Below are 56,871 nucleotides of genomic sequence, written 5' to 3' on the forward strand. Positions count from 1 at the left end.
TTCTGCGCTCATCATCCTGGTTACCTATTTCGGTGTTCAGGTCACCGTAGTTATCAACAATTTTCGCCGCCCCTTCGGCGATCTGCTACAGGCTGCACTCACGAAGCAGCCGGGTGTGACGACTGACAGTTTCTATTCGTTGATGATCATCTTTGCGCAGATCGCGTTCCTCAGCATGTTCGTCTCGATTCTGACGGATTTCTTTACGAGCCACTACATCTTCCGCTGGCGGACGGCGATGAACGACTTCTACATGTCGAAGTGGGAGAAGCTTCGCCATATCGAGGGTGCCTCGCAGCGTGTGCAGGAAGACACAATGCGCTTTTCCAGTGTGCTGGAAGGCCTCGGCATCAGTCTCATCAATTCCGTTATGACGCTGATTGTGTTCCTGCCAATTCTGCTTGCGCTTTCGACCTACGTAACGGAGCTGCCGATTATTGGCAAAATTCCGCATTCACTTTTCTGGCTGGCGCTTTTCTGGTCGATCTTTGGCACCGTTCTACTGGCGGTCGCTGGCATCAAGCTTCCTGGGCTGAATTTCAAGAACCAGCGCGTAGAGGCGGCTTATCGCAAGGAGCTTGTCTATGGTGAGGATCACGAAGAGCGGGCACAGCCCACGACGGTGAAGGAGCTTTTCGCCAACGTTCGGCGCAATTATTTCCGCATCTACTTCCACTACGTTTATTTCAACGTCGCGCGCTATTTCTATCTGCAGGCCGATACGATGTTCGTATTGTTCATGCTGGTGCCGACCTTCGTTGCCGGTGCGATCACATACGGTATATATCAGCAGATCGCGACTGCCTTCGGTCAGGTCAGCAATTCCTTCCAATACCTCGTCAATTCTTGGACGACGATCATCGAGCTTCTGTCGATTCACAAGCGTCTGAAGGCTTTCGAGGCAGCGATCGACGATGAGCCGTTACCGAAGATCGATCAAACCTATCTGGAACGCGAAGCGGGCGTCATCCACGCCGACGGCTGATGAGAAGGCTCCGTAGACTTTTCGTTGGTTAGAATATTCGGGCCATCCTCGCCTCCGACAAGCTCAGGGTGAGGATGGAGCGCATTGTTGCGTGAAGCCAATTCAATATTCAGCCTTCTGCAGGAGGCGTCCTCATGGTGAGGCCGCCTGAAAGGCCGTCTCGAACCACGAGGGCTTCGTTCGACCGCTCCTCACCCCTGCTGCGGCTTGCCACGCGCCGCAATCAATGGAATCGCTTCGGAATAGCTGACGCAGGCAACATCCTGCTTGTGGCAGACATCGCTGACGAAGCGGTTGAGGGCGCGCCAATAGGCGCCGTCATTCATTTCGACGAAATGGAAACCGAGCTGCAGCGGAATGCGCTCACCGTCATATTGCTTGTTGAAGGCGGCTTCGAAGGCATCGAAGGTGCGGTCTTCATAGGTCTTGGCATTGGCCTTGTCTTCTACGCCCTTGGAGTGGCGGACATAGAGATTGTAGTCCATGCCGATGACCAGGCGATGTTCGGGACCTTCGGGGATCAATGGCAGACCGAAGCGATAGATGCCGTCGACCACCTGTGGCAGGGCAGGTCCCTTGGTGACCAGGCTTGCATCATAGTGGAAACCCATCTCCTTTTCCGCTGGCACGAGGCCATCGCTGGTGGAGAGATAGGGCGCGCGAAATCCCTTGACGTCGTTCGTCGCGAAATCTTCCCAACCCTGGGGCTCCTTGTCGGCAAGGCCGACATTCTTCCAGGCGTCGCGAAGCGCGATCCGCGCATTCATGAATTCCTGTTTCCAATCGGCAGCGCTCCAGCCTTTGCCGTCAAAATGGCCGCAGGCATGACTTGAGATGTCGTGGCCTTCCTGATGCGCCCCCCAGATATTGGCGATGCGCGTGCGGACATCATCCTCGCTCTTGGCGAAGCCGACATTCGATTTGCCCGGCCGCTGCTTTGGCCCCTGATAGGCCTTGGCCTGCGTCTTGTTCATCAGGAAAGTGCAGGACAGAAAGTAGGTGAAATGCGCGCCATTGCGCGAAGCGATCTCGCGGCTCTTGGTCCAGAGCGCATTGTCATGAGCACCATCGAAGGAGATCATGACGAGTTGCTTGGGCTTGTCATCGGCCTGGGCGGCGACGGGGAGCCCTAAGGAAATGGCGACGGAGAGACAGGTAGCAAAGCGAAACATGGGTACCGAATATTGATTGCGTCGAGCACGGCTTGCCAGGAATCGTCCAGCGATATCGGATAGCGCGCTCAGGATCGCTTCCTTCCTTTCGCCCAATTGCGGCGAAGCTGCGGTGATGCTGGCATTTTTTTGCGGCAGCCGATAAGGATGTGACTACAAGACCATAAAGGATTTCATCCATGGCATTGCTCGTTCTCGGCATTGTTCTCTTTCTCGGCCTCCATCTGGTCCGTGTTGTTGTCCCCGGCCTCAGAAGCTCGATGATCGCGCGTTTGGGTGAGGGCGGCTGGAAGGGTGCCTATTCGATTGCCAGCATCGTGGCGCTGATCATTCTGATCTACGGCTTCGGTCAGGCGCGCGACATGACCCCGATCTGGACGCCGCCGTTCTGGATGAGCCACATCACCATCCTGCTGATGCTCTTCGCCCTGATCTGTCTTGTCGCCTCGCTGCTGCCGGCGGGGCATATCGCGGTCAGAACCAAGCATCCGATGGTGCTGTCGGTGAAGATCTGGGCGTTGGCGCATCTCCTGTCGAATGGCGATGGAGCGGCGATATTGCTCTTTGCCGCCTTCCTCGCCTGGGGCGTAATTCTGCGCATTTCGCTGAAACGGCGCGAGCGGGCCGGCGAAATCACCATGCGTCCGTTCGTTTCGGCGAAATATGATCTTTATGCGATCGTCATCGGCGTCATTGTCTGGGCCTTGATCATTTGGAAGCTTCATGCGTGGATTATCGGGGTTTCGCCGCTCGTTATGTGACGATTTCTGCCATTCCCCCTTACATCAGCCGCAAAATGGAGTAGAAGGCCCCACTAAACCTAAGCTTTGAACTATTTGGCCTGGGCCGGAGACAAGAATGGCATTCAATGACGATAGCTTCATCCGCGAGGTGAACGAGGAACTGCGCTCGGACCAGCTGCGGTTCATATGGCGTCGTTTCGGCAAGCTCATCATCGGTGCTGCCGTGCTCGTCGTCCTTGGCACTGCAGCCTATAGCGGCTATCGCTATTGGGCCGGCAATCAGGCCGGCAGCGGTGGCGATCAGTTCATTGCCGCGCTGACGCTTGCCGATCAGAACAAGACGGATGAAGCGCTGGCCGCATTCGCCGCCATCGAAAAGAGCGGCCCCGGCTCCTATCCGGTGTTGGCCCGCCTGCGCGCCGCGACGCTGCAGGCGCAGAAGGGGGACAAGGCCGCTGCCATCGCCACCTTCTCGGCGATCGGCAAGCAGACGGATCTTCCCGTCGTTATCCGCGATGCGGCCCGCCTGCGTGCTGCCTACCTTCTCGTCGATACCGGCACCTACGATCAGGTCGCCGCCGAAGCCCAGGAACTGGCCGTCCCCGCTGATGCCTTCCGCCATTCGGCGCGCGATGTTCTCGGCCTTGCCGCTTACAAGGCCGGCGATTTTGCCAAGGCCCGGCAGTGGTTCCAGGCGATCGTCGACGATCCGCAGAGCCCGCGCAATGTTGCCAACCGTGCCCAGATGCTGCTCGATCTCATCACTGCATCCGGCAAGGCTCCGGTCGCAAAAGGCTGAAGGATCGCTCAATGAGTTTTACGGTCGCGATCGTCGGTCGCCCGAATGTCGGCAAGTCCACGCTGTTCAACCGGCTGGTTGGCAAGAAGCTGGCGCTCGTCGACGATACGCCGGGCGTCACGCGTGACCGTCGTCCCGGCGATGCCAAGCTGATCGATCTCCGTTTTCGCATCGTCGACACCGCCGGTCTTGAAGAGGCTCAGGATGAATCGCTTCAGGGCCGTATGCGCGCCCAGACGGAGGCGGCGATCGACGAAGCCGACCTGACGCTGTTCGTCGTCGATGCCAAGATGGGCCTGACCCATGTCGACAAGACGCTTGCCGAAATGCTGCGCAAGCGCGGCCGGCCCGTGGTGCTGGTTGCCAACAAATCCGAAGCGCGTGGTTCCGACAGCGGATTCTACGATGCCTATACGCTCGGTCTCGGCGAACCTTGCCCGATCTCGGCCGAACACGGCCAGGGCATGATGGATCTGCGCGACGCGATCGTTGAGGCAATCGGCCCCGAACGCGCCTTCGGGGAAGAGGAAGATGAGGCAGAGACGAATGTCAGTATTCCGCGTCCGGCCGTCGGCGAAGATGGCGAGGAGATCGACGAGGAGCCGGCCTATGACGAGACGCGCCCCCTGCGTGTTGCGATCGTCGGCCGCCCGAATGCGGGCAAGTCGACGCTCATCAACCGCTTTCTAGGTGAAGACAGACTGCTGACCGGCCCGGAAGCCGGCATCACCCGCGATTCCATCTCCGTCGACTGGAGCTGGCGCGGCCGTACCGTCAAAATGTTCGATACCGCCGGAATGCGCCGCAAGGCGAAGGTCACCGAGAAGCTGGAGAAGCTTTCGGTTGCCGACACGCTGCGCGCCATCCGTTTCGCCGAAACCGTCGTTATCGTCTTTGATGCGACCATTCCCTTCGAGAAGCAGGATCTGCAGATCGTCGATCTCGTGATCCGCGAGGGGCGTGCCGCCGTGCTTGCCTTCAACAAGTGGGACATGATCGAGGATCGCCAGGCCGTGCTCGCCGATCTGCGCGAAAAGACCGACCGGTTATTGCCGCAGGCGCGAGGCATTCGCGCCATTCCGATTGCCGGCCAGACGGGCGAGGGGCTGGACCGCCTCATGCAGGCGATCGTCGATACGGACAAGGTCTGGAACAAGCGCGTCTCGACCGCGCGCCTCAACCGCTGGCTCGAGACGCAGCAGGTTCAGCATCCGCCACCGGCCGTTTCCGGCCGCCGCATCAAGCTGAAATACATGACGCAGGTAAAGGCGCGGCCGCCGGCCTTCATGATTTCCTGCACCCGTTCGGATGCGCTGCCGGAATCCTATGTGCGCTATCTGATCAATGGCCTTCGTCAGGACTTCTCCATGCCGGGCGTGCCCATCCGCATTCATTTCCGCTCGTCGGAAAATCCCTACGAAAACAAAAAGAAGCGGTAACTCGCCGAAGCGCCCCATCGAGAGATGGGCGCGCTTCAATCAGGCGGCATTCCTGCTGAGTGCCTCGCGCAACGTCGTGATTTCCGCCTTCAGCCGTGCCAGTTCGTCCACTGTCTGCTCGGTGGCGTCGAGAATGCAAGGGGGAACGGTTGCGGCCTTCTTCTTCAGGGCCTTGCCTTCACTGGTCAGTTGAATCAGCACCTGGCGCTCATCTTCCTTGCTGCGGATACGCTTGATGAAGCCGGCTGCTTCCAGGCGCTTCAAGAGCGGTGTCAGCGTGCTTGATTCCAGAAACAGCTTTTCACCGATGCCGCCAACGGTCTGGCCGTCTTCCTCCCATAGTGTCACCATGACGAGATATTGCGGATAGGTAAGATTGAGCGCGTCCAGCATCGGCTTATAGAGACGATTCATCGCATGGTTCGCCGAATAGAGCGCGAAGCAGATGAAGTTATCCAGCTTTAACGGGTCGTCGGTCATCTCAAGTACTCCCTGAGAGGTCTAATGTAGATCGTGCGATAAATAATTGTACACCCAAATTTATGCCTGAGCTACGGGTTTCTTCCGTTTTTGGAAAGGCAGCTGCTGAGGCTCTGGCGAGGCACGGTCTTTTCGGGTCGATCAATGCCATAGTGATCGAGTGGCATAAATGGTGGTCCAAAGATAAGAATCAAATGACGTTCTTCGCGCCATTGCTCGATGCGGGCTTCATCGTGCTGGATAAGACGCAGCTATCCAATCCTCATGCAGGGCTATGCTATGCCGTCAGGGCAGCGCGGTGATCGTTGACGGCATGTAAGGCCGGAGCTGCAACTTCACTGATGGTGCCGATCGTTTGGGGACTCAATGCTTGTTGTGGACGTGCAGCCGGCCTCGGTGATTGGCAATTCTGACATTGCCGATAAATTGCGCCGTCGCCGCCTCCCAGGAATAGTTGAGTGCCAGCGTGCGTGCGGCATCGCGGGAGCAAGAGAGTGCGGCGAGGCAGGCCGTTGTTAGATCGGCATCTACAACGCCGGCAGCCCTGTTTCCTCCCAAAATATCCGCGGGGCCGGTGACGGGGTAGGCGGCGACCGGAACGCCGCTTGCGAGCGCTTCCAGAATGGCGTTGCCAAAGGTGTCGGTCTTGGACGGGAAGACGAAGACGTCGGCCTGCGAATAGGCATGCGCCAGTTCCTCGCCGAATTTCGCGCCGAGAAAATGGACATCAGGGTAGAGCTTCTGCAGTTCGGCTCGGGCGGGGCCATCGCCCACTACCACTTTCGATCCAGGCAGGTCGAGATCGAGGAAGGCGGGCAGGTTCTTCTCCAGCGCAACGCGGCCGACAGTCATGAAGATGGGACGGGGCAAGCCGAAGGGGTTGTCGTCAAGTGGTTGGGGACGGAAGAGGCGGGAATCTATGCCACGGCTCCAGGGCAGCAGATTGCGAATGCCGCGCAGTTTAAGCTCGCTAGCAAGGCTTGGTGTCGCCACCATGCAGCCGTAGCCGGCATTGTGAAACCATTTGACGAAGGCGTAGAGCCAACTCTCCGGTATCGGCAAACGCGCGGCCACATATTCAGGAAAGCGGGTGTGATAGCTGGTCGAAAACGGCATACCATTTCTCAGGCACCAGCGCCTGGCCGTAAGTCCGAGGGGACCCTCCGTGGCGATGTGGACATAAGTCGGCCGGAGTGCTTCTATTCTTGCGGCGATCTTGCGGTAGCTGGCGATCGAAAGCCGGATTTCCGGGTAGGTCGGGCAGGGGATATTACGAAAGCCGTCCGGCGTGATCATCGAGACTTCGACGCCCATGCGCGTTAGTTCGCGATTGGTGTTCTCGATGGAGCGGACCACGCCGTTGACCTGTGGATGCCAGGCATCGCTGACGATGAGCAGCCGTTCGGGTACTGCGACAGGTGTCGCCGCCTGCGTCCAGGTGGTTTGATCGATGTCTGACAAGCGTTGCAACATGCCCAAAACAGTCCATCCGCACCGCATCCTCATGATGACGGTGCCAGCGATTGCGGTGTTTCAAACATGATTCCCGCGCCCACTCTATTGTGGGGGGTGTCCATGATGGAAATATTACAGCGTTTAGCGGATGGACTTCAGCTTCTCGGGCGAGACGAGTGCACCGTATTCCTGAATGACCTTTGCCGCGATCTTGGCTGCGAAGCCGGCGGCAGCAACCGCATCCTGATGCTGCAGATAGTGAGCCAGAAATGCGCCATTGAAGCTGTCGCCGGCGCTGGTGGTGTCGACGACCTTGGCGACCTTGACCGCCGGGACGAGGGTCTCATCGGTACCATCGCCGATGGTCGCGCCCTCGGCGCCGTTCTTGACGACGATCATCTGGGCTCCGTACTGCCGGTAACGGCGGATGGTGGCGGGAATCGAATCGTCGCCGAAATGCACGGCTTCATCATCGAAGCTCGGCATGACGAGCGTTGCGGCGCGCGCACCTTCCGAAATCATGGTGTGCATGGCGTCGAGGCTGGACCACAGACGAGGGCGCAGGTTCGGATCGAAGGCAACCAGCTTGCCGGCAGCCTTGGCGCGACGCAGTTCTGCGAGCAGCGTGAAGGCGTCTTCGCGCGGCAGGATCGCCAGCGTGATGCCTGAAAAATAAAGGACGTCGGAGGCTTCGATTGCAGCGCGCAGGGCGTCGCCATCGGCTGCAAGCTGGCGGGCGGCGGAGCTATCGCGCCAGTAACTGAAGGAGCGTTCGCCATCCTTCAAATTGATCATGTAGAGGCCGGGAGTCTTGCCGCGCAGGCGGCGGATGCTCGCCGTGCCGATGCCGGCGCCGCCCATGAAGGCGACCATTTCGTCGGACATGGCATCGTCGCCGAGTGCGGTGAAATAATCGATCGACCAGTCGGCCGGCAAGCAGGCGCGGGCATACCAGGCGGTGTTGAAGGTGTCGCCGGCAAAGCCCTTGCGCAGGTGCCCGTCATCGGCCTGCGACAATTCCACCATGCATTCGCCGATCGATAGAAAACGCCCGCCCAAGACTGCCTCCTGCATTTTGTCTTGGTGCTGCATACGCGCAAGCGGCGGCTGGGGCAAGGTGGACGGCGGCTGTCGCCGTCCACTTTCGCTGGATCTACTTTATGGCCGATCCATGTGATAGCAGGCCGCCGTCTGACCCGGACGGACGTGCTCGGTCGGCGGCATTTTCGTGCGGCAGATATCTGTCGCCTTCCAGCAGCGGGGCGAGAAGACGCAGCCCGGCGGCGGATTAAGCGGCGAGGGCGGATCGCCCTGCAGGCGGATGCGCTCACGGCCACGAGCGAGCTTCGGATCGGGGATTGGCGCGGCGGAGAACAGCGCCTGCGTGTATGGATGAGCCGGATGATCGAAGACCGTCGCGGCTTCGCCTGCTTCCACCACCTTGCCGAGGTAGAGCACCAGCACGTCGTCCGAGATCAGGCGCACGACAGAAAGATCGTGGCTGATGAAGATCAAGGTGAGGCCGAACTCCTTGCGCAGGCGACGCAGAAGCGTGATGACCTGTCCCTGGATCGAAACGTCGAGCGCCGAGACCGGCTCGTCGCAGATGATGAGCTTCGGCCGGGTGATAACGGCGCGGGCGATGCCGATGCGCTGCGCTTGGCCGCCCGAGAATTCGTGCGGGTAACGGTTGATCATCTCCGGAACGAGGCCGACGGCAGCCATGATCTCGCGAACGCGATCCTGCCGCTGCGCCCGGGTCAGTTTCGGTTCGAAGACCGTGAGCGGCTCGGCGATGATGTCGCCGACGGTCATGCGCGGATCGAGCGAGGCGATCGGATCCTGGAAGATGATCTGCATGTCGCGGCGGGCGGCACGCATTTCCTCTTCGGTGAGATCGAGCAGATTGCCGCCTTGCCAGAGAATGCGGCCTTTCTGCGCCTTGATCAGCCGCAGGATGGAGCGGCCAAGCGTGGACTTGCCGCAGCCGGATTCGCCGACGATGCCGAGAGTGCGGCCGGTTTTCAGTTCGAAGCTAACATCGTTAACAGCCGTGAGGATCATCGGCGGCTTGAAAAAGGATTTCGACGGCAGTTCGAATTCGGTCGTCAGATGCTCGACCTTCAGAAGCGTTTGCTCAGCCATGGACGAGGCTCCGTTCCTGATTAGCCGAAAGGGGATGGAAGCAGGCCGCACAGCGTCGCGATGAAAGCTGGTCGAGCGGAGGCGCGGCGTCGAGGCAGTCGTCCTGCACATGGGCGCAGCGCGGTGAGAAGGCGCAGCCGCGCGGCAGATGCATCAGGTTCGGCGGTCGTCCAGGGATGACGGTGAGGTCGTCGACATCCTGGTCCGGCCTCGGGATCGCCGAGTGAAGCGCCGCCGTATAGGGATGGGCCGGGCTTTCGAACAGCTCCTCGACCGGCGCCTCCTCGACGATGCGGCCGGCATACATGACGGCAACGCGGTCGGCGAGGCCGGCAACGACGCCGAGATCATGGGTGATCATAACGAGAGCCGTATGCATTTCCGCCGTCAACTCGTTGAAGAGATCGAGGATCTGCGCCTGGATCGTTACGTCGAGCGCCGTCGTCGGCTCGTCGGCGATCAAGAGCTTCGGCTTGGTCAGCAGCGCCATGGCGATGACGATGCGCTGGCGCATGCCGCCCGAAAGCTCGTGCGGGTAGAGGTTGAAGCGGCGAGTCGGGTCGGGGATGCCGACACGCTTCAGCATATCGAGCGCCGCTGCCGAGGCGGCACGCGCTGAAAGCCCGCCATGAACTTCGAGCTGTTCCGTCAACTGCCGCGAGATGCGCAGCGACGGGTTGAGTGCGGTCATCGGGTCCTGGAAGACCATGGCCATGTCCTTGCCGCGGACATGGTCGAGTTCACGCGGCTTCAGCGTCAGTAGATCCTTGCCGTCGAGCAGCGCCTGGCCGCTGGTGCGGCCGTTCTTGGCGAGCAGGCCCATCAGGCCGAGAAAAGTCTGGCTCTTGCCGGAGCCGGATTCACCGACGATAGCGATGCGCTCGCCGCGGCCGATTTTGAGGTTCATCTTGGAGACTGCCGCGACTTCGCCCTCGGGCGTGCGGAAGGTGATCGAGTAGTCTTTGAGTTCGAGAAGTGTGTCTGTCATGTCAGCGATCCTTCGGATCGAATGCGTCGCGCAGACCGTCGCCGATGAAGAGCAGGCTCATCAGCAGCGCGACCAGGAAACCGGCCGGGAAGAACAGCAGCCAGGGCGTCGTCTCCATGCCCGCCGAGCCTTCGGCAATCAGCGTGCCGAGAGACGTCAGCGGCTCCTGAACACCGAAGCCGAGATAGGAGAGGAAGCTCTCCGTCGCGATGATTTCCGGGATGGTCAGCGTCGCGTAGATGACGACCGGGCCGACGAGGTTCGGCACGATGTGCTTGAGGATGATCTTGAACGACCGCTGTCCGGAAGCGCGTGCGGCCTCGATGAATTCCCGCTGCTTGATCGACAGTGTCTGGCCGCGCACGATACGGGCCATGGTGAGCCATTCCAGCGCACCGATCGCCGCAAACAGCAGGTAGACGTTACGGCCGAAGATCACCATCAGCAGGATGACGAAGAGGACGTAGGGCAGGGCGTACATGATATCGACGAAGCGCATCATGATCGCATCGACGCGACCGCCGAAATAACCGGCAACGGCGCCATAGAGCACGCCGATGACGACCGAGACGAGGGTCGCAACAAGTGCGACCGTCAGCGAGACGCGGGTGCCGTAGAGCGTGCGCGCCAGCAGGTCGCGGCCATTGCCGTCGGTACCGAAATAGTGGCCGGCGGCGAAGTCTGGAGCGCCGCGGAACGACGTCCAGTCCGGATCCTCATAGTTGAAGGGCAGGAAATACGGGCCGAATATGGCGACCAGAACCAGCAGGGCCAGTATGACCAGCGAAAGTGCCGCCGCCTTGTTGCGCAGGAGACGACGCATCGCGTCGCCTGTGAGGGAACGCCCCTTGGGCGCGAGCCCTTCTGCCGAAAGCAATTCCGCTTCCAGCAATTCTCTCTTGGCGGAATTGAGGATCATCGCATTCTCACTTTCGGGTCGAGCCAGGCATAGGCGATGTCGACCAGCAGGTTGAGGACCACGATTAGGACCATGTAGAAAATGACCGTGCCGAGGACCATGCCGTAATCGCGGTTCAGCGCCGCGCCGACGAAGTAGCGGCCGACGCCGGGGAGGCCGAAGATGCTTTCGACGACCAGCGAGCCGGTGAGCAGATAGCTTGCCGCCGGTCCAAGATAGGAAACGACAGGCATCATGGCCGGCTTCAGCGCGTGGCGCATGATCGTCAGTCGCGGACCGATGCCTTTGGCCTTGGCGGTCCGGATGAAGTTCTGGCCCATCACCTCGATCATCGAGCCGCGCATCAGGCGCGAGATGCGTGCCGCGTGCGGCAGCGTCAGGACGATGATGGGCAGGATGAGGAATTTGACGGAGCCGTCACCCCAGCCACCGACCGGCAGCCAGCCGAGCGTGTTGCCGAAGATGAGCTGCAGGATCGGCGCGATGAGGAAGCTCGGCATGACCAGGCCGATGAGGAGACCGCCGCCCAGCCAGTAATCGGCCGCGCGGTTTTGATAAAGCGCCCCGAGACAGCCTATGAAGATGCCGACGACAGTTGCAAGCACGAAAGCGGCGCCACCAATGGTCAGCGTGTAGGGGAAGCCGGACATGATCTGCTGGGTGACGGTGAAGTCCTGATTGGCGAAGGAGGGGCCAAGGTCGCCCTTCATAACATCGCCGACATAGATCAGGTATTGCTCAACCAGGGGCTTGTCGAGGTTGTAGTGAGCCGCGAGGTTGGCTTTGACTTCCGGCGGCAATGGCCTTTCGCCATCGAAGGGGCCGCCGGGAGCGAGGCGCAGAATGAAAAAACACACTGTCACGGCAATCCACAGAACCGGGATTGTCGACAGCAAACGACGGAGAGCGTAGCCAAACATGGTCTTAGACGGCTCCCTCCGATCGTGTCCGGGAGGGAGCCTGTTCCCAATTATTCTTTGATCGACAGCCAGCGCGTGCGGTGGATGTCCTGGATGTTGTCGACGAAGCCCTGGACCTTCGGGGCGACGATGTTCTGGGAAACGTAGTAGTAGATCGGGATAGCCGCGCTGTCGTCGAGGGCCAGTTGCTCAGCCTTCTTGTAGATTTCGGCGCGCTTCTTGAGATCGGTTTCTTCATTGCCCTGCTTGATCAGAGCATCATAGTCCTTGTTGCTCCAGCGGCCGTAGTTCATTTCGACGCCGGTGGACAGCAGGTTCAGGAAGTTGATCGGGTCGTTATAGTCGGCGAGCCAGCCGGCGCGGCCGATCTGCACCTCGCCACGCTGCATTTCATCGTAATGCACCTTGGTTTCGGTGTTGTAGAGCTCGATATCGACGCCGAGCGGCTTCCACATGGCGGCAATCGCAACGGCAATGCGCTTGTGGTTGTCGTTGGTATTATAGCGCAGCTGAGCCTTCAACGGATGGTCAGGGCCAAAGCCTGCTTCCTTCAGAAGCTTCTTTGCTTCTTCGACCTTCTGCTTGTAAGGCTCGTCCTTCCAGCTGACATAGGCCGGCTCGCCGTAATTGGCGGTACCAGGCGGTACCCAGGAATAGGACGGCAGTTCGCCGGTGCCGAGAATCTTCGGCCCGATGACTTCGCGATTGACGGCCATGGAGAGAGCCTGGCGAACGCGCTTGTCGTTGAATGGCGGCTTGGTGGAGTTCAGGACGTAGTAGTAGGTGCCAAGGAACGGCACCACATGCGCCTGGCCGGGCAGGTTCTTCTGGATCCAGTCATACTGATCGGCCGGGAACGACGTAAGAATGTCGAATTCGCCGGCGCGATAACGTTTCAGGGCAGCGGCCTGGTCTTCCAGCGTATAGTAGTTGACCTTGTCGATCTTGATGTCCTTGGCGTCGTAATATTGGTCACTCTTGACCATGCTGACATGCGAGCCAGGCACCCACTCCACTGGCTTGTAGGGACCGTTGGTGACGATATTGCCGATCTTGACCCACTCATCACCCTTGGCTTCCACAACGTGCTTCGGCAGCGGATAGGCCGTATAGTGCATCAGGGCGTTGAGGAAGTAGGGAGTGGGGTTCTCAAGTGTGATTTCGAGGGTCTTGTCGTCGATCGCCTTGACGCCGAGCTGCGTCGGATCCTTGATCTCGCCCTTGTTGATCTTTTCTGCGTTCAGGATCGTGTACTGCAGATAGGCGTACTGGGCCGCGGTCTTCGGGTCCATCAGGCGCTGGAAGGCGAAGACGAAGTCCTGAGCCGTCACCGGTTGTCCATCGGACCACTTGATGCCGTCACGCAGCTTGAAGGTATAGACCTTCTGGTCGGGCGAAATCGTCCAGCTTGCAGCCTGGCCTGGAATTGGGTTGTCCTTGGGGTCCTCGGTCACCAGCCCTTCGAAGATATCGCCGTCGATGCGGTTCTCCCAATCGCCGGAAATTTTTTGCGGATCGAGCGAAGTCGGGTCGCCGCCGTTGTGGATATTGAGGGTCGCGGCATGCGCCGAAACGCTCAATATCGTGCTGACGAAAGCCGCAGCGATAAATTTTCGGGTGATATGCGCCATATGTTTTCCCACCTTTCTGGAGTTATTGTCCTTGTTTTACAAGGGTATTCTTGATCCCGCAGGTAACCTTCACGTACAGGTCAATGCGCGAAATTATCGAAAGCGACGTCGCTTTCAAGTTAAAAAAAGTCGGGCATGCTTAGCATGTGAACTTTCATATTCACAAATCTCTAAAATTGATACAGCGAATTTATCCGCCCGATGGTTGAGTTTCTCAGGCAGCCGATTTGCAGCTTGCCGCCTGCGCCCGACTGTGCAAACTGGTAGGCCTTGTGCGATATCGAGGCGGTTTGATGAAATCGACGAATAAAGCGGCGGGAGCCGATTGGTGGCGCGGGGCAGTGATCTATCAGGTCTATCCGCGGTCGTTTCAGGATACGGATGCCAACGGGCTCGGAGATATCAAGGGGATCACCCGGCGCCTGCCTCACATTGCCGCACTCGGGGTCGACGCAATCTGGCTGGCGCCGTTCTTTACCTCGCCGATGGCCGATATGGGCTATGACGTCGCCGATTACTGCGATGTTGATCCGATCTTCGGCACGCTTGCCGATTTCGACGAGATGATGGCGGCAGCACATGAGCTCGGCCTCAAAGTCATCATCGACCAGGTCATCTCGCACACCTCCGACCGGCATCCCTGGTTTGTTGAAAGCCGCGCAAGCCGCGACAATCCCAAGGCGGATTGGTATGTCTGGGCCGATCCGAAACCGGATGGGACGGCGCCGAACAACTGGCTGTCGATCTTCGGCGGCCCCGGCTGGGAATGGGATGGCGTGCGCCGGCAATATTACCAGCACAACTTCCTGACATCGCAGCCGGATTTGAACTTCCACAATCCGGACGTTCAGGATGCGGTATTGGCGGCCGTCAAATTCTGGCTCGATCGCGGCGTCGATGGTTTCCGCCTGGATACGGTCAACTACTATTTCTGCGACAAGAAGCTTCGCGACAATCCGCCGGCGCTCGTCGCGACCGGCGGGCTCGACGCGCCCGAAACCAACCCCTATGGGATGCAGAACCATCTTTACGACAAGACGCAGCCTGAAAATATCGGCTTCCTGAAGCGGTTGCGTGCATTGCTCGATCAATACGAAAACCGCACGACAGTCGGCGAAGTCGGTGACGGCGTGCGCTCGCTGGAGACGGTTGCGGCCTATACCAGCGGCGGCGACAAGCTGCACATGTGCTACACGTTCGATCTTTTAGGCCCCGATTTTACGCCGGCGCATTTCCGGCGCTGCGTCAGCGATTTCCAGGATAATGTCGTTGATGGCTGGGTCTGCTGGGCCTTTTCCAACCATGACGTTCAGCGACATGTCAGCCGCTTCGCCAAAACGGAAGAAGAGCAGCCGCGCGTTGCGAAGCTCGCAATCTCTCTGCTCTCGGCGTTACGCGGCTCCATTTGCCTGTATCAAGGGGAAGAGCTCGGCCTGCCTGAGGCAGAGCTTGCCTTCGAGGATCTGCGCGATCCCTACGGCATTCGCTTCTGGCCGGCCTTCAAGGGGCGTGACGGATGCCGTACGCCCATGCCCTGGGAAGCGAGCCGCGCCCATGCCGGCTTTACGACCGCCGACAAATCCTGGCTGCCGGTTCCCTATCAGCATGCGGCGCTTGCCGTCGACAAGCAGGAGACGGACGCGGATTCGGTGCTGCATCATTATCAGCGCACGCTGGCCTTCCGTGCCGAACATGCCGCCCTGCGTGACGGCGACATGATCTTTCTTGATACAAAAGAGGACGTTCTCGCCTTCACGCGCTCCAAGGGTGAGGAGACGCTGCTGTTTGTCTTCAATCTCTCCCGCAAGCCTGTGAAGGTTGCCTTGCCGGAGGATATCAAGCTTGGCAAGACGATCGCCATGCCGGGGTTTGACACGGCGGATGCCGGGACAACGCTAACGCTTGCTGCTCTGGATGTTTATTGCGGGTATGTGACGTGATTTAGCGTAAGAGCTTGTCATATTCGGTGTGAGAGCCGATCCAGAACCAGACAAGGGCGTCGCCGTCAGCGACAGCAAGAGCCCGCCAGGACATCCCGACCCGCGCGGACCAGAAGCGGCCTACTTGTTTAAAATGAAGCGAAGGATGCCTTGGGTTCGATTTGAGAAGCTCGAAATTTCGGTCGGCGAGTTCTCGCACATGTTTTGGCAGCTTTTCATATGCCTCCCAAAACGGCTGAGTGGCGTGATGCTTCAAAATGCCCGCGTCTTTCCCACACGAAAATCGGCGAGGGCTTTGTCTGCCAATCTATCCAGTTTACCGGCGCCTATATCAGCTTCGATTTGCCGGTCCCACCGGCTTGCCTGCAGAGCTTCGAACCATTCGGCGAATGCCTTGAAGTCTTCCGGCTCCAGTTCGCTGACATTTTTCTCAATCTGCTCAAGCTTTGTCACGATTGTTCTTTCCATGACCAAACGGTTTGATGTCGTGGAACAAAGATAACAATAGGCTTTTATCAATTGAAGTCCCAAGCTTGAATTATTTGTCCGCTGACACCTTCGCAATGCAAGCTATGTTCCTTACGAGGGACGAGCCTGATCAGCCGATCAGCATGAATTTGTCGACATCGACCAGGCCTTTATCCGATATCTTAAGATGCGGGATCACGGGCAGGGGCAGGAACGCAAGCTGCAGGAAGGGCTCTTCCAGGGTCGCGCCAAGGGCGTAGGCCGCCTGGCGCAGGTGGTGCAGCGTGTCGCGCACGCTTTCATAAGGCTCGAGGCTCATCAGGCCAGCGACAGGCAGGGCGATTTCACCGGTCACGACGCCGTCCTCGACGACGACGAAACCGCCATTGATGTCGCTCAAGCGATTGGCGGCGAGCGCCATGTCATCCTCGCTGACGCCGACGACGCAGATATTGTGGCTGTCATGGCCGACGGTCGAGGCGATCGCGCCTTTCTTCAAGCCAAAGCCTTGGACGAAGCCGTTGGCATGGTTGCCGTTCTTGCCGTGCCGCTCGATGACGGCGACCTTGATGATATCGTTGCCGAGGTCGATATCGGTCTGGTTGCCCTTGGCCGGCAGGCGATAGCGGCGATGTTGGGTGATGATCTTGCCAGGCGTCACGCCAATGACGGAGCTTTCGCCCTCCGTCACCGGCACGCCAAAATCGGCTGCGTTGATCGGGCGGGCCTTGACGCTGTCGAGGCCGACCGGCTCGACCGAACCGCGGGTCGCGAAGAGTTCGGCGGTGACACGGCGGCCTGCGGAGAAGACGATCTCGGCCTTGCAGCTTTCCAGGCTGTCGACGACGACGAGATCGGCGCGCCATCCGGGTGCCACGAGACCGCGATCACGCAGACCGAAGGCACGGGCTGCCGAGATCGAGGCGGCGCGGTAGATCGCCAGTGGCTCGACGCCATGGGCGATCGCCGTGCGGATCATGTAATCGAGATGGCCCTGTTCGGCGATATCGAGCGGGTTACGGTCATCGGTGCAGAGCGCCAGATGAGGCGACAGGCGTTCGGTGATAACAGGCATCAACGCGTGCAGATCCTTGGAAACGGAGCCTTCGCGCACCAGCACATGCATGCCCTTGCGGATCTTCTCCAGCGCCTCTTCGGCGGTTGTCGATTCATGCTCTGTGCGAATACCAGCCGCGAGATAGCCGTTGAGGTCATTACCGCGCAAAAGCGGCGCGTGGCCATCAATATGACCGCCCTGGAAGGCTTCGAGTTTCGCCATGCAGACGGGGTCCTTGTGGACCACGCCGGGAAAATTCATGAATTCGGCAAGGCCAATCACCTGCGGGTGATTGCGGAAGGGCAAGAGCTTCTCGATCGGCAGATCGGCGCCCGAGGTTTCCAGATGCGTTGCCGGCACGCAGGACGAGAGCTGGACGCGGATATCCATGATGGTTTCCAGCGAACAGTCGAGGAAGTAACGTATGCCTTCGGTGCCGAGCACGTTGGCGATTTCATGCGGATCGCAGATGGCGGTGGTCACGCCATAGGGCAGCACGCAGCGATCGAATTCGAGCGGGGTTACCAGCGAGGATTCGATGTGAAGATGCGTGTCGATGAAGCCCGGTACAACGACGCGGCCGGCAATATCGATCTCTTCGCGCCCCTGATACTCGCCGCAGGTGCCGACGATGCGATCGCCGCAGATGGCGATATCCGAAGCGACCAGCTCGCCCGTCACCAGATCGAAGAACCGGCCGTTCTTCAACACGATATCGGCGGGTTCCCGGCCGACGCCCTGGTCGATATAGCGTTCGAGTTTGGTGGTCATTTCGTCCCTCGCATATGGATCGCCCCTCATGCCGGCTCTCTTGCTCATACAAGAGGAGGCGTGAGGGGCGGAGATTATTTGAGATTATGCCTTAGATATTATTCTGCAAGATCTCGCGGAGCTTGCCGAACAGCTCGTCGATGTGATGCTTTTCGATGATCAGCGGCGGCGATAGTGCGATGATGTCGCCGGTGGTGCGGATGAGGAGGCCCTTTTCATAGGCCTTGAGGAAAGCGGTGAAGGCGCGCTTGGTGGGCTCGCCGGCGATCGGATCGAGCTCGATGGCGCCGATCAGGCCGGTGTTTCTGATATCGATGACGTTCGGGCAGTCCTTCAGGGAATGCAGGGCATCGGCCCAGTAGTCTGAAAGTTCTGCTGCGCGCGTGAGAAGGCCTTCTTCCTTATAGGTGTCGAGCGTTGCCAACGCCGCGGCAGAGGCGATCGGATTGCCGGAATAGGTATAGCCGTGGAAGAACTCGATCATATGCTCGGGTCCCTGCATGAAGGCGTCATGGATCTCCGAGGTGACGAAGACTGCACCCATTGGAATGACGCCGTTGGTCAGGCCTTTGGCGGTCGTGATGATATCCGGCTTCACATCATAATATTGAGCGGCAAAGGGCGCACCGAGGCGGCCGAAGCCGGTGATGACCTCGTCGAAGATCAGCAGGATGCCGTGCTTGGTGCAGATGTCGCGCAGCTTCTGCAGATAGCCTTTCGGCGGGATGAGCACGCCGGTGGAGCCGGCAATCGGCTCGACAATGACAGCAGCGATTGTCGAGGCGTCGTGCAGCGTGACGATGCGCTCAAGCTCGGTGGCGATATCGCCGCCATGCTCTGGCTCGCCGCGCGTGAAGGCGTTCTTGCCAGGAATATGCGTGTGCGGCATATGATCGACGCCGGTCAGCAGCGTGCCGAACATCTTGCGGTTGGTGACGATGCCGCCGACGGAGATGCCGCCGAAATTGACACCGTGGTAGCCACGCTCGCGGCCGATGAGACGGAAGCGCGAGCCATTGCCCTTCACGCGATGATAGGCAAGCGCGACCTTGAGCGCGGTTTCGACCGATTCCGAACCGGAATTGGTATAAAGAACGTGGTCCATACCCTCGGGTGCAATATCGACCAGCCTGTTCGCCAGCTCGAAGGCCTTGGGGTGGCCGAGCTGGAAGGCCGGGGCATAGTCGAGTTCGCCTGCCTGCTGGCGGATCGCCTCGGTGATCTTGGGGCGGCAGTGTCCCGCGTTCACGCACCACAGACCCGCAGTTCCGTCCAATACCTGCCGACCGTCATGGGTGGTGTAGTACATATCCTTGGCGCTGACGAAGAGGCGCGGTTCCTTCTTGAATTGGCGGTTGGCCGTAAACGGCATCCAGAAGGCGCGCAAATCGTTGGGGGTGGCATTCAAACGGTCCGACATGCTGTTCTCCAATGGCCATTCGGGGGCCTGTTACCCGACCGCGGCGCCGCGCCGCGCGATTATATTTACTGCTTGGTCAAATTATCAGCCGGCCTATTTGCGTCAAGGCAAAGATGGGTCGGGAAAGGAGGCTGGTGTACGGCAGGAATTGGATCGCGGCAGGTCGGCGGTGCCGGGCGCGGAATTGTCTGCAGACGTGATGCGAGCTCGTCCAGACATGAAAAAACTGGCAAATCTAAAGATTTGCCAGTTAAAGCAGTAAAACACCTGGTGATGAAAGCAAGTCGATCTTTCAGGGTCTAAAGTGTTCCCCGGAGATCGTCTGTCGACAGGCCTTGAGCTATTGCAAGCTCTTAAGCAGCCGATCTACTTTTTTCCGGCTCGCAATAAATGTCTTCCAGCGTTTCAAGAACACGGATCACGGATTCTGATGTGCTGGAGTAGTAAATCGTTTGAGCATCGCGTCGCGTCTTGACCAGCTTCTGAGCGCGAAGCTTCGAAAGATGCTGAGAAAGTGCTGATTGGCTCAGTCCGACCTGATTGGCAAGAACGCCAACAGGAACTTCACCCTTAACGAGACTGCAAAGGATCAAAAGACGCTTTGGGTTCGCCATTGCTGATAATAATGCTGCCGCGACATTAGAATGTTCGGCCAAATCTCTTGTCTTCATCTGTTAATCTTCCCAATGCGGAGCGTACATCAGAAACTGTGCTATTTCCAAGCCGGTCCAAACCGATATCTAACAATACCAAGAGGGGTCGAAGATTGTATATACCTAAATTTAAGGTATCGAGTATGCTGTTTTAGGTATGTACGTATGATGCCTCAGCGATAATGCTGAGGTCTCCAGCGTCCCATCCAGGGGCTAAATTAGACCAAAATAGGTCGATTCTTATCGTTTCGGAGCCGCAAACATGCCAATTTTGGTCACTGCGGATTTGCAACCTGAGAATATTGGCTGGTTCTACGTCAGGCTGTCCACCTACTAATTCTCGCACTATTGTATGATTTTATTGCCGTCGGATTTTGTTTTCGGTTTAAAGCATCATCAGGTCTTTTGAGGACAAGATGTAAGCCCTTCCAAAGCCGCCGTTCAGGCTGGCATCGAGCGGAACGAGGCGGAAGAAGCAGAAATCCGGAAAGTCGATATAGAGCTTGGATTTCGGGTGGCGATCGAGAAAAAGCGCTCGGATGCGATCGTGCGCCTGGCTTTGCCGATCGATGCGCTCCGCGCTGCAGCGCAAGGTCAGGCGGGGATGGGCGAGAGGGTCGCCCTTGCCGGGCTCGCCAAAGAGCGCCGAAGCGCGGCTGTCCCTCATCAGAGCCTTGGTATGTGAGGAGAGGCCGGAGACCAAGATGACCGGAGCGCCATCGGCATCCATGGCGATCAGGACGCGGCTGACGAAGGGAAAGCCGGTTTCGGGGTCGATGACGGCCAAGGCTGCATGTGCGGCTTTGTGCATGAGGTCGCGCGCCTGACTGCGCGCATCCTCATCCGTTTCCCTGATCACCGATGATTTGTCGTTCATTAACGGCTCCATGAATTGAGGAGCAGTCGCGAACGACTACTCCTTTCGCCGGTGGCTGGTGAGACCCGACACAACGTCTTGCGCCGAGATCGTTCCAATAATCGTGCCATTGTCAACAACGCCGATATTGCCTGGCTGGCGTGTCAGGGCGTCAAGGATATCGATGAGCGGTGTCGCGGCGGTTGCCGTGGCGGTGACGGAACCGGCATTGGCCGAATGTCCGACGCCCTGTTGCATGACGTCCCGTGCCGTCAGCATGCTGATCGGATTCATGTGCTGCACGAAGTCGGCCACATATTGGTCGGCTGGGTTCTTGACGATCTCCTGTGGCGTTCCGCACTGGATGATATGGCCGCTTTCCATGATGGCGATGCGGTTGCCGATGCGGAATGCCTCGTCCAGATCGTGGCTGACGAAGAGGATCGTCCGCTTAAGGCGGCGCTGGAATTCCAGAAGCTCGTCCTGCAGGCGGGTGCGGATCAGCGGGTCCAGCGCCGAGAACGGCTCGTCCATCAGCAGGATCGGCGCGCCGGTTGCAAAGGCACGGGCGAGACCGACGCGCTGCTGCATGCCGCCGGACAGTTCGTTGACCTTGCGATTGGCCCATTGCGTCAGGTTGACGAGCTGGAGCTGTTCGTCGACGCGCTTCTTGCGTTCGGTGTCCGGAACGCCGGCAAGCTCAAGCCCGAAGCCGACATTATCGGCCACCGTTCGCCAGGGCAGAAGCGCGAACTGCTGGAAGACCATGGAGACAGTGTGCATGCGCAGGTCGCGCAGGGCTTTTGGGCTGCAGGAGTAGGGGCTGACGGCGCCGTTCTTGGTGTTGACGGAGACCTCGCCGCGCACTACCGGCGCCAGGCCGTTGACGGCGCGCAGCAGCGTCGATTTGCCGGAGCCGGACAGGCCCATCAGCACGAGGATTTCACCCTCTTCGATTTGCAGCGAGGCATTGGCGACTCCGAGCACCATGCCCGTCGACTTGCCGATGTCGTCGCGCGACTTGCCTTCATCGACAAGTTTCAGCGCGGCATCGGGACGATCGCCGAAGATGATGCTGACATTTTTGAAATCAACGGCGACGGTCATGAGCGGTCTCCTTCGCCGGGCGCGCGGAACATACGGTCGAGAATGATCGCCAGGATGACGATGCAGGCGCCGGAATCGAAGCTCTTGGCGACGTTGACGCTATTCAGCGCGCGCAGAACCGGCACGCCGAGACCGGGGGCGCCGACAAGGGCAGCGATCGAGACCATCGAGAGCGACAGCATGATGGTCTGTGTCAGGCCGGCCATGATCTGCGGCGTGGCAAAGGGAAGCTCGACCTTGCGCAGAACCTGGCGTGGCGTCGCGCCGAAGGATTCGGCCGCTTCCACCAGCGAAGGGGGAGTGGAAATGATGCCAAGGCGCGTCATGCGGATCGGTGCGGGAAGAGCAAAGACGACGGTGGCGACCAGACCGGGGACCATGCCGAGGCCGAGCAGGATCATTGCCGGCACCAGATACACGAAGGTCGGGATGGTCTGCATCAGATCGAGGATCGGCCGCATGATGGCGTAGAGCCATGGACGTCGGGCAGCCGCGATACCGAGGGGGACGCCGACCAGCATACAGACGAAGGTGGAAGCCAGCACCAGCGCCAGCGTCTCGGTCGTCTCTTTCCAGTAGCCCTGGTTGATGGTGATCAGCAGGCCGATCAGGGTGAGGACCGTGATCGTGACGCTCCGGCGCATCCAGTAGGCGATTGCCGTGAAGACAACGACCACGATCAGCGGATGCGGTGCTTGCAAGACGAACAGCAGTCCGTTGATTCCATGCGCGACAACGAAGGAAAGGCCGTCGAAGAACCATGTGACATTGCTCGTCAGCCAGTCGACGACGGCTTTGGCCCATGGCCCGATGGGGATGCGGTAATCGGTTAACCAGTTCACGTCTTTGCCCATGATTGGGGGCGGCGTTTCCGATTGTTACGTATGAAGCCGGAGGTGCCGCCGAAGAATACGGTCTGTCACGCCAAGTGGACCATTGTCCGGGAATGGCGGGACGCGAAAGCAAGCAGTCCGTTCAAGGAAGAGAAAGGGGCGGTTTGGCCGCCCCTCCATCCATCCTCGTATTACAGGCCGAGCTTGGCCTTGACCGCCGCCAGGCCGTCACCGCCATCCTTGGTGGTGACGCCTGCGAGCCACGGCGTGATTGCTGTGGGGTTGGCCTTCAGCCATTCCGTTGCTGCGACTTCCGGATCCTTGCCGTCATTCAGGATCTTGCCCATGATTTCGTTTTCCATCGGCAGCGAGAAGACGAGATTTTTAACAAAGGTGCCGACATTCGGGCATTCCTGCAAGTAGCCTGCCCGGACGTTGGTATAGACGGTCGCACCGCCGAAGTTCGGTCCGAACACATCGTCACCGCCGGTGAGATAGGTCATTTTGTAGGTGGTGTTCATCGGATGCGGGGCCCAGCCGAGGAAGATGATCGGCTTGCCTTCCTTATCGGCGCGGGAGACCTGAGCGAGCATGCCCTGCTCGGAGGATTCGACCACTTCGAAGCCCTTGAGGCCGAAGGTGTTCTTGTCGACCATGTCGATCACCAGCCGGTTGCCGTCATTGCCCGGTTCGATGCCGTAGATCTTGCCGTCGAGATCGTCCTTATGGGCGGCGATGTCCTTGAAGTCCTTGATGCCTAGATCCGCGCCCTTTTGATTGGTCGCCAGCGTGTATTTGGCGCCTTCCAGATTGGCGCGCACGGTTTCGACCGATTTGTCCGCAGCGAAGGGTTTGATGTTCTCGGCCATGGAGGGCATCCAGTTGCCGAGGAAGACATCGATGTCCTTGTTCTTCAGCGACTGGTAGGTCACCGGCACGGCGAGCACCTTGACGTCGGTGTCGTAGCCAAGAGCCTTCAGGAGGATGGAGGCGGTGGCCGTCGTGGAAGTGATGTCGGTCCAGCCTACATCGGCGAAATGTACGGTGCTACAGCTTGCCGGCTCGGCTGCGGAGGCCGCGGTGGCGCCCAATGTCAGTGCGGAGAGAGTTGAGGCGAAAGCGAATGCAGTAAGGGTCATTTTTATCATTGCGTGACTCCCAGTCTAACGTTCCCAAGCAACCATCAATAACTGACATTTTCAAGCGACCACAGTGTATTTGCGGCGGTTTGAGGGGGCTGAATGCGACGCCCGTCTTTTTCTGTCCGCCTGTGGCCAAGGCTTTTGCGCTCTAAGCGAAGCACGCCTGAATCCTGTGGTTTTCGCCGCGACCATCTTTCCTTATCGTCCTGCAGCACCCATGAAGCATTCAAGGAGAATGTCATGGCCAAGCTCTACTTCCATTATTCGACTATGAATGCCGGTAAATCGACGATGCTGCTGCAGGCTGCCTATAATTATCAGGAGCGCGGCATGCGCACCGCAGCCTTCATCGCAGCCCTCGACGATCGCGCCGGCCGCGGCACGATCGCCTCGCGCATCGGACTGACGATGGATGCTTTGCCGTTCGAAACGAGCGACGATCTCTATGTGATGGTCGATGAAACGCATGCAAGCGAGCCGCTTGCCTGCGTCTTCGTCGATGAGGCGCAATTTCTGACGCGCGAGCAGGTCTGGCAGCTTGCCCATATCGTCGACCGCCTCGGCCTTCCGGTCATGACTTACGGGCTGCGCACGGATTTCCACGGACGCTTGTTTCCGGGGTCACAGGAACTGCTGACCATCGCCGACGAATTGCGCGAGGTGCGCACCATTTGCCATTGTGGGCGCAAGGCGACGATGGTCGTGCGCCTGGATGCCGCCGGCAAGGTTGTCCACGAAGGGGCGCAGATCGAGATCGGCGGCAGCGACAAATATGTCTCGCTCTGCCGTCGTCATTGGGAAGAGGCGATCACCTGCGAGTGAAGCGCCGCCCGCGGGCTTTCGGTAGCGTAGCGGACTTTCCTCGGCATATGACCGCTGGTCGGGATTGAGCTGATCGGGAGGGATGATGAAACTGCTTTGTCTGCTGTCGGCCGCCATCGTGCTTGCCTCGACCTCTTGCGCGCTTGCAGACGGCGATGCGGTCGCTGGCGCCGTCGTTTTCAAGAAATGCGGGGCCTGTCACACGGCGACCGGGCCTGACAATCGGGTTGGCCCCTCGTTGATGGGGGTCGTCGGACGAGCCGTCGCAAGCAAGCCCGATTATGTCTACTCACCGGCGATGCGGGCATTCGGCGCCGACGGCAAGGTCTGGGATGAAGCGTTGCTGCGGAAATATCTGCCGGCGCCGCAATTCCTCGTCAAAGGCACCCGGATGACGTTCCCGGGTCTGAAAAGCGACAAGGACCTCGACAACCTGATTGCCTATCTGAAGAATCCTGCCGCTGCCCAATAGTTTTCGAGCATTTCCTTCGCCTCAGGAAGCGGCTAGTCTCGCGCTAGAGGTAGGGGAGGGAATGCTTTCATGGTCAGGTCTCATTCCTTCGATGGCATGCTCGATAAGGCGCAAGCGACGCTCGATGACGCCATGAACGACGCGAATTCGGCCGTGGCGACGCTCGCCTGCCACGCCAGGGAGGGCGAGCGCGTCGAGGTCGTCAATTTTCCTGTCGAAGAAGCGTCTGTCCGCGAGGCGGTCGAACTGCTCGATCGGTGGAAATCAACCGCCCTGTCGCTGGTCAAAGAGCTGGATCATGCGACCGAGGAGGCGGACTTGCAGCATCGCAGATTGTTCAACGAGAAGGTTGGTCTTGAAAATGCAAGCCTGCTCAGCCGGACGCTGGCGCGTGGACCGATGAAGCCGGAGGCTATCATCGCCGATCTTGATACGATCCTTAACGTATCGGCCGAACTCGACCTTCTTTTCAAGCAGGCAAGACCCGTATTCTCCCGATGTTTTCATGACTGCGAACTACAGCTGGAAGGCGTGATCGAACGCCGGCGGAAGCTCGATTTCGATATAGAGGAGATGCAACGCAGGGCCAATGCCTTGGCGGAAAAGCTCATGTATCAGCGACGCAACCGCCCATCCTCGCGCCATGCCGATCTGCAGTCCGAACTCGAAGTGGACTATCGTGCTCTCTTGCTGGAGCAGGATGATATTCGGCGGCAAGAACAGGAGCTTCAATCCCGCCGGACCGTGCGACAGCGTCTTATAGACATTTATGAAGGGCTGGCGGCTGCTCTGAATAGGCAGATCGCCGCCATCGGCGCTATGGCCGCTAAGCTGACCATCGATATCGAGCAACGGATTGCCTTGCTCAAGGCATTGGCGGCAGAAGCGGCGCCGGCATCGACCACGGTTTCGCGAACGGCAGCGGTTGAGAGCCTGATCCAGGCGTTCGAGGCGAATGTGCTGGCGGGGCATGACCTCGCCGTGCGCAAGGCTCATGTCGATGCCGTCTTCAAAAGACGGCTGGAGCCGCATCTGCTCCCCGCATCCACTGACCCGAGCGGAGCGGCGGAAGAGGTGCAACCGGAGGGTTGATTGTCGTCCGTCATGGAAAATTCCAAGCGGACGGTTGTTGTTTTTCCCAAGAACACATATTTGCTGGAACGTGAATGGCGATAAGGACTTAATGATCCGAGGGCCGCGAGGATTTTCGCGACGTCCATTGCGCAGGTTTGGTGTGGTGCGTCCTTTGCGTGTCGGCGGGATGCGCGGTACGGTTTAGGAGGCGTGTCCATGCTTGACTCGATCACGGCGTTCTTCAAGCGGATCTGGGCCGCTATCGTACGGTGGCTAGGATTGGTTTTCGTCGGGCTTAGCTGGCCATTTCTTGCAGCGCATGGCTGGTATCGGCAGCGCAATTGGCTGATCAAGCTGCCGGTCGCCGCCTTCGTGACGCTGATGGCGCTGCTCTATATCTATTTCGTTTGGCAGACGCAGGTCTGGACAGGGTTCAATCCGGCCTATCCGGATGTCTATAAATTTTCCGAGCGCAAATATTCGGCCGGGCAAGAACTGCCTGCAACAGACAGCCAGCAGGCCGCGGCAACGGCGGCCAAGACCTGCCAAACCTCGGCTGTCGTCGACGTTGCCACCGATCTGATCGATTTCAACGTCAACCAGAATGCCTGGATTTCCTCGATGCTGCTCTACAAGCTCGGCTTCTTCGGCATTTCATGGGATGACACGCCATTCCTGGACAACAAGGCTTCCTTCCAGCGGGGCATCAATTCTGTCGTTCGCCGTACCTCGGCGGAGCTGGTCGACACACTCGGCCGCGTGCGCGGAACCTCCGGCATCAACAGCGATCTGCAGAAGGCGCGCGGCAACCTGCAATTCGATGAGTCCAGCTGGTATTTCGGCCTGCATCCCTTCGGGCCGAAGACGCCGAGCCCAAGCTATTATCGGGCCGCAATGAGCAATCTGCGCAGCTTTAATAGCGACCTCGGCAACTGCAAGGCGATTTTCGACGGACGCGCCGACAATCTCCTGCAGTTCGTCGACCACATTGCCAACGATCTCGGTAGTACGGCGGATATATTGGCCAAGAGAGCAGGGGATCACAGCTACGGCTGGCTGGATACGCGGGCTGACGATCGTTTTTGGTTTGCTTACGGGCAGCTCTACGCAAGCTACGGTATCCTGATGGCGGCTCGTTCGGATTTCCAGCAGGTGATCGCCGAGCGTAATGTCAGCGCGCTTTGGGCCGACGTCACGACGCAGTTGCAGACGGCTTTGCGCATTCAGCCCTTCATCATTTCCAATGGACCCGAAGATAGCTCCTTCATGCCGAGCCATCTCGCGACCATGGGCTTCCATATTCTGCGGGTGCGTTCGAGTCTCGTTGAAATCCGTACGGTTCTGGGCGGTCGCTAAAGAAGAAGTGGATTGCCGTCCGTTCCGGCGCGGTAGGCGCGCATACGCTTGGCCCGGTCGTCGGGCTCCGTACGGAGGTGCCTGAGCGAGGGCTCGCCTAGCTGATCAGCTTCAGGCGGATGGCTTTTGCTACAAGCTGTGTGCGGTTGACGCAATCGAGCTTCTTGATCGCATTCATCATGTAGGCGTTGACCGTATGGTCGGAGAGGGTGAGGATCTGGCCGATCTCCACCGAGGTCTTCCCCTGAGCCGTCCAGCGTACCACTTCCAGCTCACGTGCCGAAAGCGAGTGCGGCGCGGCACTGTCGTTGCGCTTGAGGCAATTATAAGCATCGAGCGCCTGCAGCATGATCAGGGTGAGTTCGTTGATCTCGCTCTGGCCGAGACTGTTGCGATTGCCCATGAACCAGAAGACAAGGCGTTGACCATCCGGGGCGTTGACCGGAATGATGACGCTCATCGGGCAATTGTAGTTGATCAGGAGCGCGCGAAGTTCGCGCGGCAAATCCGCGTCGGGTTCGGCGTCCTTTTCCAGCAGATGCCAGGAGCGCGGCATGACCGAATCGCGCGTGCGCAACAGCATTGGACAACGGCGAACGAGCTGATGGCGATCGAATTCACGTACGAATTGAGCCGGCATCGTGCCTTCGATGAGCAACGGCGTCATCATCGTGTCGTCGGGAACCGGGGCGTTCATGAGAGCCATATGGCTGAAGCCAAAAGCTGACCCGGTCCGTTCCAAGGCCAGTGCAAACGCCGCTTGTGTCCGAGCAGCAGCCAACTCGGCAGAAAGCAGCAATTGTCTCTCGGCAGTAATGATATAGGACATATGAGTTGAAGCGCCCACAGCGTGTTATCGTTATCAAATACCGGATTTAGGAGTGAATGCTAGACGCAAAAATACCACAGGACCAGAAATAATTTCATTTTCATATATTTTAATATTCAGGCATGCAAAACTACGCAAATCTTCGCCCAAAATGGTCATTAAGCGTAAAAATAGCGTTTCTGTTAGCCTAATTTCGACGGGGCCATACATTTTGCGTCGACCTCGGCAGTTGGGGAGCAACCCGGCGAAGCGCATTTGCCAGGTCAAAATGAGGTCTGAATGTGCGTTTTGAACAGGGCGGTCTGAGCTGGCAAGCAGCCGCGGCTTGATCCAAAACTGTCCCATGCTTCATGTTAGGATTAACCGTTTGTCACAGCATCAGTTCGGTTCCATCTCTCGTTCCTGAGGTCCGCCGGTGCTCAATTTTCTCGTCGCCAGCTCTTGCATGGGTGCAAGCGGCCGGGAGTTTCATCAAATGATGCGTTGCCGCATCGGCGCGCCTTGCGAAGGCCCAAAGCGGTTGCTATCGGTCTTGCCAAGGTAATCGCTTGCAGGCGTATGACTCATGAATTTTCGCTTCTTCCCGCAGCTTGCGGCGCGCTGCTGTCAAACGCTGTTGTGGTTCGTCACCGGCGTTTCGCTTCTGCTTGTTTCGCCTGCGCTTGCCGAAGCGGCTGGCGTTGCCGGCGGCACGCCGATGCGGTTCTTGCTCGTTCACGGCGAGATGGGCCAGTGCCGTGCCGATAATACATGTCCGGACTGGATCTCCGCCGAAGGGCAGATCATGGCAGATACGCCGCGGAAGCTGCAGAAAATCCTGAAACAGGTCGGCGATCGCAAGTTGCCCATAATCGTCAGTTCGCCAGGTGGCGATGTCAAAGCAGCCATGGAGATGGCTCGTATCATTCGGAAGCAGAAGCTTTCGATCGCAGTCGGGCGTACTCGCTCGCGGGCATGCCCCTATGCCGAGCCGATCTGCTCGGCAGCTTTTGCCAAGGACGGCTCGATAACAGGACAGCCATTCTCGGATGGCGCAATCTGCTTTTCGGCCTGCCCGCTGTTTTTTGCAGGCGGTGTCCAGCGCGTTTCCAGCCCCTTCGCGCTGCTGGGCGTTCATCAGATCACAACGACCTACAGCGAGGTGCGTGTCCAGTACCGCACCGAATATGAGATGGTGGATGGCAAGCGCAAGGTCATCTCCAAGAGAGAGATCGGCCGTAAATTCGTCGGCAAGTACGATACGACCAAGCTCGACAAGGCGCAGAGGGCGAGGCTGGTCAGCTTCCTCGACAAGATGGGCGTGGACCGGGGACTTGTCGATCTGATGCTTGGAACCGACCCGAACGGCATTCATCTGATTTCGCAGATGGACGCGTTGAGGCTGAGGCTGACGACGGAGCTCGCCGATGCCGATGCGCTGGTCTCGGCGCGCAACTGCAGGGACAATCAATCGATTTCCGATTGTGCCGCGCCGGCACCGTCGGCAGCTCCTGCGCCGATGACCAGCGCATCGGCAATGGCCGGCAAGTAGCCGCTGGCCCGGCGTCAGCTATCCTTGGCTTTGGCTTTCGCCATGATCTTTTCCAGGAAGCCCAGCAATAGTGCCGAGACGACAAAGGCAAGGTGGATGATCGTGAACCACATCAGCTTGGCGTTGTCGTATTGAGTGGCGTTCAGGAAGATCTGCAGCAGGTGGATCGAGGAAATGGCAACGATCGAGGATGCGACCTTGATCTTGAGGCTGCCTGAATCGAGCTTGCCGAGGAAGGAAACCTCGCCCTCCGCCTCGTCGAAGCGGCTGACGAAATTCTCGTAGCCGGAAATCATCACCATGACGATCAGGCTTGCCACCAGGGCGGCATCGATGAGGCCGAGAATGGCGAGGATCATGTCCGCTTCGTCATAGACTAAGACATTGATCGCCACCTTATAGAACTTATAGGCGAACGAAACGGCGTAGACAGCGAGCGAGGCGGCGAGACCGAGATAGAAGATCACCAGGAGCCAGCGACTGGAGAGAATGATGCGCTCGACCAGCAATTCCAGGGACTTCATATCTTTTCCTTTTTCGTGGTTTGAATTGGACGCCGAAAATAGGCATGCCGGCATCGTGAGACAAGGCGGCGCGTTTCGATAGGGAGGGGCTTCGCCAACTATTCACACCCGAAACATATTGGTTTATCCCGACAGGTAAATGACCGTATGTTTGGGGGCGAGACTTATGGCGACGACAGTGGCATCCGATATCGAGATTGCGCGCGCGGCGAAGAAGCTGCCGATTATGGAGATCGGTGCCAAGCTCGGCATTCCGGCGGAAGATCTCGCACCTTACGGTTACGACAAGGCGAAGATCGGTGCAGCGTTCATCGCAGCACAGGCTGGCAAGAAGGACGGCAAACTGATCCTCGTCACGGCGATCAACCCGACGCCTGCGGGTGAGGGCAAGACCACCACGACGGTTGGCCTTGGCGACGGCCTGAACCGCATCGGCAAGAAGGCGGTGGTCTGCGTACGCGAGGCGTCGCTCGGCCCATGCTTCGGCGTGAAGGGCGGGGCGGCCGGCGGCGGTTACGCGCAGGTCATCCCCATGGAAGACATCAACCTTCATTTCACCGGCGATTTCCATGCGATCACCTCGGCCCATAATCTGCTTGCCGCGCTGATCGACAATCACATCTACTGGGGCAACGAGCAGAATATCGATATCAGGCGCATCACCTGGCGGCGCGCAATGGACATGAACGACCGCGCATTGCGCGATATCGTCTCCTCGCTCGGCGGCGTTGCGAACGGCTTTCCGCGCGAAGGTGGCTTCGATATCACCGTCGCCTCCGAGGTGATGGCCATCCTTTGTCTGGCATCCGATCTCAAGGATCTGGAAAAGCGGCTCGGCAATATCATCATCGGCTATCGCCGCGACCGTACGCCTGTTTATGCCCGCGACCTGAAGGCCGACGGCGCCATGGCTGTGCTCCTGAAGGACGCTATGCAGCCGAACCTTGTGCAGACGTTGGAGAACAATCCGGCACTGGTGCATGGCGGCCCCTTCGCCAATATCGCCCATGGCTGCAACTCGATGATTGCGACGCGCACGGCACTGAAGCTTGCCGATTACGTCGTGACGGAAGCCGGCTTCGGCGCCGATCTGGGTGCGGAGAAATTCTTCGATATCAAATGCCGCAAGTCCGGGCTCTCGCCGGATGCCGCCGTCATCGTCGCGACCGTGCGGGCCTTGAAGATGAATGGCGGCGTTAAGAAGGACGATCTCGGCAGGGAGAATGTCGAGGCTTTGGTGAAGGGCTGCGCCAATCTCGGCCGGCATGTCGCGAATGTCCGCAAGTTCGGAGTGCCTGTCGTCGTCGCAATCAATCATTTTGTTTCGGACACGGAAGCCGAAATCGAGGCGTTGAAGGATTATGTCGCCCGTCTCGGCGCCGAGGCGATCCTTTGCCGGCACTGGGCTGAGGGCTCGGCGGGCATAACCGATCTCGCGCACAAGGTGGTCGAGCTTGCCGAATCCGGCCAGGCGAAATTCCAGCCGCTCTATCCCGATAATCTTCCTTTGCTGGAGAAGATCGAGATCGTGGCCTCCAAGATCTACCATGCCGGCGAGGTGACGGCTGACAAGGCCGTGCGAGATCAGCTCAGGTCCTGGGAGGATCAGGGTTACGGGCATCTGCCGGTCTGCATGGCGAAGACGCAATATTCCTTCTCGACCGATCCGAATGTTCGGGGAGCACCCGAAGGCCATATCGTACCCGTTCGCGAGGTACGCCTTTCAGCCGGGGCCGGCTTCGTCGTCGTCATCACCGGCGAGATCATGACCATGCCCGGACTGCCGAAATCGCCGGCAGCCGAGAGGATTTTCCTCAATGATCAGGGCTACATCGAAGGACTGTTTTAAGTTCAGAATCCGATTCAACCGAGGCCGTTTGAACTCAGAACCTCTGCCGGTTCGGCTCAACCTGCAGCAGAGTGCGATGCGGTTCAAGGGAGAAAAACCGCCCGTTCGCTTGACGCCACCGGTAACAGGATCGACAACGGACACCGACATCATCGGATGGAAGAGTGGAGGCAGATCGTGACTGCAGACAGCCGTGCCAGCTTGGACGATATACGCGCCTTCCATGCGAAAATGATGGCTGCCGCCAGCAACTCGGTGGATGAAAGGCTAGAGCGGGCCTTCCGCCAGGTGCCGCGCGAAGCCTTCATGGGACCGGGGCCTTGGCAGATCGTGGTCAAGGGACGCTATCTCGAAACGCCGAGCAGCGATCCTGCCTTTCTCTATCAGAATGTTCTGGTCTCCCTGGACAGATCGAAGGGCATCAACAATGGCGAGCCGTTTCTCCATGCCGCTTTCCTGGGTGCCGTCGCGCCCAAGCCCGGCGAAACCGTCGTTCAGATCGGCACGGGGACGGGATACTACACTGCCATTCTCTCAACGCTGGTGACACCGGGTGGGCATGTCCATGCCATCGAGATCGATGAGGTATTGGCCGGCCGCACGCGAGACAATCTCACCTCCTATAAAGACGTTTCCGTCATCTGTGCCGATGCGACTTCGTTCGAGCTTCCGGATGCCGATCTGATCTATGTGAGTGCCGGCGTGGTGGCGCCGCCGAAGTCATGGCTGCAGGCGTTGCGACCCGGAGGCCGGCTCATCGTGCCCTGGCAGGCGAATGAGAGGGTCGGGCTTGCCGTCATAATTACCCGCGAGGATACCGGATTCAGCGCTCGTGCTTTGATGCCCGCCTATTTCATCCCCTGCATCGGGGCATCCGATCCCATGCAATCCGCGAAAATTCCGAATGGCGGCGAGGCTCGCTCCATTCAGTCGGTTTGGCTCACTCAGGAGCGAGCGCCGGATGAAACGGCGGTGGCGATCTATAGAGACCTATGGTTCTCGAATGCAGGCCTCGGGGTATGACGAGGTTTAAAGGTCATCGTGGGACCAGGCCCACGACGCGTTTCTAGTGGCAGTAACGAAAGCCGCCATTCCTTTCGATGACGTCGAGATGAAAATGGGTCTCGTGGGCAGCATCGCTTTCCGGGTCCAATACGGTCGTGAAATAGAGGCAGGCAGACGCACTGGCTGCACGCTGGAATGCGCCTGTCAGCGTCGGATCTTCGCGGCGTGGCTCGATTGCTATGGTCTTGCCGTTTTCGAAGGTAAAACTCGCGACATCTATGGCGTTGCCGCGGGCATGCTCGGAGATCTTGCCGGTGGAAGCATTGTTGCGCAGCCGGCAGACATAGGTCGACGCCTGATTGATCGTGACGATCTTGCCATTGTCCAATGCCGCCGCTGATGGAATGACGCTTTCCTTCATCCATTGAGCCAAAGCGAGAGCGGCTTCGCAGCGCATTTTCCCTTCGGGCTTGAATTCTATGCCCGGCAGCGGAGAGCTAAGCGCGATCGGCTTGTCGATGCCGCAGCCATTGCCATCGTCGATGCGGGCGATCTCTTTGAAAGTCGCTCCGATGGCGGTCAGCGCCTTCAGGCAGGCCTGGTGCTGATCATCCGGTTCGGAAGCGATGGTCGGGGGCGGACGGGGAGGGCCTTGCATCTGTTGGCCATTTGTCTGTTCCTCCGGCTGTGGCGCCGGCTTTTCTTCCGGTTGAGCCGTCGGCTTTTCCGCCGGAACGATAGGGCCGTCCGGTGATGCCGAGGGTTTTTCTGCCGGGATCGGCGCTTTGCCATCCGGCTGAACTTGTTCCTGATCCGGTTTTTGCTCGGGTATCGGGCCGGTCTGCGGGAGAGAGGCGGCCATGAAAAGGACGGCGGCGGAGACTAATGAAACAATTCTAAACAGCATCAAGTAATTCAGCCAATTCTAATGATGATGCCGATAGAACGCATGAGGCTGTCATTTCGTTGCAATTCAGCAACGTTCGCCTCTTGTCTTAAAAGGTGACAATTTTATTCATGATTAAGTGCGCCGAATATATTGACAATAATACTCATGTTTTTTATGTGGCAGAAAGAAGGCGGAATATTTCCGCCCGTTAACAAGATAACCTAGCCAGCCCCTTGCCTGCTTTCGACGCAGCAACCAGCCAGCCCGGTGAAGCAATTCGAAAGGAATGGTTATGGTTGTCCGGCGCTCACGCTCGGCCCTCTTGGCATGCACCGCGTTTCTCGCTCTCGGGCTGGCGACGACGTGTTTTGCGCAAACAGCCGCTCAAAATGAAGAGGCGACGGGCGAGGCCGCCAAGGGCGATCGAGTCACCAATCTGAAACCGATCGTTGTGAAGGGCAAAGGCAAGGCGAACAAGGATGTGCTTGCCGACTCTCCGACCACGAGCGAGACGACGGCCAAGGACATCGACGACCAGCAAATCACACGTATCGAGGATCTCGGCCGCAGCACCGAAGTCGGCGTCGGCTTCAACCGTACGACCGGCGGCGTCAATATTCGCGGCCTTGGCGACGACCGCGTTTTGACCACCGTCGACGGTATCCAAATTCCTTTCCTTCTTGATGCTTCACGCGGCAACGCTAGCGGCGCCAATAATGGTGGCAATGGCGGCGTCAACAGCTTCGATTTCAATGCGCTTTCGAGCGTCGATATCGTGCGCGGTGCAGATTCAAGCCGTGCCGGCTCAGGCGCTCTCGGTGGTGCCTTCGTGCTTCGCACTCTGGAGCCGGAAGATCTCATTGCGCCCGGCTCTACCTGGGGCGGCGTCTTCAAGTTCGGCTATAATGGCGACGACCGGAGCATTGGCGGTTCGGCCGCTGTTGCCAAGCGCATCGACAATACCGCCGTTCTCTTCCAGGGCGGCTACACGCATGGTCATGAGCTTGAGAACAATGGCGATGTCGGCGGCTACTCAACCAAGCGTACCCAGGCAAATCCGGCCGACTACAATCAGAGAAGCGGCCTGTTCAAGATCCGTCAATATACCGACGTCGGTACCTTCGGCATCACGGCCGAGCACTACAACAAGGATAAAACCACCGATCTGATGACCCTGCAGAGCCCGACCGGAAACTTCCGGCCTGGCAATTACAACGGGACAGACAATGTCGAGCGCAATCGCGTATCGCTCGATTACAAATATGAAGCAGAGAGCGCCGATTCCCTGCTCGATACCGCCAATGCCGTTTTCTACTGGCAGAATCTTCTGCGTGAAGGCGGTGCGGAAGGTTATCGCTATACATCCGTCATTGGCGACTATTGGCGCCGCAATGAAATGGAAGATCGCAGCATCGGCTTCGCCGGCAACGCATCGAAGTCTTTCGATACCGGCAGCCTGCATCATAAGGTCACCTTCGGTCTCGATGTCGCCTTCGACAAGGTTCACCAGTATTCGGCCGGTAAGGACAGTTGCGCACTTCCTCGCTGGCGTGCTTCATGCGCCTTCCTGCACACCAACCAGTCCGATATGCCCGATGTCGACGGCAAGCGCGTCGGCGTCTTCATCGACGACAAGATCGAGTTGGGCTCCAGCAACTTCTATCTGACGCCGGGTCTGCGCTTCGATTGGTATGATTACTTGCCGAAGAACACCGCTGCCTATCGCGACAGCGCCAACTATAATGGCCTGCCCTCCGGGCAATCCGACAGCCGCTTCTCGCCGAAGCTGCGCGCCTCCTATCAGCCGCAGGACAATCTCGAGCTCTATGCACAATGGGCGATGGCCTTCCGTGCGCCCAGCGTCAGCGAACTCTACGTCAACTACGGCGTGCCCGGCGGTTATGTCACCTACGGCAATCCCGACCTGAAGCCCGAGACCAGCAATGGCATCGAAATCGGGACGAATCTCGGCGATGACGATTTCGGCGGCCATATCGGCGCCTTCTATAACAAGTACAAGAACTTCATCGACACGCTGAATTATCGCGATCCTACTGGCACCTATCCGCTCGGGATCACTGAATACTTCAACCGCGCCAATGTCCGCATGTTCGGTATAGAGGTCAACGCGCACAAGACGTTCGACAATGGCATCCACGTCAAGGGCTCGCTTGCCTATGTCAACGGCAAGGATTCCGATACCGGCCAGTGGATCAACTCCGTCGCTCCGGCCAAGGCGGCCTTCACTGTCGGCTATGCGACCGAAGTCTGGGGAGCGGACCTGACTTTCATCACCGCGGCGCGCGAGGCGAAGAAGACAGGCGATACGCTGCAAACCCCTGCCTACGGTATCTTCGATCTCACAGCCTGGTGGGAACCGGAGCAGGTGAAGGGCCTTAGCATTCGCGGCGGCGTCTACAACATCTTCAACAAGACCTATTACGACGCTCTCAACGCACCGTCCTATAGCGGCACGCTGACCCAGCCTGCTTCCTATTATTCCGAACCCGGCCGGACCTTCAAGCTGACGCTGACGCAACGGTTCTAAGCCGTTACATCGATGCAGCAAACTTGGGCGATGCTTCGGCATCGCCTCTTTTTTGCTCTCTCGCGTGGCATCGGGCGATCTGCGCAATTGTAAATGGCAGCGTTCGATGCTATTCGAACAACGCAGTCTTTAACCGTCGAGAAAAGAGAGGAGGACCGTATGACCAAGATAGTCTGGCATATTCGCCAGTTCGGTCCGACTCGTGCCCTGCAGATGCGTTTGCAGGGCTGATCAGAGGCTGTTTCTCACTCAATCCTTCTGGTCTGCCCTTTGGGCGACGCGAGCTCGCGCATCTGTGTGGCCGCGTCATGACATGTTTTCGAGCATTGGCCTGCTTGGGCCATCGGCATCGGCATAACGTGGCAAAAGGAGCCGCCGGCGATGTCTTGAGATGCTCGATCGAGACCGGAAAAGACCATGACTCTGATCAATCTCCGCAATCTGGGCGTCACCATGAGTGCGCCGCTGTTTTCCAATCTTAACTTCACCGTCGATGCCGGTGACCGCGTCGGCATCGTCGCCGCGAATGGACGCGGGAAGACCACGCTGCTCAACTGCATCACGGGCAGGCAAGAGCCGACCACAGGTGAGATCACCCGCGCTCGGGGCTTGCGCGTCGGCTATGTCGAACAGAACGTGCCGGCGAACCTGCTGGACGTCTCCTTCTATGATGCCGTTATGCGCGCTTTGCCTCAGGAGCAAGTCGCGAGCGAGAGCTGGCGTGTCGACGTCACTCTCGATTCGCTTGATGTACCTGATGCGATGCGGGAGAGGACGTTGGCGCAGCTCAGCGGCGGCTGGCAGCGGCTTGCCATGCTTGCCCGGGTCTGGGTGACGGAACCCGACGTGCTGCTGCTCGACGAGCCGACCAACCATCTCGATCTCGCCAAGATCGCACTGCTGGAGGATTGGCTGAATGCCTTGCCGCGCGATGTGCCCGTCATCATCGCCAGCCACGACCGCGCCTTCCTCGATGCCGTCTGCAATCGAACCCTGTTCCTGCGCCAGGATCAGTCGCAAACCTATGCGCTGCCGTATAGCAGGGCGCGTGCGGCGCTGGACGAGGTCGATGCCTCGGATGAGCGCCGTTACCAAAAAGAGATGAAGACGGCGCAGCAGCTGCGCAAGCAGGCGGCCAAGCTCTACAATCTGGGCGTCAATTCCGGCAGCGATCTCCTGACGGTGAAGACGAAGCAATTGAAGGCGCGGGCCGAGAAGCTGGAGGACAGCGCGAGACCGGGCTACCGTGAGCGTTCCTCCGGCTCGATCAAGCTCGCCAATCGTGGCATCCACGCCAAGGTCCTGCTGACGCTGGAGGATGCCTCGGTGACGACGCCTGATGGTACGTTGTTATTCAAGACCGGCCAGCAGTGGATTTGTCAGGGCGACCGCATCGTGTTGCTCGGGCAGAATGGTGCCGGCAAGACGCGGTTTGTCGAGATGATCCGTAGGGCGATCGCCGATCCGTCTGCCGGCGGCCCAATCAAGCCGACGCCGTCTCTAGTGCTGGGTTACAGTGATCAGGCGCTCTCCCATCTCGGTGAAAAGGATACGCCGCTCGGCATGATCACGCGCTTGTTCGAGCTCGGCGAACAACGCGCCCGCACGCTGCTGGTCGGTGTTGGCATCGGTATCGACATGCAGGGGAAGGAGATCGGCCGTCTGTCTGGCGGGCAGAAGGCGCGGCTCGCCATGCTGGCGCTGCGGCTGACCAATCCAAACTTCTACCTGCTGGACGAGCCGACAAACCATCTGGATATCGACGGCCAGGAGGCGCTGGAGGGCGAACTGACGGCAAATGAGGCGAGCTGCCTTCTCGTCTCGCACGATCGCAGTTTCGTGCGATCGATCGGCAATCGCTTCTGGCTGATCGACCGGAAGCGATTGGTCGAAGTGGATGGGCCGGAGGAGTTCTTCGAGGCGGCGAGAGGGCAGGCGTGAGGAGGGCGGAATCCTCAGGCGGCCGACGGGTGCGAAAACAGATTGGCCGCCATAAAATCCACAAAGGCACGTATCTTCGGGGACAGGTAGCGGCTCGTGGGCCACAATACGCGAAAGATGCCTGTCTTCGCGATATGGTCTTCGAGCAGCGGCACAAGCTGGCCGTCCGCGATTTGCGTGCTGACGGCAAAGGGCGGCAGGCACGTGATGCCGAAGCCGTTTTCGGCTAGGTGGATGAGCGGTTCGATGGTGCTGGCGATCGTCGTCGTCGGCAAAGCGAGGCGCAACTCCTCCCCATTGCGCACCAGAGGCCACGGCTCCAGCTTGCCCGTGCTGGGATAGCGATGATGCAGGCATTTGTGCTGAAGCAGGTCTTCAGGTGCAAGCGGGATTCCTTCCGCTTTCAGATAGTTGGGTGCGGCGACGATTTGAAAGCGGAATGTACCGAGCTTGCGGCTCATCAGCCTCGTATCCCTGACATCGCCGGTTCGGATGACCGCATCGAATCCCTCCTCGATCACATCGACCAGCCGATCGGTAAAATCCAGATCCAGCGTGATATCGGGATAGGTGCGCATGAAGGCCGATATCGCCGGCATCAACAGCATTCCGGCCAGGGGGAGGCTGACGCGAAGGTGGCCGCGAGGAGCCGCATGCGATTTCGAAAGCTCCGCCTGAGCCGTATCCAGCTCTGAGATGATGCGCCGACAGATGTCGAGAAAGAAGCTGCCTTCTTCGGTCAAGGTCATGCTGCGGGTCGAGCGGTGAAAGAGGCGAACGCCCATCTCTCGCTCCAGGCGGGCGATTGCCTTGCCGACGGCGGAGCTCGAAAGGCCGAGCCGCCGCGCGCCCTCAGCGAAGCTGCCGCCTTCCGCCGTCTGTACGAAGATCCCAAGCGTTCCAAGCCTATCCATCACGGCTCCCGATTGCGGAACATAATTCCGATCTCATGTGAATACCGGATCATTTATCCGCTATCTCAATCCCGATATCCAGTGCCGGTGCGGCACATGAAGCCGCTTTTTCGAAAGGAACCGCAATGGATACGATTTCCGCCCATTTCACCGCCCAGCCGCAGCCGACCACCTTCATCGTCAATGTCATTCATGCTCATCCGGGCAAACAGGACGAGGCCTTCCGGCTGATTCAGGATGTCGTTCACTATGTCGCCGAACGAAAGGACGGTTTCCTCTGGAGCAATCTTGCCAAGAGCACGGACGGCCTGACGGTGGTGAACATCGAAGCCATCAAGGGCGCCGGCAATGTCAACGAATTCTTCTCCGATCCAGTTTTTGTCGAGAAATTCCGCAGGCTCGATGACGTTTCGACAAGTGAATTCCACACCTACACTGTTGGCGATCTGGTTTTGCCGAAGCTCGGCGGCGGCGAAGGCGCCAGTGTCTAAGGCGTTGTAATCGATAGCGAGCAGATGCCTCCTCTTCGTTGCCGGAAACTTTCCTTCCATCTTCCGCTTGCGCATCACGGCATCTCACGCTAACAATTCCCGCCATGAACACGTCCTTGAACAACATTGCAGTTTGGTGGTGGGCACGCTGAGGCGGCCTCGACCAATCGTGTTCAAAGACGACGAGTGAGCCGCCCGAGATTTCGAGGCGGCTTTTTTGTTATATTGGCCGCCTGTCATCCGGGCCCGACAACGGAGTGAGGAACAATGGTAACGATCCTTCGGGATGATGGTGCGGAAATCTACGAGACGAAGGGCGGTATCACTGTCACTCGGCAGCGCCGGCCGACGCCCTATGCGGATGCGGTTTCATCCTATATCGACAAGCTCGATGAGCGCCGCGGCGCCGTCTTCTCCTCCAACTACGAATATCCGGGCCGCTATACGCGTTGGGATACCGCCATCGTCGATCCGCCGCTCGGCCTGTCCTGCAACGGGCGCGATGTCTGGATCGAAGCCTATAACGAGCGCGGCGAAGTCATTCTCGGCTTCATCGCGGAGAAGCTGAAGACCGTTTCCGAGGTGGTGCTTGGCGCCTCGGCGCCGCGCCGGCTCGATCTCACGGTCAAGACGCCGGATCGTGTTTTCACCGAGGAAGAGCGCTCGAAGATGCCGACGGTCTTCACCGTACTGCGTGCCGTGACCGATCTCTTCTACTCGCAGGCGGATGCCAGCATCGGCTTCTACGGCGCCTTTGGCTACGATCTGGCCTTCCAGTTCGATGCGATCGATCTGAAGCTCAAGCGCCCGGATGACCAGCGCGACATGGTGCTCTACCTGCCGGACGAAATCCTGGTGGTGGACAACTATTCCGCCAAGGCATGGATCGATCGCTACGACTTCGCCAAGGGCGGCGTGTCGACGGAAGGCAAATCTGGAGAGATTGCGCCCGAGCCGTTCCGCCATACCGATGCCATTCCGCCGAAGAGCGATCATCGCCCCGGCGAATATGCCGAACTGGTGGTCAAGGCGAAGGAGAGCTTCCGCAAGGGCGATCTTTTCGAAGTTGTACCCGGCCAGAAGTTCATGGAGCGCTGCGAGAGCAAGCCATCAGATATTTCCAAGCGCCTGAAGGCGATCAATCCGTCGCCCTATTCCTTCTTCATCAATCTCGGAAATCAGGAATATCTCGTCGGCGCTTCGCCGGAAATGTTCGTGCGCGTTTCCGGCCGCCGCATCGAAACCTGCCCGATTTCGGGCACGATCAAGCGCGGCGACGATCCGATCGCCGATAGCGAGCAGATCCTCAAGCTCTTGAATTCCAAGAAGGATGAGTCGGAACTCACCATGTGCTCTGACGTCGACCGCAACGACAAGAGCCGCGTCTGCGAGCCGGGTTCGGTCAAGGTCATCGGCCGCCGGCAGATCGAGATGTATTCGCGCCTGATCCACACGGTCGACCATATCGAGGGACGCCTGCGCGACGACATGGACGCTTTCGACGGCTTCCTCAGCCACGCCTGGGCCGTCACCGTCACCGGCGCGCCGAAGCTCTGGGCCATGCGCTTCATCGAGAATCATGAGAAGAGCCCGCGTGCCTGGTATGGCGGCGCGATCGGCATGGTCGGTTTTAATGGCGACATGAACACCGGCCTGACGCTGCGTACCGTTCGCATCAAGGACGGCATTGCCGAGGTGCGCGCCGGCGCGACGCTGCTCAACGACTCGATCCCCGAGGAAGAAGAAGCTGAAACCGAACTGAAGGCCTCCGCCATGCTTTCCGCCATCCGTGACGCCAAGACCGGCAATTCCGGCAAACAGCAACGCGACGTCGCCTCCGTCGGCAAGGGCGTGAAGATCCTTCTCGTCGACCACGAGGACAGCTTCGTCCACACGCTTGCCAATTACTTCCGCCAGACGGGCGCGACGGTATCTACCGTGCGTACGCCGGTGCCGGAAGAGGTCTTTGACCGGCTCGATCCGGATCTCGTCGTCTTGTCGCCGGGTCCCGGCAATCCGAAGGATTTCGATTGCAAGGCGACGATCAAGAAGGCGAGGGCGCGCAACCTGCCGATCTTCGGCGTCTGCCTGGGCCTGCAGGCGTTGGCCGAAGCCTATGGCGGCGAGCTGCGCCACCTGGCGATCCCGATGCATGGCAAGCCCTCGCGCATCCGTGTGCTGGAGCCCGGCCTGGTCTTCTCCGGTCTCGGCCGCGAAGTGACCGTTGGCCGCTACCACTCGATCTTTGCCGATCCGTCGAGCCTGCCGCGCGACTTCATGATCACCGCCGAGAGCGAAGACGGCACGATCATGGGCATCGAGCATGTGAAGGAGCCGATCGCGGCCGTGCAGTTCCACCCGGAATCGATCATGACGCTCGGCGGCGATGCCGGCATGCGGATGATCGAGAATGTCGTGGCGCATCTGGCGCGGCGGGTGAAGACGAAGGCCGCCTGAGGCGAGCATTTAGAATTCTGAAGGTTGATAACCCCATGCACTCGGAAAAAGTGCATGGGGTTATTTTTATGCCTTGAAAGAGCCAACAAACCGCTGAAGAGATTGATTTGTGGTGGGGGCTTTCAGTCGGTGATCCCAAGAATATTCAAGGGCGTTTTCTTCGCCTTCCTTGCCGTCATGCTCCTCGTCGGTCTCGGCATCGTCGTGCCGCGTCCGCTCTGGCAGGAGGCACAGGCTGCGCGCAGCGAGCGTTCACAACAAATCCTCATGCTCAGCAACCCCATCCATACGGATATCGCCATTCCCGTTGATGGCGATCTCCTCACGCGTTTCGCATTCCTGCGGTCGGCCGGGCTGGATATCGGCAATCCCAACCTGCGATATCTCATTTTCGGCTGGGGCGGTCGGAGCTTCTATACGGAGACGCGGACATGGGCTGATTTGAAAGCGAGGCCCGTCTTGAAGAGCTTTGCGCTCGACCGTTCCGTCATTCATGCGGAGCTGGCGGGCGATATTCCGCTGGATGCGCCTGCGGTGACGGTCATCGACATCGATGCCGAAGGTCTTGAGCGGCTCAAGCAATTCGTTCTCGCCAGCTTTGATCGCTCCGACAGTGGTCCGATACCCCTGCCTGGCAGCAACTATGGGCCGAACGACGCGTTCTTCGAAGCGCGGGGTTATTTCAACGCGCTGATGGGATGCAATACCTGGACGGCAGCTGCGCTGAGGCAGGCGGGATTGACCTCCGGCCTCTGGACGTCATTGCCCTGGATGCTGCGAATGTCCTTGCGGCTGCATAATGACGATGAACGCTTTGGGGCAGGCCATATCTTGCCTTGAGGCGGTTTGACTTGCTTCAGGTTGTATCCTAATCTTTACGTCGTTCCTGTGGGGCACATCGGCATCGGGCCGAAAGGGCTAGGCCTGCCCGCTGATATCACTCAGCAGGAGTCTGCCCATGCCAACCCTCGATACCTATCGTAAACAAGCCAAGCTGTTGATGCGCTGGCACCGAGAGCGCGACTATTCCATTGGCGGAAGAGTGCGAATGCTTGATCGTTTCAAGGCGCTGACGGATCGCGAGATCCTGGCGATGAAGTTTCCCCTAACGCTGGCGCAGGAGATCGTTGCGGTGGAAGCGGGCCACAGGAACTGGGCGGAATTGAAGTCCGTCGCAGCGGACGCGCCGAAGATGCCCGCCGTTACAGCGGAGCCGCCGGTTTTCAAGAGCATCGTTCCCATTCTTTTCGTGCGGGATGTGGCTGCGAGTGCGGCCTTCTTCAGGAAGAAGCTCGGTTTCGCCGAGGATTTCCTGCATGGGTCGCCGCCGTTCTATGGGGCGGTGTCGCGCGACGGTATCTGGATTCACCTACGGCTCGTCTATGAGCCCTATTTTGCCGCCGCTGCGGCGAAGGAGAAATCGCTCATCCTCGCCTCTATCGAGGTCTCGAATGTCCAGGGATTGTTCGAGGAGTTCAAGCAGAGGGGTGCTGAGTTCGCACAGCCGCTGATGAAGCAAGCCTGGGGCGGCACCGATTTCCATGTGCGCGATCCGGATGGCAATGTGATCTCGTTTGTCACGTTCAGATCATAACTCTTTGATCCATCGAGGGTTGCCGCAGAGGGATGACCCTCACAGATCCTCGCAGTTTTGCCAGGCTTCTTCGAAAATGAGCTTGTCTAGCGGCAGTCGCTCGCGCCATCCCTTCACGGCGAGCTCCGGCATGTCGTAGAGCTCGTCGACATAGCCGACGCAGAGCCAGGCGACGATCTTCACATGCTCGGGTATGTCGAGGATCGCCTTGATGGCATCCTCGTGGAAGATGCTGACCCAGCCGATGCCGACGCCCTCGGCCCTTGCGGCAAGCCAGAGATTCTGGACGGCGCAGACAGTCGAATAGACATCGGTATCCGGATTGTGCGTTCGGCCGAGCACGACCGGTCCGCCACGCTTTGTGTCGCAGGTGATGCAGATGCTGAGCGGCGCCTTGCGGATGCCTTCCAGTTTTAGCCGCTGATACTGCGCGCGACGATCACCCTCGAACATCGCGCAGGCTTCCTCATTGGCCTGATGGAAGGCCTGCCATACGCGCTCACGCGTTTCTGGCTGACGGATCAGGATGAAGTTCCATGGCTGCATGAATCCGACCGACGGTGCCGAATGGGCAGCCTCGAGCAAGCGCCTGACGAGATCGTCTGGCAGGGGATCGGGCCGGAACTGGTCTCGCACGTCGCGCCGTGTCTCGATGGCGCGATAGACGGCGCTGCGTTCCAGCTCCGAAAATGCGCCGGCTGCGACCAGATGATCCGACACACTCGCGCGGGCGTCGATGATGGAAGGTGTAGCATCGGCAGTCTTTTCAGGAGCGGGCATGTTCAACCGTGATTTTCATTAGGAGGCGGCGGCGCGTCGGCCGGTGTCGCCGACTCTTGCACATCAGGCTGAAGCACAGCTTAGTGCTGGATGGCAAGCCAAACTACCAGCAAGATTTTCCACAGGCGTGCGACAATCGCGCCACCGGATGGCGAATACAGGGCGATAATTTGGTGCTAAGAGCGATGATCGACCTATACGCAGTCGACCTGCCCAGCTGCAGTGTAAGCGGCAAGATTGCATGTCACCAGTCCAAGCGTCAAAATCACCCCATGACACGCTGCCCAAAAGAGTGAATGGGCGCGCATGGTCGGCTGCGAAGCCGCTGCTGCCAGGACGGCAATGCTTGAGATGAAGATTGCGAATAATAAGATGCTTAGCGGCGGAAAATAAAGCGGAATGATCTGCCAGCAACTTGCAAAACGGTAGGGGCCAGCCGTGTTGTATGCCAGCGCGGTAAGCGCTACCCAAACGAGAGCGTGGAATAATATCTTGCGGGTTTCATCTCTCATTCTCAGTTTTTATCCGTCTATATTCTTTTATTACTAACCTACTGCATTAGATGGATATCAACTTCAAGTTTCAAAAAATGGTATTTCTATCATGGTGTGCTTCAGTGGCCGGACGGGGCTGACTGAAACTGAATGGGCGATCTAGTCACGTTTTGCTTGTTCTGTTCAGCAACGGCCATTTTTGATGTGAGAGCGAAACATCGCCTTTGACAAACTTGGCGTCGTGATCCATATGAGCCGTTAATGAGCCGCCTGCGCGAAAATTCGCGCGGGCGGTTTTGCATTTCAACGGCGCCTTTTTTGCAATTCATTCGCATAAGCAGGCGTGGGGACATTTGGAGATGGGCATGAGCAGTCAAGGAAACGATACGATCAGGCGGCTTGCCCTCTGGGGCATTCCGCTGTCGCTCGGCGTCATGGCGCTGAAGATGCTGGCCTGGTGGCTGACGGGCTCGGTGGCGCTTCTGTCCGATGGACTTGAATCGCTCGTCAATGTTGTTGCCGCCTTCATCGCCTTCTTCGTCATCCGTTATGCCCAGAAGCCGGCTGATCACGATCATCCCTTCGGGCATCACAAGGCGGAATATCTTTCCGCCGTTACCGAAGGCGTGATGATCGTCGTTGCAGCGCTGATGATCGTGCAGGAGGCGATCGGCCATCTCGCCGATCCGCAGCCCATGCAGGCGCCGGTGCTCGGTCTCGCGATCAACTTTGTCGCCGGCGTCATCAACGGTATCTGGGCTCTGACGCTGATCCGGGCCGGCCGGACATATCGCTCGCCGGCATTGACGGCGGACGGCCAGCACATCATGTCGGATGTCTATACCTCGATCGGTGTCCTTATCGGGCTGTTGCTGGCGCTTGGCACCGGGCATCCGATCTTCGACCCCGTGCTTGCCATTCTCGTTGCCATCAACATTCTTTACCAGGGCTGGAAGGTCATCTCCACTTCGATCGACGGGCTTATGGATAAGGCCGTTCTGCCGGAAGAGGAGAATGTCATCAAGGATGCGATTGCCAGGAATGCCGAGGGTTCGCTCGGCGTACATGATCTGAAGACGCGCAGGGCAGGGGCCGTGACCTTCGTCGATTTCCATATGGTCGTACCCGCCGCCATGCCGGTGCGGGAGGCACATCGAATCTGCGACCGCCTTGAAGATGCCATACGGGCGATCCATGCGGGCGCCGAAATAACCATTCACGTGGAGCCGGAGGGTGAAAAAGCCCATGGTATCCGCGTCAAAGTGATCAAGGAGACCTGAGATGCCAAAGACCGATGTGTCCGGCCTGTCGATGCTCGGCAACCAGACAGAAACCGCCAGCAATCCGGAAGAGGCGGTTCTGGAGAAAGTGCCGTCCGGCCATGCCGGTACCGATTATGTCGTGCGCTTCACCGCGCCCGAATTCACCTCGCTGTGCCCGATGACCGGACAACCGGATTTCGCCCATATCGTCATCGACTACATTCCCAATGAATGGCTAGTGGAATCGAAGTCGCTGAAGCTCTTCCTGCATTCCTTCCGCAATCACGGCGCATTCCACGAGGATTGCTCGATCTATATCGCCAAGCGCCTGGTGGATCTGCTGCAGCCGAAGTGGCTGCGCATCGGCGCGTATTGGTATCCGCGCGGCGGCATTCCGATCGACGTCTTCTGGCAGACCGGCAAGCCGCCGGAGGGTGTGTGGCTGCCGGATCAGGGTGTGCAGCCCTATCGTGGCCGAGGCTGAATGAAAAAAGCCGCCATCCGGGGATGGCGGCTTTTCAGCTAGATTCGATGCGGCTGCTGCTCAGGCGAATGAGTTGTCGTCGCCATCGTCATAGGACGAGTCGTCATAATCATCGTCCTGAGCGTCTTGGGCAGCGTCCTGGGCGTAATCGGCCGCGCTCTGATCATTCTGATCGCTATTGTCGTCATTGCCGAAATAGTTGTTATTGATGATCGTTTCCTGCACCGGCTGTTCGGCTGCATTGGCTGCCGTGCCTCCGAAAAGGCCACTGCCGGCATTGCCGCCGAAGAGGCCGCCGCCAGTTCCGCCCAGATGCGGGCTGAAGAGGCTGGAGAGCGATTCCGCCAGCATCACGCCACCGGCAACGCCAGCGGCCGTGCCGAGGGCGCCGCGCAGAAAGCTGCCGCCGGCCGAAGGCGCGGCTGCCTGCTGGCTCCATGGGCCGGATGGCTGTGGTTGCGGCTGGCCGGCCCAAGGGCCGGGCTGAGGCGCATTGCGAGCATAGTCGTCATAGAGACGACCCTGCTGCTGCGGGCTGGTTGCCTGCGGCGCCGGCGCACGCTGCTGCTGGCCGCCGCCGAAGAGCGAGCCGATTCCGCCGAGGAAACCGCCGCTCTGGCCCTGCGGGTGATTGTCGGCGCCCTGCTGCTCGAGTTCGTGCACGCGTGCTTCGAGCTGCTGGATGCGATCGGCAGCCGCCTTCATGCCCTGTTCCTGCATGATGACGGCCTGCGCTAGGAAATAGGGCGCATAGGGTTGGTCGCGGACCGCCTGGTTGATGAAGGCCTCCGCATCGGCGTCGCGCTGCGTGCTGGCCGCACCGCGCACGCGATCGAAGAGAGAGGCGAGCAATTGACGTTCTTCTGGCGACATGATGGCCTCCTTGGCTATCTGTGCTGCAAATTCTGGGCGCGATCTCTGACCGCGCTGACCTGACGTAGGATCAAATCTCGGCTTTTCAAAGCCATTCAAGTTACATTTCGGTAATCCGCAACCATAACACCATGTTGTCAGTCGCTATTCCCGCCTTGTCTTTTTCCGGCATTGTTTTACGCATTGAGTCGCACTATGTGCGGTGAACGACGCATCATGCTGGAGAGTTGAATGAACGACGAAGACGAACAGGAAGACAAGAAGACCGAGCAGCCCTTGGGCAAGGACGCGGAGGCGAATCTTTTCAAGTCGCGTTCGATCTTCATCTATGGCGGCATCACGCAGGAACTGGCGCAGAAGGTCTGCTCCCAGCTCGTGGCGCTTTCCGCCGCCAGCGACGATGACATCCGCATCTATGTGAATTCGCCCGGCGGTCACGTCGAGTCTGGCGATTCCATCCACGACATGATCAAGTTTATCAAGCCAAAGGTTTGGATGATCGGTACGGGCTGGGTCGCCTCCGCCGGAGCGCTGATTTACGTCTCCGCTCCCAAGGAGCGCCGTATTTGCCTGCCTAACACGCGTTTCCTGCTGCACCAACCGTCCGGTGGCACACGCGGCATGGCCTCCGACATCGAGATCCAGGCACGCGAGATCATCAAGATGAACGAGCGCCTGAACAAAATCTTCTCGGAAGCCACCGGTCAGCCGGTCGAGCGCATCGCCAAGGATACCGACCGAGACTACTGGCTCTCTGCCGAGGAAGCCAAGGCTTACGGTTTGGTCTCGCGCATCGTGACCTCGCAGGCGGAAATCTGATCTAGCGGGTTTTTCCGATTGAATTGAGCGCCCTCGCTTGCCGGAAGGCCGGCGGGGGCGTTTTGCGATGAATAGGCTTTGATCAAAAGCCAAAAGCTGGCGGCAGAAATCTCTGCCGCCAGCCTTCACCGCTCGGGAGGTTGCAACGTTTCCGGGAGCGGCGAACTCGAAAGCGCAACTACAGACCGAGCGTGTCCTATATGGTAATCTCCACCGGCGTTCCGTCCGGCATGGTGATGACAGCCTCATAGAAGCCGTCGCCGGTGGTGCGTGGTGCGGATTTCAGGCGATCATCCGCCTTGCATCGTTCAGCCAGCGCATCGACGGCAGCTTTGCTGCCGAGGGATATGGCAATATGGTCCCAGCCGATGCGTTCGCTGTGCGGGTCGGGAGAAAGCCAGGGGCCGGTCATCAGTTCGATCTGGTCGTCGCTTTCCGGCAAGGAAATGAAGCGGGAGACGAAGCCAGGCCGTCGCTGGCTTCGATAGGGTTCACCGACGGTTGCGCCGAAATAAGTCTCCCAGAAATTCGCGGCGGCATCGAGATCATGCGTCCATAGAGCGGTATGAGCGATCCGCATCTGTCTCTCCCTGTGCCTGTTCGTGATTGCGGGTAACGATGCTGGCGCAGAGAGGTGCGACGCAAAGGAGTGCGGCGAGCATCCAGAAGGCGCCGGGCAGGCCGAGATGATCCGCCGCGAAACCGACGCCGGCGGGGCCGACGAGCACGCCCGCATATCCGGTCATGGTGATGGCCGCGACGGCCAGGCCGGCCGGCATGACCTTCTGCGAACCGCCTTTGCGGAAGAGCACCGGGACGATGTTGGAGGCGCCAAGCCCGATCAGGAGGAAACCGCTCATGGCGAGGATCGCGATCGGGCTGAGAAGGAGGACGCCAAAGCCTACGACCGCAATCGCGCCACCCCATAGCATGATTGCCCTGTCACCGACCCTTGCAGTAATGGCATCGCCGCTCAGGCGGCCCACCGTCATCGCAATGGCAAACAGCATGTAGCCGAGGCCGCCATGACTGGTATCGACCTGGCCCTGCGTGGTAAGCAGCAGAGCACTCCAATCGAGGATCGCGCCTTCGACGAGGAAGGTGATTGCTGCCAGCGCGGCCAGCAGCAACACGACGCCGCGTGGCATGACGAAAAGCGGCGCGTCCTCCGCGGGGACGGTTCGCAGCAGACGGGGCCATGCGACGATCACGGCGATCACCATCACAGCCGAGCTTAGAAGCGTTGCGGCAAGGGGACCGGCCTTCACGGATAGGAGCAGGGTGACGAGCAGGGAGCCGATGAAGCCGCCTATGCTGAATAAGGCATGGAAGCCGGACATCAGTGGCCGGTCCGCGCCTTTCTCCACTTCGACGGCATGAATGTTCATGGCGACATCGAGCGATCCAAGGCAGGCGCCGAACGCCGCCAGCGCAAGGCCGAGGGTGAACGGCGTGCTCGCTACGGCTAAGGCTGGCAAGAGAAGTGCGAGGCCGAGACCGCCCGCGATGATGATCGGCTTGCTGCCATATCGCGCGCTCAACATGCCGGTCGCCAGCATTGCCGCCACCGAACCGAGGCCAAGGCAAAGCAATAGCATGCCCAGCACGCCATCATCGACGCCGAGGCGATCCTTGGCAAAGGGGACGAGGGGAGCCCAGCAGGCGAGGGCAAAGCCTCCAACCAGAAAAGCAAGTCGTGTTGCCAGCCGGGTTTCCGGCCGATCCGTGGATTGCATGGTCATTTCTTATCTTTCGAAATCAGGAGGATGACGTGACGTAGCTTGCCTTCACGAGCGAGAAGCCGGCGTCGGCGGCCGCCTTTTCGTCAGCGACAGGCAGGTCATCCTCGACAACAAGCCAATCGATATCGTCGGCGCCGCCGATGCGGTGCGGCGCGCGTTCGTGAAACTTCTCCGAGGTAATCAACGCGATCCGTGCTGCGCTTCTCCTGAGCAGTGTCCGCTTGAAGATCGCATCTGCATGTTCGTACACGCTGATGCCGTTTCTTGCCGAAACGGCGCAGACGCCCAGGAAGCAGCGATCGATGTTCATGGCTTCGATGGCCGCAACGGCCGACGCGTCGACGCTGCCGCCAACGACGGGATCGACCGCGCCACCGATCAGGACGAGCGGAATATCGCCTCGCTTCATGACGGTGCTGGCGATATCGATGGAGTTCGTTGCGATCGTCACGTCCAGGTTCTTCGGCAGAAGATCGACCATTGCGAGATTGGTGCTGCCGCTGTCGAAAAACAGGAATTCGCCCGGTTCGATCATTGCGACGGCCGCCTTGGCCAGGGCTCTCTTGCGACCGGATTCCTGGCCGACGCGTACGGCCATCGGCTGCGACGGCGTCAGGAGAGGGAGAGCGCCGCCGTAGACGCGGCGGCATTTGCCCTCTGCGGCAAGTGCCCGCAGATCGCGGCGCACGGCATCTTCGGACACGTTGAATTCGGCGGCCAGAGATGCGGCAACGATCTGCCGGCCCTCTGCAAGCCGCGCTTCGATGACGTCCCGACGGGACAATGGGAGTGAATTGCTCATAAATTTGCATTAATGTGCATAAATAAGAGAGTCAATATGCACGTTTATACACGATGCGACTCGCCTACGATATATTCCGCGAGTGATTTGCTGAGCGACCCTGTCATTTCGCGCGAAAGCAGCACTTGCACGTCCGATGCTTGTAATGCTCCATGCGCGTTCCATCGATCCTCATGCGCTCTTCGAGTCTCTATCGCCATGCTCAAAGATTTCTCCGTTCAAAGCCTGTTCATGGGTTGCCTCACGGCCTTCGTCGGCTTTGCCAGTTCCTTCGCCGTCGTCTTTCATGGCTTGCAGGTGGTCGGCGCGTCGGATGCGCAGGCGGCATCCGGTCTGACGGCGCTTTCGGTTGCGATGGGTCTATGCGCGATCGTGCTCAGCATGGTGACGAGACTGCCGATAAGCATTGCCTGGTCGACGCCGGGAGCCGCGCTGCTGGCGAGCGCCGGAGCCATCGAGGGCGGCTTCCCGGTGGCTGTCGGTGCATTTTTCATTTGCGGCATATTGATCGTCATTGCCGGGCTTTTTCGGCCTTTTGGCCGGGCGGTCGCATCCATCCCGGCGCCGCTTGCCAATGCCATGCTGGCCGGCGTGCTGCTCGGCCTCTGCTTTGCGCCCGTCAAGGCGATCGCCTTCAATCCTGCCTTCGGTTTGCCGATCATCCTAGCCTGGATCGTCGTTGGGTCGTTCAAGCGGCTATGGGCGGTGCCGGCGGCGCTTGCGGCCTTTGCCTTGGTGCTGGCCTTCGGCGTGAAGATACCGGATGGTGCCTTCGCCTCGCTCGAGCATTCGCTGTTGCCTACCGTCGAATTCGTGAAGCCGGTCTTTACGCTTGCCGGTATCGTGTCCATCGCGCTGCCGCTGTTCATCGTGACGATGGCATCGCAGAACATTCCCGGTATCGCCGTGCTCAAGGTGCATGATTACGAGCCGAAACCGGGTCCGCTGTTTGCCGTGACCGGCGTGTTCTCGCTGCTCGCTGTCCCGTTTGGCGGCCATGCCGTCAATCTTGCGGCAATCACCGCGGCGATGTGTGCCGGGCAGGACGCTCATGCTGATCCCGGGCGGCGCTACTGGGCGGCGATTGTCGCCGGGATCGGCTATGTGATCCTCGGATTGCTGGCGAGTGCCGTGACGGCTTTCGTGGCGCTGGCGCCGCCGATTCTGATCGAGGCGGTGGCCGGCCTGGCGTTAGTCGGTGCGCTCTCCAATTCCGCCTTGAACGCCTTCCAGCAGCCGGAATCGCGCGAGGCCGCCGCCATCACGTTTCTGGTGACGGCATCGGGCGTTTCCTTCGGCGGCATTTCCGGCGCCTTCTGGGGGCTGATCGCCGGCGGGCTGATGTTGGCGCTGTCGCGCTGCGTGCAAATGCTGAAGAAGTAGGCGAGGGCTTGCTTCTTTCTTGTCCGGCGGCTATAAGCGCGGCCATGAAGCTGACCGGCGCAAAGATTTCCGAACAGATTGCACGTGGGCGTATTGCCCTGCGTGACAATACGCGCGCCCTTACCTCGCTTCTCCTCCTCGGCCTTACGCGCGGTTGCCGGGTCCTTTGAGGAGCGCCCGGCGGCCGAAAAGCCCGCTGGCCATCGCTCCTCGCGACTTACCCTAAAATCGACAGCTTACCCCGCAAAGGGTCCGTATTTATCATCGCCAAGCCGCATCCGATCGGCTAAGACGCGGGATAAAATGACGGGAAAGGAAGAGACGAAACCATGGACGCGAACAGCCATTCCCCCAAAGGCATGCCCGAAGCAGCGGTGAAATACCGCGCCTATCCGCAAATCAATATTCCCGACCGGACCTGGCCGTCCAAGGTGATCACCAAGGCGCCGATCTGGTGTTCGGTCGATCTGCGCGACGGCAATCAGGCGCTTGTCGATCCGATGGGTCACGACCGCAAGGCACGCATGTTCCAGTTGTTGCTGGATATGGGTTTCAAGGAAATCGAGATCGGCTTCCCCTCGGCTTCGCAGACCGACTTCGACTTTGCCCGCTGGTGCATCGAACAGGGCAGTGTGCCTGCCGATGTGTCGCTGCAGGTTCTCGTCCAGTGCCGCCCGGAATTGATTACCCGCACCTTCGAAGCGCTGGAAGGCGCCAACAAGCCGATCGTGCATTTCTACAATTCCACCAGCGAATTGCAGCGCCGCGTCGTATTTGCCAAGGACGTGCAGGGCATCAAGCAGATCGCCGTCGACGCGGCCAAGATGATCACCGACATGGCGGCGAAGGCCGGCGGCGGCTATCGCTTCGAATATTCGCCGGAGAGCTTCACCGGCACCGAGCTGGATGTGGCGTTGGAAATCTGCAACGCCGTTATCGACGTTGTGAAGCCGACGCCTGATAACAAGCTGATCATCAATCTGCCGTCGACCGTCGAAATGGCGACGCCGAACATCTATGCCGACCAGATCGAATGGATGTGCCGCAATCTCGATAACAGAGAAAACCTGATCATTTCGCTGCATCCGCACAATGACCGCGGGACGGGTATTGCCGCTGCCGAGCTGGCATTGATGGCCGGCGCCGATCGTGTGGAAGGCACGCTGTTCGGAAATGGCGAGCGCACCGGCAATGTCGATGTCGTGACCATGGCGTTGAACATGTTCACGCAGGGCGTCGATCCGGAGCTGGATTGCTCCAACATCGAGCGCATGAAGGAAGTTTACGAATATTCCAATCAGATGGCGATCGGTGAGCGTCATCCTTATGTCGGCGAGCTGGTCTATACCGCCTTCTCCGGTTCGCATCAGGATGCGATCAACAAGGGGATGAAGGCCGCCAAAGTCGCCAACGATCCGGTTTGGGAAGTGCCCTATCTGCCGATCGATCCGCAGGATGTCGGCCGTACCTATGAGGCGATCATCCGCATCAACTCGCAGTCCGGCAAGGGCGGCATCGCCTATATCATGCAGCAGGATTACGGGCTGAATCTGCCGCGCAACCTGCAGGTGGAATATCGCGAGGAAATCCAGCGCATCACCGACGAGGAAGGCAAGGAATTGCCCTCCAAGCGCATCTACGAGCATTTTATCGAACGCTATGTCACGCAGCCCGAAGCACGGCTCCGCTTCGTCGACCACCACACCTTCGCCGATCCCGAGCACAAGGGACAGCGTATCGTCGCGGCCGAAATCACCGACAAGGGCGAGGTAAAGCGTATCGAAGGGCGCGGCAACGGCCCGATCGATGGCTTCATCAACGCGCTTTCCATCTATCTCGGCATTCCGATGTCGGTCGAGGATTACTCCGAGCATTCGCTCCAGCACGGCTCGAACGCCTCGGCGATCTCCTATGTCGAGATCTCCTATCCGGGCGGCAAGCTTTTCGGTGCCGGTATCAACACCAATATCGTCGCTGCGTCCCTCGAGGCGATTGTCTCGGCGGCGAACCGCGTGCTTGCCATCAAGTCGGCATAAGGCTCAAGCCTGGTTGCAGCTCTGATTTGAAAGGCCCCCTCGTTTTCGAGGGGGCCACTTTTATTGCACATCAGTCGGCTGGCGGTTCGTCGCCTTCGATGAAGCCGCCGGATTGGTGCGACCACAGCGTTGCGTAGATGCCGTTCCGGGCGATCAGCTCCGCATGCGTGCCGTCCTCGACGATGCGGCCGTGGTCGAGCACGACGATGCGGTCCATGCGCGCGATGGTCGAGAGGCGGTGCGCGATGGCGATCACGGTCTTGTCTTCCATGATGCCGTAGAGCGTATCCTGGATTTCGGCTTCGACTTCCGAATCGAGGGCAGATGTTGCCTCGTCGAGCACCAGGATCGGGGCATCCTTCAGGATAGCGCGCGCAATCGCGACGCGCTGCCGCTGACCGCCGGAAAGCTGGACGCCACGTTCGCCGGCATGCGCATCGAAACCGATTCTTCCTTCCTGATCCCTGAGGCCTGCGATGAAATCGCTGGCCGCAGCCTTCTCTGCCGCGGCGAGAACCGCATCCTCCGAAAAGCTGGGATTGCCATGGGCGATGTTATCACGGATGGAGCGGTGAAGGAGCGACGCTTCCTGGCCGACCACCGCAATCTGCCGGCGCAAGCTATCTTGCGTCACCTGCCGAATATCCTGGCCATCTATTTCGATGATGCCGGCTTCCGGATCGAAGAAGCGCAGCAGTAGGTTGACTAAGGTCGATTTGCCGGTGCCGGAGCGACCGACAAGGCCGACTTTCTGGCCTGCCGCAATTCGAAGCGAAATGCCGTCCAGCCCGCCGTTTCCCTTGCCGTAGTGGTGCGCGACCTGCCGGAAGACGATCTCGCCCTTGGTGACGGCAAGCGGCTTGGCGTTCGGCGCATCGGTAATGGCAAGCGGCTGCGAGACGGTCAGCAGTGACTGCCGCATGGCGCCGAGATGGGCAAAAAGCGACGATACTGCATCCAGCATCCATTCGGCCATGCCGGTGATGCGGAAGCTCAGCGCCAGGGATGCGGCGATCAGCCCGAGTGGTGCGCCGCCGGACTGCCAGAGGACGACCGCATAGCCGACAAGTGTGACAATGAGGAAGCTGCCAAGGAACAGCATGCTCGAATTGACCAGCACTTCCAATCTCTGCACCCGGACGAATGTTTCGCGGGCTTGAGAGAAACGACGACGGGCCTCCTTATCCTCCGCCCTTGCATCGGCAAAAAGCTTGATGAGGTCGATATTGGCATAGCTGTCCACCAGCATGCCCGTCAGCTCGGCATAGGCTCCCTGGTATTGCGCGGAAGCCTTCTGCAGGCGAGGGATGACATAGGCCATCAGTGCGAGATAGCAGAACAGCCACACCGCCAGGGGCCAGATGAGGCGCGGGTCGATCGAGGCCATCAGCCACAGCGAGCCGGCCACATAGATGGTGACAAAGGAGAGCGTATGCAGGACCTGATAGGCCGCGCCCGTTGCTGCCGTGCCAATGTCGCGCACCTGGCTGGCGATTCGACCGGAAAAGTCCTGACGGAACCAGCCGACCGATTGCCGAAGGACATGACGGTGAGCCCGCCAGCGGAACAGCGTCTCGGCATTCGGCCGGAACGCGATGTCATCCAGGCTTTCGCGGAGATAGCCGGCAAAAGGCCGTCCGATCAGGACGAGGACGGCCGCGGCGAGCAGGCCGAATCCTTCGGATGCCCATAAATCCTCGCGCCGGGCGGCGGCGAGATCGTCCACCAGCCGGCTCGAATAGCCGATAAGCCAGATCTCGATGATGGCGCCGATCACGGTCAGTCCAAGGCTGATTGCCATGACCGTGCGAAACGGGCGGAGATTGGTTAGGAAATAGCGCCAGGCCTTGGGTGATGGGTGGGGCTCGTCATGATCCTGAAACGGATCGACAAGCTCTTCGAAGCGACGAAACATGAGTGCCCTCCACGGGCGAAAGATAGCAATCTGATGGTCGGGCCGATAAAGCAGCCCTTCAC

Annotated in this window: 52 protein-coding genes (1 of these 52 running past the window's edge); 23 read left to right on the forward strand and 29 right to left on the reverse strand. The window is 59.2% G+C overall.

The annotated features are described in order from the left end of the window. Positions 1–985, forward strand: partial view of a peptide antibiotic transporter SbmA gene (gene sbmA / locus AC13RC_RS29890; protein WP_113388981.1) — the 3' portion only. It extends 281 nt beyond the left edge of the window; the window shows 985 of its 1,266 coding nt (coding positions 282–1,266); its start codon lies beyond the left edge, outside the window; its stop codon occupies positions 983–985. Between the two features lie 191 nt (positions 986–1,176). Here the strand turns inward: sbmA and AC13RC_RS29895 are convergent, their stop codons facing one another. Then, positions 1,177–2,157 (reverse strand): polysaccharide deacetylase family protein, encoded by a 981-nt coding sequence (locus tag AC13RC_RS29895; protein WP_488559436.1) that lies wholly within the window; start codon positions 2,155–2,157, stop codon positions 1,177–1,179. Between the two features lie 179 nt (positions 2,158–2,336). Here AC13RC_RS29895 and AC13RC_RS29900 point away from each other — a divergent pair, with 179 nt between their 5' ends. The 3 genes from AC13RC_RS29900 to der all read left to right on the forward strand — a co-directional run bounded on the left by AC13RC_RS29900 (position 2,337) and on the right by der (position 5,138). Continuing rightward, positions 2,337–2,918 (forward strand): NnrU family protein, encoded by a 582-nt coding sequence (locus AC13RC_RS29900; protein WP_488559437.1) that lies wholly within the window; start codon positions 2,337–2,339, stop codon positions 2,916–2,918. Positions 2,919–3,015: 97 nt separating this feature from the next. After that, on the forward strand, positions 3,016–3,699 hold the full coding sequence (locus tag AC13RC_RS29905; protein WP_183812829.1) for a tetratricopeptide repeat protein: 684 nt from the start codon (positions 3,016–3,018) through the stop codon (positions 3,697–3,699). Positions 3,700–3,710: 11 nt separating this feature from the next. Further along, a complete protein-coding gene (gene der, locus AC13RC_RS29910) occupies positions 3,711–5,138 on the forward strand; it encodes a ribosome biogenesis GTPase Der (RefSeq protein WP_113332185.1) in 1,428 nt (475 codons plus the stop codon). A 39-nt stretch (positions 5,139–5,177) separates the two neighbouring features. Here the strand turns inward: der and AC13RC_RS29915 are convergent, their stop codons facing one another. From AC13RC_RS29915 to AC13RC_RS29950, 8 genes are all read right to left on the reverse strand, one after another. Then, entirely contained in the window at positions 5,178–5,618 is a 441-nt protein-coding gene (locus AC13RC_RS29915) for a MarR family winged helix-turn-helix transcriptional regulator (RefSeq protein WP_092711804.1), read from the reverse strand. A 363-nt stretch (positions 5,619–5,981) separates the two neighbouring features. Continuing rightward, complete coding sequence (locus AC13RC_RS29920; RefSeq protein ID WP_488559438.1) at positions 5,982–7,091, reverse strand: glycosyltransferase family 4 protein; 1,110 nt, start codon at positions 7,089–7,091, stop codon at positions 5,982–5,984. A gap of 123 nt (positions 7,092–7,214) precedes the next feature. After that, a complete protein-coding gene (locus AC13RC_RS29925; protein WP_113351812.1) occupies positions 7,215–8,132 on the reverse strand; it encodes a sugar kinase in 918 nt (305 codons plus the stop codon). Between the two features lie 99 nt (positions 8,133–8,231). Next, on the reverse strand, positions 8,232–9,218 hold the full coding sequence (locus AC13RC_RS29930; protein WP_113332187.1) for an ABC transporter ATP-binding protein: 987 nt from the start codon (positions 9,216–9,218) through the stop codon (positions 8,232–8,234). Next, entirely contained in the window at positions 9,211–10,206 is a 996-nt protein-coding gene (locus AC13RC_RS29935; RefSeq protein WP_113332188.1) for an ABC transporter ATP-binding protein, read from the reverse strand. The genes AC13RC_RS29930 and AC13RC_RS29935 overlap by 8 nt, the downstream gene beginning before the upstream one ends. Before the next feature lies 1 nt (position 10,207). Continuing rightward, positions 10,208–11,125 (reverse strand): ABC transporter permease, encoded by a 918-nt coding sequence (locus AC13RC_RS29940; protein ID WP_145316462.1) that lies wholly within the window; start codon positions 11,123–11,125, stop codon positions 10,208–10,210. Further along, positions 11,122–12,045 carry an ABC transporter permease subunit gene (locus AC13RC_RS29945; RefSeq protein WP_113332189.1) on the reverse strand — a complete coding sequence of 308 codons (924 nt, stop codon included), beginning with the start codon at positions 12,043–12,045 and terminating at the stop codon, positions 11,122–11,124. Before AC13RC_RS29945 ends, AC13RC_RS29940 begins: the two co-directional genes overlap by 4 nt. A gap of 50 nt (positions 12,046–12,095) precedes the next feature. Next, positions 12,096–13,676: a peptide ABC transporter substrate-binding protein gene (locus AC13RC_RS29950; protein ID WP_069612723.1), complete on the reverse strand. Its 1,581-nt coding sequence runs from the start codon at positions 13,674–13,676 to the stop codon at positions 12,096–12,098. A gap of 293 nt (positions 13,677–13,969) precedes the next feature. On the opposite strand from AC13RC_RS29950, the gene bglA reads away from it, so the two are divergent. Further along, entirely contained in the window at positions 13,970–15,616 is a 1,647-nt protein-coding gene (bglA, locus tag AC13RC_RS29955) for a beta-galactosidase BglA (RefSeq protein WP_145316464.1), read from the forward strand. Between the two features lies 1 nt (position 15,617). Here bglA and AC13RC_RS29960 read toward each other — a convergent pair whose 3' ends face one another. The 9 genes from AC13RC_RS29960 to AC13RC_RS30000 form a co-directional block, all read right to left on the reverse strand. Continuing rightward, positions 15,618–15,815: a ParE family toxin-like protein gene (locus tag AC13RC_RS29960; RefSeq protein ID WP_488559457.1), complete on the reverse strand. Its 198-nt coding sequence runs from the start codon at positions 15,813–15,815 to the stop codon at positions 15,618–15,620. 53 nt (positions 15,816–15,868) lie between these two features. After that, positions 15,869–16,069 carry a hypothetical protein gene (locus AC13RC_RS29965; RefSeq protein ID WP_069612720.1) on the reverse strand — a complete coding sequence of 67 codons (201 nt, stop codon included), beginning with the start codon at positions 16,067–16,069 and terminating at the stop codon, positions 15,869–15,871. A 145-nt stretch (positions 16,070–16,214) separates the two neighbouring features. Next, positions 16,215–17,912: an adenine deaminase gene (gene ade, locus AC13RC_RS29970; protein ID WP_145316468.1), complete on the reverse strand. Its 1,698-nt coding sequence runs from the start codon at positions 17,910–17,912 to the stop codon at positions 16,215–16,217. A 91-nt stretch (positions 17,913–18,003) separates the two neighbouring features. Next, positions 18,004–19,332 (reverse strand): omega-aminotransferase AptA, encoded by a 1,329-nt coding sequence (gene aptA / locus AC13RC_RS29975; protein ID WP_113332192.1) that lies wholly within the window; start codon positions 19,330–19,332, stop codon positions 18,004–18,006. A 353-nt stretch (positions 19,333–19,685) separates the two neighbouring features. After that, the gene (locus AC13RC_RS29980; protein WP_015340680.1) at positions 19,686–20,003 is read right to left on the reverse strand and encodes an ArsR/SmtB family transcription factor; all 318 of its coding nucleotides are present in this window, start codon (positions 20,001–20,003) and stop codon (positions 19,686–19,688) included. A 367-nt stretch (positions 20,004–20,370) separates the two neighbouring features. Further along, a complete protein-coding gene (locus tag AC13RC_RS29985; protein ID WP_488559439.1) occupies positions 20,371–20,862 on the reverse strand; it encodes a HugZ family pyridoxamine 5'-phosphate oxidase in 492 nt (163 codons plus the stop codon). 36 nt (positions 20,863–20,898) lie between these two features. Then, positions 20,899–21,948 (reverse strand): choline ABC transporter ATP-binding protein, encoded by a 1,050-nt coding sequence (gene choV / locus AC13RC_RS29990; RefSeq protein WP_488493432.1) that lies wholly within the window; start codon positions 21,946–21,948, stop codon positions 20,899–20,901. Then, on the reverse strand, positions 21,945–22,802 hold the full coding sequence (gene choW, locus AC13RC_RS29995; protein WP_069612714.1) for a choline ABC transporter permease subunit: 858 nt from the start codon (positions 22,800–22,802) through the stop codon (positions 21,945–21,947). The genes choV and choW overlap by 4 nt, the downstream gene beginning before the upstream one ends. Before the next feature lie 170 nt (positions 22,803–22,972). After that, entirely contained in the window at positions 22,973–23,929 is a 957-nt protein-coding gene (locus tag AC13RC_RS30000) for a choline ABC transporter substrate-binding protein (protein ID WP_113332195.1), read from the reverse strand. A 234-nt stretch (positions 23,930–24,163) separates the two neighbouring features. On the opposite strand from AC13RC_RS30000, the gene AC13RC_RS30005 reads away from it, so the two are divergent. The 4 genes from AC13RC_RS30005 (at position 24,164) to AC13RC_RS30020 (ending at position 27,647) form a co-directional block, all read left to right on the forward strand. Then, complete coding sequence (locus tag AC13RC_RS30005) at positions 24,164–24,745, forward strand: thymidine kinase (RefSeq protein ID WP_488559440.1); 582 nt, start codon at positions 24,164–24,166, stop codon at positions 24,743–24,745. Between the two features lie 85 nt (positions 24,746–24,830). Beyond that, complete coding sequence (locus tag AC13RC_RS30010; RefSeq protein WP_113332196.1) at positions 24,831–25,217, forward strand: c-type cytochrome; 387 nt, start codon at positions 24,831–24,833, stop codon at positions 25,215–25,217. 69 nt (positions 25,218–25,286) lie between these two features. Then, the gene (locus AC13RC_RS30015) at positions 25,287–26,309 is read left to right on the forward strand and encodes a hypothetical protein (RefSeq protein WP_488559441.1); all 1,023 of its coding nucleotides are present in this window, start codon (positions 25,287–25,289) and stop codon (positions 26,307–26,309) included. A gap of 198 nt (positions 26,310–26,507) precedes the next feature. Next, positions 26,508–27,647 (forward strand): DUF2333 family protein, encoded by a 1,140-nt coding sequence (locus AC13RC_RS30020; protein WP_488559442.1) that lies wholly within the window; start codon positions 26,508–26,510, stop codon positions 27,645–27,647. A 97-nt stretch (positions 27,648–27,744) separates the two neighbouring features. On the opposite strand, the gene AC13RC_RS30025 is transcribed toward AC13RC_RS30020, so the two are convergent. Further along, entirely contained in the window at positions 27,745–28,476 is a 732-nt protein-coding gene (locus AC13RC_RS30025; protein WP_113332199.1) for a helix-turn-helix transcriptional regulator, read from the reverse strand. A 565-nt stretch (positions 28,477–29,041) separates the two neighbouring features. Between AC13RC_RS30025 and AC13RC_RS30030 the strand changes: the two genes are divergently transcribed. Continuing rightward, a complete protein-coding gene (locus tag AC13RC_RS30030; protein WP_183812859.1) occupies positions 29,042–30,007 on the forward strand; it encodes a hypothetical protein in 966 nt (321 codons plus the stop codon). A 14-nt stretch (positions 30,008–30,021) separates the two neighbouring features. On the opposite strand, the gene AC13RC_RS30035 is transcribed toward AC13RC_RS30030, so the two are convergent. Beyond that, a complete protein-coding gene (locus AC13RC_RS30035) occupies positions 30,022–30,531 on the reverse strand; it encodes a TIGR00645 family protein (RefSeq protein ID WP_083258168.1) in 510 nt (169 codons plus the stop codon). Positions 30,532–30,697: 166 nt separating this feature from the next. On the opposite strand from AC13RC_RS30035, the gene AC13RC_RS30040 reads away from it, so the two are divergent. Further along, on the forward strand, positions 30,698–32,380 hold the full coding sequence (locus AC13RC_RS30040) for a formate--tetrahydrofolate ligase (RefSeq protein WP_488559443.1): 1,683 nt from the start codon (positions 30,698–30,700) through the stop codon (positions 32,378–32,380). 177 nt (positions 32,381–32,557) lie between these two features. Next, a complete protein-coding gene (locus tag AC13RC_RS30045) occupies positions 32,558–33,403 on the forward strand; it encodes a protein-L-isoaspartate O-methyltransferase family protein (RefSeq protein ID WP_113352034.1) in 846 nt (281 codons plus the stop codon). A 43-nt stretch (positions 33,404–33,446) separates the two neighbouring features. Here the strand turns inward: AC13RC_RS30045 and AC13RC_RS30050 are convergent, their stop codons facing one another. Then, positions 33,447–34,292: an extensin-like domain-containing protein gene (locus tag AC13RC_RS30050; protein ID WP_488559444.1), complete on the reverse strand. Its 846-nt coding sequence runs from the start codon at positions 34,290–34,292 to the stop codon at positions 33,447–33,449. 274 nt (positions 34,293–34,566) lie between these two features. On the opposite strand from AC13RC_RS30050, the gene AC13RC_RS30055 reads away from it, so the two are divergent. After that, positions 34,567–36,822 (forward strand): TonB-dependent hemoglobin/transferrin/lactoferrin family receptor, encoded by a 2,256-nt coding sequence (locus AC13RC_RS30055; protein WP_488559445.1) that lies wholly within the window; start codon positions 34,567–34,569, stop codon positions 36,820–36,822. A gap of 417 nt (positions 36,823–37,239) precedes the next feature. Next, positions 37,240–38,763: an ABC-F family ATP-binding cassette domain-containing protein gene (locus AC13RC_RS30060; protein WP_488559446.1), complete on the forward strand. Its 1,524-nt coding sequence runs from the start codon at positions 37,240–37,242 to the stop codon at positions 38,761–38,763. Positions 38,764–38,777: 14 nt separating this feature from the next. Here the strand turns inward: AC13RC_RS30060 and AC13RC_RS30065 are convergent, their stop codons facing one another. Further along, on the reverse strand, positions 38,778–39,677 hold the full coding sequence (locus tag AC13RC_RS30065) for a LysR family transcriptional regulator (RefSeq protein ID WP_488559447.1): 900 nt from the start codon (positions 39,675–39,677) through the stop codon (positions 38,778–38,780). Positions 39,678–39,802: 125 nt separating this feature from the next. Here AC13RC_RS30065 and AC13RC_RS30070 point away from each other — a divergent pair, with 125 nt between their 5' ends. The 4 genes from AC13RC_RS30070 to AC13RC_RS30085 all read left to right on the forward strand — a co-directional run bounded on the left by AC13RC_RS30070 (position 39,803) and on the right by AC13RC_RS30085 (position 44,219). Further along, the gene (locus tag AC13RC_RS30070) at positions 39,803–40,168 is read left to right on the forward strand and encodes an antibiotic biosynthesis monooxygenase (RefSeq protein WP_183812869.1); all 366 of its coding nucleotides are present in this window, start codon (positions 39,803–39,805) and stop codon (positions 40,166–40,168) included. Between the two features lie 267 nt (positions 40,169–40,435). Next, positions 40,436–42,625 (forward strand): anthranilate synthase, encoded by a 2,190-nt coding sequence (locus AC13RC_RS30075; RefSeq protein WP_113351827.1) that lies wholly within the window; start codon positions 40,436–40,438, stop codon positions 42,623–42,625. A 129-nt stretch (positions 42,626–42,754) separates the two neighbouring features. Continuing rightward, on the forward strand, positions 42,755–43,465 hold the full coding sequence (locus AC13RC_RS30080) for a TIGR02117 family protein (RefSeq protein ID WP_488559448.1): 711 nt from the start codon (positions 42,755–42,757) through the stop codon (positions 43,463–43,465). A gap of 118 nt (positions 43,466–43,583) precedes the next feature. After that, positions 43,584–44,219 carry a glyoxalase superfamily protein gene (locus AC13RC_RS30085; RefSeq protein ID WP_488559449.1) on the forward strand — a complete coding sequence of 212 codons (636 nt, stop codon included), beginning with the start codon at positions 43,584–43,586 and terminating at the stop codon, positions 44,217–44,219. 39 nt (positions 44,220–44,258) lie between these two features. On the opposite strand, the gene bluB is transcribed toward AC13RC_RS30085, so the two are convergent. Beyond that, positions 44,259–44,999 carry a 5,6-dimethylbenzimidazole synthase gene (bluB, locus tag AC13RC_RS30090; RefSeq protein WP_488559458.1) on the reverse strand — a complete coding sequence of 247 codons (741 nt, stop codon included), beginning with the start codon at positions 44,997–44,999 and terminating at the stop codon, positions 44,259–44,261. Between the two features lie 194 nt (positions 45,000–45,193). Continuing rightward, positions 45,194–45,511 carry a hypothetical protein gene (locus tag AC13RC_RS30095; RefSeq protein WP_162748789.1) on the reverse strand — a complete coding sequence of 106 codons (318 nt, stop codon included), beginning with the start codon at positions 45,509–45,511 and terminating at the stop codon, positions 45,194–45,196. Positions 45,512–45,858: 347 nt separating this feature from the next. On the opposite strand from AC13RC_RS30095, the gene AC13RC_RS30100 reads away from it, so the two are divergent. Both AC13RC_RS30100 and queF read left to right on the forward strand, forming a co-directional pair. Beyond that, positions 45,859–46,773, forward strand: coding sequence for a cation diffusion facilitator family transporter (locus AC13RC_RS30100; protein WP_488559450.1), 915 nt, complete (start codon positions 45,859–45,861; stop codon positions 46,771–46,773). A gap of 1 nt (position 46,774) precedes the next feature. Then, the gene (gene queF, locus AC13RC_RS30105) at positions 46,775–47,239 is read left to right on the forward strand and encodes a preQ(1) synthase (protein ID WP_015340658.1); all 465 of its coding nucleotides are present in this window, start codon (positions 46,775–46,777) and stop codon (positions 47,237–47,239) included. A gap of 60 nt (positions 47,240–47,299) precedes the next feature. Here the strand turns inward: queF and AC13RC_RS30110 are convergent, their stop codons facing one another. Beyond that, positions 47,300–48,112: a DUF2076 domain-containing protein gene (locus AC13RC_RS30110; RefSeq protein WP_113351829.1), complete on the reverse strand. Its 813-nt coding sequence runs from the start codon at positions 48,110–48,112 to the stop codon at positions 47,300–47,302. A gap of 231 nt (positions 48,113–48,343) precedes the next feature. Between AC13RC_RS30110 and AC13RC_RS30115 the strand changes: the two genes are divergently transcribed. Then, a complete protein-coding gene (locus tag AC13RC_RS30115; RefSeq protein ID WP_047632158.1) occupies positions 48,344–48,931 on the forward strand; it encodes an ATP-dependent Clp protease proteolytic subunit in 588 nt (195 codons plus the stop codon). A 196-nt stretch (positions 48,932–49,127) separates the two neighbouring features. Here AC13RC_RS30115 and AC13RC_RS30120 read toward each other — a convergent pair whose 3' ends face one another. Genes AC13RC_RS30120 through AC13RC_RS30130 form a run of 3 tightly spaced genes read right to left on the reverse strand, consistent with a single transcriptional unit; the run spans position 49,128 to position 51,475 of the window. Then, positions 49,128–49,511 carry a VOC family protein gene (locus AC13RC_RS30120; protein WP_113388961.1) on the reverse strand — a complete coding sequence of 128 codons (384 nt, stop codon included), beginning with the start codon at positions 49,509–49,511 and terminating at the stop codon, positions 49,128–49,130. Further along, on the reverse strand, positions 49,477–50,667 hold the full coding sequence (locus tag AC13RC_RS30125; RefSeq protein WP_488559459.1) for an MFS transporter: 1,191 nt from the start codon (positions 50,665–50,667) through the stop codon (positions 49,477–49,479). Before AC13RC_RS30125 ends, AC13RC_RS30120 begins: the two co-directional genes overlap by 35 nt. 22 nt (positions 50,668–50,689) lie before the next feature. After that, positions 50,690–51,475, reverse strand: a complete 786-nt coding sequence (locus AC13RC_RS30130) for a DeoR/GlpR family DNA-binding transcription regulator (protein ID WP_488559451.1) — start codon at positions 51,473–51,475, stop codon at positions 50,690–50,692. Positions 51,476–51,673: 198 nt separating this feature from the next. Between AC13RC_RS30130 and AC13RC_RS30135 the strand changes: the two genes are divergently transcribed. Continuing rightward, positions 51,674–52,858, forward strand: a complete 1,185-nt coding sequence (locus AC13RC_RS30135; RefSeq protein ID WP_488559452.1) for a benzoate/H(+) symporter BenE family transporter — start codon at positions 51,674–51,676, stop codon at positions 52,856–52,858. Between the two features lie 329 nt (positions 52,859–53,187). Next, positions 53,188–54,894 carry a 2-isopropylmalate synthase gene (gene leuA, locus AC13RC_RS30140; protein ID WP_145632380.1) on the forward strand — a complete coding sequence of 569 codons (1,707 nt, stop codon included), beginning with the start codon at positions 53,188–53,190 and terminating at the stop codon, positions 54,892–54,894. A gap of 70 nt (positions 54,895–54,964) precedes the next feature. On the opposite strand, the gene AC13RC_RS30145 is transcribed toward leuA, so the two are convergent. Next, entirely contained in the window at positions 54,965–56,809 is a 1,845-nt protein-coding gene (locus AC13RC_RS30145) for an ABC transporter ATP-binding protein (protein WP_488559453.1), read from the reverse strand. Between the last annotated feature and the right edge of the window lie 62 nt (positions 56,810–56,871).

The organism is Martinezella sp. CNPSo 3890, from assembly GCF_057784455.1.

Coding starts and splice junctions, on each gene's coding strand:
- AC13RC_RS30030 (WP_183812859.1), top strand. CDS start 29,042: ATGAATTTTCGCTTCTTCCCGCAGCTTGCGGCGCGCTGCTGTCAAACG.
- AC13RC_RS30130 (WP_488559451.1), bottom strand. CDS start 51,475: ATGAGCAATTCACTCCCATTGTCCCGTCGGGACGTCATCGAAGCGCGG.
- AC13RC_RS29915 (WP_092711804.1), bottom strand. CDS start 5,618: ATGACCGACGACCCGTTAAAGCTGGATAACTTCATCTGCTTCGCGCTC.
- AC13RC_RS29895 (WP_488559436.1), bottom strand. CDS start 2,157: ATGTTTCGCTTTGCTACCTGTCTCTCCGTCGCCATTTCCTTAGGGCTC.
- AC13RC_RS29980 (WP_015340680.1), bottom strand. CDS start 20,003: ATGAAGACAAGAGATTTGGCCGAACATTCTAATGTCGCGGCAGCATTA.
- bluB (WP_488559458.1), bottom strand. CDS start 44,999: ATGCCCGCTCCTGAAAAGACTGCCGATGCTACACCTTCCATCATCGAC.
- AC13RC_RS30040 (WP_488559443.1), top strand. CDS start 30,698: ATGGCGACGACAGTGGCATCCGATATCGAGATTGCGCGCGCGGCGAAG.
- AC13RC_RS30095 (WP_162748789.1), bottom strand. CDS start 45,511: ATGAGAGATGAAACCCGCAAGATATTATTCCACGCTCTCGTTTGGGTA.
- AC13RC_RS30110 (WP_113351829.1), bottom strand. CDS start 48,112: ATGTCGCCAGAAGAACGTCAATTGCTCGCCTCTCTCTTCGATCGCGTG.
- AC13RC_RS30125 (WP_488559459.1), bottom strand. CDS start 50,667: ATGCAATCCACGGATCGGCCGGAAACCCGGCTGGCAACACGACTTGCT.
- der (WP_113332185.1), top strand. CDS start 3,711: ATGAGTTTTACGGTCGCGATCGTCGGTCGCCCGAATGTCGGCAAGTCC.
- AC13RC_RS30035 (WP_083258168.1), bottom strand. CDS start 30,531: ATGAAGTCCCTGGAATTGCTGGTCGAGCGCATCATTCTCTCCAGTCGC.
- AC13RC_RS29920 (WP_488559438.1), bottom strand. CDS start 7,091: ATGTTGCAACGCTTGTCAGACATCGATCAAACCACCTGGACGCAGGCG.
- choW (WP_069612714.1), bottom strand. CDS start 22,802: ATGGGCAAAGACGTGAACTGGTTAACCGATTACCGCATCCCCATCGGG.
- AC13RC_RS29940 (WP_145316462.1), bottom strand. CDS start 11,125: ATGATCCTCAATTCCGCCAAGAGAGAATTGCTGGAAGCGGAATTGCTT.
- AC13RC_RS30025 (WP_113332199.1), bottom strand. CDS start 28,476: ATGTCCTATATCATTACTGCCGAGAGACAATTGCTGCTTTCTGCCGAG.
- AC13RC_RS30055 (WP_488559445.1), top strand. CDS start 34,567: ATGGTTGTCCGGCGCTCACGCTCGGCCCTCTTGGCATGCACCGCGTTT.
- AC13RC_RS29900 (WP_488559437.1), top strand. CDS start 2,337: ATGGCATTGCTCGTTCTCGGCATTGTTCTCTTTCTCGGCCTCCATCTG.
- leuA (WP_145632380.1), top strand. CDS start 53,188: ATGGACGCGAACAGCCATTCCCCCAAAGGCATGCCCGAAGCAGCGGTG.
- AC13RC_RS30010 (WP_113332196.1), top strand. CDS start 24,831: ATGAAACTGCTTTGTCTGCTGTCGGCCGCCATCGTGCTTGCCTCGACC.
- AC13RC_RS30000 (WP_113332195.1), bottom strand. CDS start 23,929: ATGATAAAAATGACCCTTACTGCATTCGCTTTCGCCTCAACTCTCTCC.
- AC13RC_RS29945 (WP_113332189.1), bottom strand. CDS start 12,045: ATGTTTGGCTACGCTCTCCGTCGTTTGCTGTCGACAATCCCGGTTCTG.
- AC13RC_RS30005 (WP_488559440.1), top strand. CDS start 24,164: ATGGCCAAGCTCTACTTCCATTATTCGACTATGAATGCCGGTAAATCG.
- AC13RC_RS30020 (WP_488559442.1), top strand. CDS start 26,508: ATGCTTGACTCGATCACGGCGTTCTTCAAGCGGATCTGGGCCGCTATC.
- AC13RC_RS30135 (WP_488559452.1), top strand. CDS start 51,674: ATGCTCAAAGATTTCTCCGTTCAAAGCCTGTTCATGGGTTGCCTCACG.
- bglA (WP_145316464.1), top strand. CDS start 13,970: ATGAAATCGACGAATAAAGCGGCGGGAGCCGATTGGTGGCGCGGGGCA.
- AC13RC_RS30065 (WP_488559447.1), bottom strand. CDS start 39,677: ATGGATAGGCTTGGAACGCTTGGGATCTTCGTACAGACGGCGGAAGGC.
- AC13RC_RS30050 (WP_488559444.1), bottom strand. CDS start 34,292: ATGCTGTTTAGAATTGTTTCATTAGTCTCCGCCGCCGTCCTTTTCATG.
- AC13RC_RS30060 (WP_488559446.1), top strand. CDS start 37,240: ATGACTCTGATCAATCTCCGCAATCTGGGCGTCACCATGAGTGCGCCG.
- choV (WP_488493432.1), bottom strand. CDS start 21,948: ATGACCGTCGCCGTTGATTTCAAAAATGTCAGCATCATCTTCGGCGAT.
- aptA (WP_113332192.1), bottom strand. CDS start 19,332: ATGTCGGACCGTTTGAATGCCACCCCCAACGATTTGCGCGCCTTCTGG.
- AC13RC_RS30075 (WP_113351827.1), top strand. CDS start 40,436: ATGGTAACGATCCTTCGGGATGATGGTGCGGAAATCTACGAGACGAAG.
- AC13RC_RS30100 (WP_488559450.1), top strand. CDS start 45,859: ATGAGCAGTCAAGGAAACGATACGATCAGGCGGCTTGCCCTCTGGGGC.
- AC13RC_RS30120 (WP_113388961.1), bottom strand. CDS start 49,511: ATGCGGATCGCTCATACCGCTCTATGGACGCATGATCTCGATGCCGCC.
- AC13RC_RS30085 (WP_488559449.1), top strand. CDS start 43,584: ATGCCAACCCTCGATACCTATCGTAAACAAGCCAAGCTGTTGATGCGC.
- AC13RC_RS30015 (WP_488559441.1), top strand. CDS start 25,287: ATGGTCAGGTCTCATTCCTTCGATGGCATGCTCGATAAGGCGCAAGCG.
- AC13RC_RS29935 (WP_113332188.1), bottom strand. CDS start 10,206: ATGACAGACACACTTCTCGAACTCAAAGACTACTCGATCACCTTCCGC.
- AC13RC_RS29930 (WP_113332187.1), bottom strand. CDS start 9,218: ATGGCTGAGCAAACGCTTCTGAAGGTCGAGCATCTGACGACCGAATTC.
- AC13RC_RS30070 (WP_183812869.1), top strand. CDS start 39,803: ATGGATACGATTTCCGCCCATTTCACCGCCCAGCCGCAGCCGACCACC.
- AC13RC_RS30145 (WP_488559453.1), bottom strand. CDS start 56,809: ATGTTTCGTCGCTTCGAAGAGCTTGTCGATCCGTTTCAGGATCATGAC.
- ade (WP_145316468.1), bottom strand. CDS start 17,912: ATGACCACCAAACTCGAACGCTATATCGACCAGGGCGTCGGCCGGGAA.
- AC13RC_RS30115 (WP_047632158.1), top strand. CDS start 48,344: ATGAACGACGAAGACGAACAGGAAGACAAGAAGACCGAGCAGCCCTTG.
- queF (WP_015340658.1), top strand. CDS start 46,775: ATGCCAAAGACCGATGTGTCCGGCCTGTCGATGCTCGGCAACCAGACA.
- AC13RC_RS29985 (WP_488559439.1), bottom strand. CDS start 20,862: ATGAACGACAAATCATCGGTGATCAGGGAAACGGATGAGGATGCGCGC.
- AC13RC_RS29950 (WP_069612723.1), bottom strand. CDS start 13,676: ATGGCGCATATCACCCGAAAATTTATCGCTGCGGCTTTCGTCAGCACG.
- AC13RC_RS29905 (WP_183812829.1), top strand. CDS start 3,016: ATGGCATTCAATGACGATAGCTTCATCCGCGAGGTGAACGAGGAACTG.